Origin of the sequence: Rheinheimera aquimaris (genome assembly GCF_020531985.1) — a bacterium.
Classification (GTDB): domain Bacteria; phylum Pseudomonadota; class Gammaproteobacteria; order Enterobacterales; family Alteromonadaceae; genus Alishewanella; species Alishewanella aquimaris.
On record NZ_JAJAVQ010000003.1, the window covers coordinates 576,715 to 634,385 of the forward strand.

The window sequence follows — 57,671 nt, forward strand, 5'->3', positions numbered from 1 at the left end:
ATTGCTTATTACCGCCACCAGGTTGCCCTTAGCTGTGTATTTGTAGACATTGTCGAGATCGGCAGCAATTTCCCGCACGGGCTCAGCAACACCCGGGCTATACGCCAGCGCCAGGTCGGTTACGGTTTCTGCCGGCTTACTGATCTCGATACTGATTTTGCCGGGGGTGGGTTCTGCGTGATAACGCAGCGCCTGTTGTTTGAAATCTGCCATAGGTTCTATCCTGCTGTCTGTAGGGCTAAGCGTATTGTTATTATGGTGTCGCTACGCAAAAGGAGGCTTATTCTAATGAGCACTAACCGATAAGAGAAACGGAATCAGTCTGATCGTACCAGCGCAAGTCTGCTTGAAATGCCATAACACTTTAGTCGTAACCCTGTTCGTTATAACAACTAAACACTGTGCAGCCAAGAGACGTCCGGCCACCCAAATTACAAATGAGCACTGTGACTGCATACCAATGCGTAAACATGCGCATAAAGATGCCTTTCACTGTGTACTGCCTTCAGCTTGGTTATGGAGCTATTGGGAAATAAGTGGCAATAAGCATATGAAATATAATTAAAATTGTATATTACGAAGGCAACCTGATGACGGGGAGGTCGAAGACGAAAACTCATAAAAATATTTTTTCGCTAAATAACGGCTATTTGTACAAAAAACACTCAAGCTACAGAAACAAAAAAAGCACCCGTGGGTGCTTTTTTGCTGAACCTGGCAAAACCGATTAACGGCTGCCCAGAACAGAGAAACGTTTTTTGAAGCGATCTACACGGCCGCCTACGTCCAACACTTTCTGCTTACCGGTGTAGAACGGGTGGCAAGCTGAGCAAACGTCCAGGTGGATGTCTTTGCACAGTGCAGATTTAGTTTTGAAAGAATTACCGCAAGTACAGGTTGCCGTAATTTCTTTATATTCTGGGTGAATACCTGGTTTCATGGGTTACCTCGTTAGGCCGTATCGCTATCTGGTCAAACAATTTGCCAGACACCATACGTAATTACAGTTAATTTAGGGCGCGTAGCTTAATTGATAGCCGCTTAAGTTGCAACAGCTTCTGTCTTTACGCTGATATTTTTTGTTTTGCTTGGCATTTTTGTACCCTGTCCTTACACTTGAAAACTGCTTTTAACTGGAATTCTGCTGTGACTGTAGTGCGTGTGGCCCTGCCGGTGCCACTGAGACAACATTTCGACTATCTTATCGAGGCCAATGCGCAGGTACAGGTTGGCTGCCGCGTATTGGTGCCTTTTGGTAACCGCAAACTGGTGGGTATTGTCTGGCAATTAGACCCAAACAACAGTTTTGACAGCAATAAGCTAAAACCGGTGGTTGCAGTGCTTGATACCGACCCGGTATTGCCGGCATTACTGTGCCAGTTACTTAGCTTCGCCGCCGATTATTATCATTACCCACTGGGCGAAGTACTGATAAGTGCCTTGCCTGCCTTGTTGCGCGAAGGCCGCAACCTGGCGGATTATCAGCCAAAGGCTTATCAACTGACCGATAATGGTAAACAACTTGACGCCAGCACATTAAAGCGCTCAGCGAAACAACTGGCATTATGGCAGACATTGCTGCGCCATCAGCTGACCGAATCGGCCTTACTACAACAATACAGTCGCGCCACGTTAAAGCAACTTATCGACAAACAACTGGCTGAAGAGATAATAGTCCCTCCACAACCGTTTTCAGCCCCGCAAATAGCAGCTAAAGGCTTAAAGCTAACCGCTGCGCAGGCCATGGCCGTAACTGCGGTAACCCAGGCCTTTGGTCGCTTTGAACGTTTGCTGCTCGAAGGGGTCACCGGCTCTGGCAAAACAGAAGTGTACCTGCAGAGTATTGCCAGCCTGCTAAGTCAGCAACAACAGGTGCTGGTAATAGTGCCTGAAATTGGCTTAACGCCGCAAACGCTGGCACGCTTTCAAGCCCGTTTTGATGTACCGGTGTTGTGCTGGCATTCAGCGCTAACAGATAGCGAGCGCTTACATTGCTGGCTGCAGGCCAGTACCGGTGCCGCCGCCATTATTATCGGCACCCGATCTGCGTTGTTTTTGCCGTTTTGGCGCCTGGGGCTGATTATCATTGATGAGGAACATGATCAGTCTCTTAAACAGCAGGATGGCTTTCGTTATCATGCCCGTGACTTAGCCATTAAAAGAGCGGCACTGCATCACTGCCCTATTCTGCTTGGCTCTGCCACTCCAAGCCTTGAAAGTCTGCATAACGCGCTAAGTAAACGCTTTATCCACTTACCTCTGCCGGATCGCGCTGCCGGGCAAGCCTTGCCTCAGTTTGAGCTGGTCGACTTGAAACAGCAGGTGTTGCAGTTTGGTTTGGCCAGCCAGACTCTGGCAAAAATTAAACAGCAGCTTGCTCAGGGAAGTCAGGTAATGCTGTTTTTAAACCGGCGGGGTTTTGCGCCAGCACTCAGCTGCCAGGAATGCGGCTGGTTGACAGAGTGCCACCGCTGCAGCGCTTTTACCACCTACCACAAACAAAGCCGCCAGCTGGTGTGCCACCACTGCGGTGCCAGTAAAGCCATACCGCGTCAGTGTGGTGGTTGTGGCAGCACCCAACTCAAGCCCCTGGGTCAGGGCACAGAGCAGCTGGAAGAAAATCTACAGCAGCTCTTTCCCGATGTCGCTATTACCCGCTTAGATCGGGATAGTACAAGGCGTAAAGGAGCATTGCATCAGGCGCTGGAGGATATCCACGGCAGCGGTGCAAGGTTGATAGTCGGTACCCAAATGCTGGCTAAGGGGCATCACTTCCCCAATGTCAGCCTGGTGGTGATTGTTGACGTAGACGGTGCCTTATACAGCAGCGATTTTCGCGCGCCGGAACAGCTGGCACAGCTGTTGACTCAGGTTGCAGGTCGTGCAGGCCGTGGCAGCTGCGGGGGTACAGTGTTGCTGCAAACGCATTATCCTGAACACGCATTACTACAGGATATTATCAATAACGGTTATGCTTCTTTTGCCCGCAGTGCGCTGTTGGAACGGCAGCAAACCTGTTTACCACCGTATCAGCACCTGGCGATGTTCAGTGCAGAGGCACATCAAACTGACCCGTGCCAGCAATGGTTACAACAGGTTGCCGACGGCATAGCCGCTGTTGCCACTGTGCAATTGCTTGGCCCTATTCCTGCGCCAATGGAACGGCGGGCGGGCAAATATCGCTGGCAGCTGCAATTATATAGCGCCAACCGCAGCAGCATGCATCAGGCTTTAGAGCATATATTGCGCCTTGTCAGCAGCTGGCCACTTAGCCGCAAGGTAAAATGGCAGCTCGACGTAGACCCGACAGATCTGACCTGACGCCGCGGCTTGTGTTTCTTTTTCTGCTTAACCTTGTAGAATAGCGCTCAATCAGGAAGTAACAGTACCCGCTATCTATGCCTCAGAAAGACTATGTCAGAGCCAGCCGGCCGAAAGCAAAACCGGCCAGAGCCAGTAATGCCCGTAACAGCCGTAAAGCCGCTGCGCCAGCGCCGGCTAAGCCGTGGCTGTTGCTGATCGTTACTTTTGCGCTGATCAGTGGTTTTATTTACTTTTTGTGGTTTTTAAATCAGCAACCTGCTGCCCCCACTCCCGTCGCTAAACCTGAAAAAACCGTGAAGAAGGATGAATTGCCCGCCAAACCGACAGCCGAGCCCTACCAGTACATTAAAGAGCTGGAAAACAAAGAGGTGAAGGTTGAAGTGACCGAGCAAAAATCAGGTGGGCCCTATCAGATGCAGTGTGGGTCATTCCGGGCAGAACAGCAGGCTGAAACGATGAAAGCCCAAATTGCCTTTGCCGGTTTTGCTTCGCAAATCCGTCGTACTGAAGGTAGCAATGGTGTCTGGTACCGGGTTGTTTTGGGCCCGTATGAGTCGAAACGACAAGCAACGGCCGATAACAACCGCCTGCGTCAGCAAAATATTAATACCTGCCGGATCTGGAACTGGTCTTGAAATCGCACTGACGCAGCCACACTTATGCCCTAAGTTAATCACGCCACAGGGCTAATTCATGACTACTATTGTTTCTGTTCGCCGCGATGGCCATGTCGCCATCGGCGGTGATGGCCAGGTTTCGCTGGGTAATACCGTAATGAAGGGCAATGCCCGTAAAGTACGCCGTCTGTACAACAACAAAGTGATTGCCGGCTTTGCGGGCGGCACAGCTGACGCATTTACGTTGTTCGAGCGTTTTGAAGCGAAATTAGAACTACATCAGGGCCATCTGATGCGCGCCGCCGTTGAGCTGGCTAAGGATTGGCGTACCGACCGCATGCTGCGCAAACTCGAAGCTCTGCTCGCAGTAGCTGACGCCAATACCTCACTGATTATTACCGGTAATGGCGATGTTGTGCAGCCAGAGCAGGATCTCATTGCTATAGGTAGTGGCGGACCTTATGCCCAAGCTGCTGCAACCGCCTTACTGAATAACACTGACCTCAGCGCCCGTGACATCGTTGAGAAGAGTCTGACTATCGCCGGTGATATCTGTGTCTATACCAATCACCATCAGACCATTGAAGAATTATAAGCAGGTATCCTATGTCTGATATGACCCCAAGAGAAATTGTACATGAACTGGACCGGCATATTATCGGTCAGAACAAAGCCAAACGCGCGGTAGCCATTGCACTGCGTAACCGCTGGCGCCGCATGCAACTGGACGCGGCATTGCGCCAGGAAGTGACACCGAAAAACATTCTGATGATAGGCCCTACCGGTGTCGGTAAAACAGAGATAGCCCGTCGTCTGGCAAAACTGGCGAATGCGCCTTTTATCAAAGTCGAAGCGACAAAATTCACTGAAGTAGGTTATGTCGGCAAAGAAGTGGAGAGTATTATCCGCGACCTGGCTGACAGCGCCGTGAAAATGTACCGCGAGCAGGCAATTGAGAAAAACCGCTTCCGCGCTGAAGAAGCCGCTGAAGAGCGTATTCTCGATGTATTACTGCCGCCAGCCAAAGATGGCTGGGGTGATGCAGATAACAAACCAGCATCAGACAGCAGTACCCGCCAGGTATTTCGCAAAAAACTGCGCGAGGGGCAGTTAGACGACAAAGACATCGAACTTGATTTAGCCCAGCCGAATATTGGTGTGGAAATTATGGCGCCGCCGGGGATGGAAGAAATGACATCGCAGCTGCAAAGCATGTTTCAAAGCCTTGGCAGCGAGAAAAAGAAAAAGCGCAAACTGAAAATCAAAGATGCGATGAAGCAGCTGATCGAAGAAGAAGCCGCTAAACTGGTGAACCCGGAAGAGCTAAAAGCCCAGGCACTTGAAGCAGTAGAGCAAAACGGCATCGTGTTTCTGGATGAGATAGACAAGATTTGTAAACGCGGTGAAACCAGTGGCCCAGATGTATCGCGCGAAGGTGTGCAGCGTGATTTACTGCCGCTGATTGAAGGTTGCACCGTAAACACTAAACATGGCATGGTGAAAACTGACCACATACTGTTTATTGCCTCCGGCGCCTTCCAGATGAGCAAACCGTCAGATTTGGTGCCAGAGTTGCAAGGCCGTCTGCCAATCCGCGTGGAACTGGAAGCACTAAGTGCAGCGGATTTTGAACGCATCCTGACCGAGCCAAAAGCGTCGTTGACTGAGCAAGCCAAAGCCATGCTGGCAACAGAGGGCGTTAATCTGAGTTTTAGCGAGGATGGCATTAAAAGCCTGGCAGCAGCAGCCTGGCAGGTTAACGAAACTACCGAGAATATCGGCGCGCGCAGGCTGTATACCGTGATGGAAAGACTGCTGGAAGAAATATCTTACGATGCAGCTGACCATGCCGGTGAGCAGATTGAAATCAATGCCGCCTATGTGGAAAAGCATTTAGGCGCGCTGGTTAAAGATGACGACTTAAGCCGGTTTATTCTGTAATGACCGAACTGCGCACTGTAAACACTGCTGGGACTGACGTAAAAGTCAGTACCCTGCACTATCACCGTAAGCGCGATGAACTGGATGTAATTTTCAGTGATGGCGAAAAGGCGGTATTCAGTGCGGAGTTTCTGCGTGTGTTCTCACCGTCGGCTGAAGTACGCGGCCATGGGAAGCCCAAACTGGTCAGCAATAAAAAGCAGGTTGCTATCAGCAAGATATTGCCGGTTGGGCATTATGCAGTGAAACTGGTGTTTGACGATGGCCACGACAGCGGCATTTACAGCTGGCATTACTTGCAGCAGCTACATAAGCAGCAACAAAGCTTATGGCAACAGTATCTGGCACAACTCGCTGCCGCTAACGCTAACCGCGATAGTCTTATCGCGGTTAAATTTCAGCCTTAAGCCGATTTCTTAAGCCTGGAACCGGTCTACTGACTGATGCAGATTTGCCGCTTGCTGAGCAACTTCTTCGCTGATGGCAGCATTGTGCCGTGCATGACCATAGGTTTCATCCGATAAATCACGAATTTTCACTACGTTTTTATTTACCTCGGCCGCAACATGGCTCTGCTCTTCAATTGCCGCAGCAATTTGTGTTGTCATGTCCATAATATTGGTTACGTCCTGGGTAATTTCACTGAGCAGCTGCATGGCAACATTGGCTTGCTGCGCACTGTCGCTGCCATCCTGCCTGCAGCCTTGAATTACCTGCACGATATTAGACGTACGGCCCTGCAAACCATGCACTATGGCTTCGATCTGGCGGGTTGATTCCTGAGTGCGCATAGCCAGATTACGGACTTCATCAGCCACCACAGCAAAGCCTCTGCCTTGCTCGCCTGCACGCGCCGCTTCTATCGCCGCATTTAGCGCCAACAGGTTAGTTTGTTCTGCAATGCCACGGATCACATCCAGCACCGAGCCTATCGTTTTACTGTCTTTCTCCAGCTCAGCCACCACATTCGTCGCCTCTTGTAAGCGGTCTGACAAAGCATTAATACGCTGCACCGTCTGCTGCACTTCGCCTCGGCCACTCTGGGCATTTTGATTTGTCGCTTCGGCTTTTGCTGCTGTCATTTCAGTATTGCCGGCAATTTCATTAATGGTCGCGCCCATTTCAGTAACGGCCGTTGCCACCATATCAGTTTCGTTTTGTTGCTGCTGCATGCCCCGGCTGGTATCAGCGGTAGAGCGCGCCAGCTCATTGGTTGCGGTGTCGAGCATTTCCAGCGCCTGATTAACCGTTTTGATCAAATCCTGAAAATCACCCAACATGGCATTAAAATCTACCGCCAGCGTGGTCATCTCGTCATTGCCAGCCACCGCAACACGCATGCGAAAATCATTGTTGGCACGGATCAGACCAATTGCCTGGCATACCTCCATCACAGGGCGCAAAATACTGCGACTGGTCAATGCCACCAGCAGCAGCACGGTAGCAAGTACGATGACAAAAATGGCCAGTGCCAGCTGCTGAGTAGAACTGACAGAGTCGCTTATGGCCTTGGTTGTTTGCTGCTCCAGCTCCTTCAGGCTGGTTTCAGTGCTGTGAATAGCGGCGCGCATCTCACCGGTGGCACCTTCTGTTTCGCTCAGTCCCATCTGGCGCATCGCATTTACCAGCTCAGTGAAACTCTGGTTGTAACGCTCTGCCAGAGCTTTGCTGGCAGCATCTGTGCCCGTCTGTAGTAAAAGCTGTGGAAACAGCGCATTAAACCGCTCTGCATAAGCCATATCTTTGCGTAATAAAAAATCTTTCTCTGCCCGGCGTAACTGCAACACCAGTATGGTCAGGTTGTCCTGCCCTAGTTGATCCAGCCGCTCTTCCAGCTGCTGCACCGTTTGGCGCAGTTCTCCCATCAGACCTGACTGCGCATCCAGCCCCAGGCGCTGCTGTGACTCAACCAGCTGATTGAACTTTTGTTGATAGCTTGAGGTATAGCCCGAAAAAGTGTGCAGTGGTGTCTGGTCTATACCATGACGCTGCAATAACGCATCCAGCTCTTCGGTATGCTGCAGCATCAGCTGATAATGGTCATTCAAGCGCTGCTGATATTTCAGCTCAGTGCGTGCCATAAAATCTTTCTCATGGCGGCGAAACATCAGCACGTCAGCACTTACCTGCTCAACCAATTGCTGCGTTCTCGCCAGGCTGGTTAGCTGAGCGCCCTGATAAAACAGAATAAATAGCATTATCGCCATAGCGATAACCAAAGCGCCACCATTGATAAATAACCGCTGTTTTATCGACAGTTTCCTTAACTGGCTCATAATGCAATCCCATTTGTTAACAACTCTTTTGAGGATAGCGCACTACAAAATAAAAATTCGGAATTTTGCGACAGAAATCTCAGATGTATAACATGTAGGAACACAATGTACACAGAGTCCCCAGCAGCGCGCCGGCAATGACATCCAGTGGAAAGTGAACGCCCAGCATAATGCGGGACAGGCCAATACACAGTGCCCAGCTTAATGCCAGCGGCCAAAATAGAGGATAATAGATAGCGACTGCCGTCGCGACGACAAAAGCACCCGCGGTGTGCCCCGATGGTAAACTGAAGCGATCAGAAGGAATAATATGCGCATGGATAAAAGCACTGAGTACATCCGCAGGTCGGGGACGCTTAATAGCGTTTTTCAACAGCAGATAAAGCGGTAGTTCAAGCGCAAAGCTATATAACAACAACTGGCCAAAAGAAGGAGCCGCATTTATTTCCAGTACCAGCAGCATTGCCGCCAATAGCAGATACAAGGGCCCATCAGCCGTTTTTGACAGCCAGTAACTGGTAGTAAACATAAACCGCGAAGAGCTGCGGTTAAACAACCGGCAGAAAGACGCTTGATCCCACTGTTCAAGACGTTTTAGTAACATGGCCCAGCCCCGTCATCAGCGTTGACTGAACTCAGACTAACCTTGCTTTATGACGCTATAATGACACCGGCTGACGGGCAAAATTGATTGCGTCCTGCTCTGACAGAGGTTTTGCAAAATAATAACCCTGCACAGTGTCGCAGGACAAGTTGCGCAGCAACTGCAGTTGCATTGCCGTTTCAACCCCTTCCGCGAGAATACGTTTACCCAGGCCATGCGCCAGTTTAATCATTGTTTTTACGATAATCATGTCTGAGTCATTGCCTGCCATATCCATGACAAAGCTACGGTCGATTTTAATTTTCTCAATCGGCATACGGCGTAAATAAGCCAGTGACGAGTAGCCGGTACCAAAGTCATCAATAGATACCCGAATACCCATCTGCTGCAGCTCCAGTACATGATTAGAGCCTTTTTCCATATCATGCATTGCGGTATTTTCAGTGATTTCCAGCTCAAGTAGATCCGGAGAGATTTTGTATTGCAGCAACAGCTGCTGAATTTTCTGTTTCAGGCCATCCTGCTGAAAATGTAATGGCGACATATTCACCGCCAGCGGTATCTGTAGCTGCTGCTTGCGCCATTCGCTGATGGTTTTCACCGCCTTGTGCAAAATCCAGAAATCAAGTTGCCGGCTTAATCCTAGTTGTTCAACAAAGGGTAAGAACTGCCCTGGCATCAGAAAGCCTTTTGTCGGATGCTGCCAGCGTATTAACACTTCAAAAGCTTCAAGCTTATTGTCACGTAAATTGATCTGAGGCTGGAAATACAATACCAGCTCATCGTTACGCATGGCTGACAGCAACTCGGTTTCCCAGCCAATCAACCGGGCGGATTCATCTTCCATACCGGCCTGATAAGCCAAGCTACGCTGCTGCAGCCTTTTAGCCTGGTGATAGGCAATATTGGCTTTTTGCAGCAAACTTTCTGCAGTCATTGCATCTTCCGGCGCACTGGCAATGCCTATAGTACAACTAAGCTGCAACGGGCCGCCCGCCAGATCAAAGCTTTTCTCAACCAATTGCTGTAAATGTCTTAATGCAAACTGGAGCTGAGTAGCGGTTTTAATGTCGGTTAGTGCCAACGCGAAAATATCGCCGCCGGTGCGGGCAACCAGAGCCGGTTTTAAAATGCTAGCTTCAAGCCGCTGATTCAGCTGGCGCAGCAAAATGTCGCCTTGTTTTAAACCTACCGACTCATTAATTGTTTTGAATTTATCCAGCCCAAGCATCAATAAATAAGTTGAAGCAGAGGCGGATTGTTGCAGTTTCTCTTGCAGCATTGTAAGCAACGCATCGCGGTTCAGCGCGCCGGTAAGTTGATCATAGCGATCCAGATACAATGCTTTTTCACTTAACTGCCGGTTGGTATTTCGCTCGTGTTCATGCAACCAAATCAGCAGTGCCAACCCAAGGCAACTTAATAAAAATAGCTCTACGCATTTATAAATCAGTAACAGTTGGATATCGGCAGGCTGGCGCGTACTGAGCACTTGCCAGATGGTATAGGCGATATAAAGTACGCCCCACAGTGACATACTAAAAACCGCGAGGCGCTGCCCCAGAGCATTATCTGTGCGCTGCAACAAACTGACTGCCGCAGTGAGCAGCAATATACCCATCAGTAATAAGCGGAAATAGAGTTGAAAATAGCGCTGCCAGGCGTCAATAGCTTCACTCCAGCCAAACGGCGCTATGCTGACAACCGCGGCGGCGCTAAGCAATACTATCAGCCTGGCGTTGGATACCCGACTGAGTAAATGTGTGCCACTGCCCCGCGTTTGCACCATCCCCCGCAGCAGATAAACGGCAAAGCCGTAGCTGCAAAACACGACGGTAAACTGCATGATTGCAGCCGGTACAAGACTGGATGGCGTTGCCCACTGCAGCAAAATCATCAACTGATAGATGCCAAATGCTAATAAGGCAAAAAACCAGGACCGGATATAGCTTTGTTTGTAAACCAGACTAAGACGCCACAGCAGATAACTGAGCAGTAATGCAATGCCCATCTCTGTCAGGTAAATAGCAAGTCTGGAAAATATTTCTGGCGCCACGGCAGATACCGGTTGAGTCGTCTCAATACACAGTAACAAATAACCTGTCTGCTCGACAACACGCATCGTTCAAATCTGCGAAAACCCAGTAATAATAATAGTTTGAGCTTGCCTAAGTCAGCGCTATACTGTGAACAGTCGTTTCTTCCCTGCCGGAGCCAATTATGGAATACAACACATCAGAGTTATGTGATCTTTATGCCGATTTAGTTGATGTGGTGGAGCCATTATTTGCCAGCTATGGTGGCCGTCGGTCGTTTGGAGGCCAAATCCATACCGTAAAGTGCTTTGAAGACAATGGTTTGGTCAGGCAAATGCTCAGTGAGCCGGGCGTTGGTAAAGTACTGCTCATCGATGCGGGAGGCTCTGCCCGACGTGCCATCATTGACGCTGAGCTGGCATCAATGGCAGCCACAAATGGCTGGGAAGGCATTGTTTGCTACGGCAGCGTGCGCGATTTAGATTTACTGGAAGATTTCGACATCGGCATTCAGGCGGTTAATGCAATTCCGGTTGGTGCTGATGATAAAGGCTTTGGCGAAACGGAAGTACCGGTCAATTTTGCTGGTGTGACCTTTTTACCGGGCGACCATCTCTACGCTGACAGCACTGGCATTATTATGTCTCCTGACGCACTGGATATTGAATAAGACGACACAGCCTGATGCTTAACCTTTTCACCAGTTCGCAGTTATCTCTTTTTTGCACCGCACGTAGCGGGGAAACCCGTTTAGGTCAGAGTATCACCCTGCCAGCCCCTGCAGCAGATTTATCGCAGCAACTGAGTCAGGCTGCAGCAGAAGGCTGCCAGTATGTATTACTGGGTGTACCGGAAGATATAGGGCCCAGGGCGAACTTGGGCCTGGCAGGCGCAGATAAAGGCTGGCAGGCGTTTTTAACTAAGTTTTTAAACCTGCAATCAAATGAATTTATTCCGGCAAAGCAAATCCTGCTGCTTGGCAGTATTGAATGCAAAGACTTGCAGCAGCGCGCTGACGTAACAGGCAATGGCCAGAGCGCATCACCTGAGCTGTTGCGTCAACTGGTTTCTGAGTTGGATGAGCGCGTTGCTGCTGTGGTGCAGGCAATATTTGCCGCCGGTTTATATCCACTGATTATTGGTGGTGGCCATAACAACAGTTACCCGTTGTTAAAAGCACTCAGTTTAAGCAGTGGACAAAAGGCGAACAGCGCCAATCTGGACCCTCATTCAGATTTCAGGCCATTGGAAGGACGGCACAGTGGTAATGGCTTCAGTTATGCCCATAACGCTGGTTATTTAGAGCATTATTTTGTTTTGGGGCTGCACGAGCTGAAGAACTCAGCCGCAACGCTAACGCAGTTGCGTGAAGCTGGCGCAGAATACTGCAGCTATCAGCGAATTTTTGTCCGGCAGGAACTGCATTACCAGCAAGCGCTGGATTTATGTATTGAACACGTCGTACGCGGCCAGGGCGATATTGGCATTGAACTGGATACCGACAGTATCAGCCTGATGCCCGTCAGCGCCTTTACCAACTGCGGCTTAACTGTGCACAATGCCGAGCAATTCGTATTTCAGCTTGCCAAACTGCCGCGTAGCCGTTATTTGCATCTGGCGGAGGCGGCGCCAGTTCAGCATCCTGCAGGGTTATCCGCCGGGCTTAATGAAGCCGGGCAAGTGTTGGCTGCGCTGGTAGTAGCGTTTATTCAGGGCAAGCAGCATCAGGCTACCGCAATTTAGTATGTTGTTGCTGCTGCCAGTGTTTTAGCCATACGGCAAAGCCACTTAATTCAAAAGGTCTGGAATACAAAAAACCTTGTCCGCGGTTACAGCCCATACGCAGCAGTTTCTGTTCAACTTCTTTTTCTTCAACACCTTCAGCTATTACACCCAAGCCCAGATTGCGCGCCATATCGATAATGGCACCGGTAATAGCAGTATGAATGTCAGACTTGTGCAGATCGTTTATAAAAGAGCAGTCAACTTTAACAGACTGCACCGGCAGTTGCCGCAGATGGGATAACGAAGACAGGCCCGTACCAAAGTCATCCAGCATCAGCTCTACACCCATTTTGTGCAAACGCTGCATCATGCTGATGGATTGTGACGGCCGGGCCGCAAAGGCACCTTCTTTTATTTCCAGAATAAGTTGTTGCGGCTTAACATTATACTTCGCAAACAATATATCCAGGCTGTCGATAAGCTCATCCTGCAACAGATCCTGACTGGAAATATTTACAGCAATTTTACCCTCCAGTCCGGCTTTATCTAACTGCGCAATGGTAGCTATAGCCTCCGTCAATACCCACTGAGTCAGCGGATATATCACTCCGGTCTCTTCTGCCAGTGCCAGAAAACTATCAGGTGTCATCAGCCCCCGGCTCGGATGCCGCCAACGCACAAACACTTCACCAGCCAGTACTTCACGGCTTTGCATATCCACCTGCGGCTGCACATAAAGCGCAAGTTGCTGCTGCTCTATTGCCTGGCGCAGCTCAGCCATCAATGTCAGTTTATCGGTAGAGTAATGCAGCATATCCGCGCTGAATACCTGGCTCTGGCCCTGTAACCAGCTGTGATGCTGTAATGCCAGATAGGCCCGCTCCAACAATTCACTTAGCTGTGTGCCGTGCTGTGGGTAATGCGCAATACCGGAATGCAGCTGATAATCGATAGCGCAGCCATGCACTATCATGGGCTCAGGTACTGTTTTCTCCAGATTGTCAGCCAGATACTCTGCTAAATTTGGTTTGTCGTTGCACGCAATCCAAACAGCAAAATCAACGCCTCCCAGGTGACACAACCGTACAGGCGCCTGCTTACGAAACTCGAATGTCAGCGCCTCGTCCGCCGTTTTTAACTGTTCATTGATGCGCTGAGCTATCTGCGCCAGCACCAGATTGCTATTGCTATGGCCAAGCAGATGGTTAACCTTGTCAAACTGACTTATTTTCATCAATAATAGCGAGAATGACTGCTCGGGGGCTTTTTTCAGCAGTTTATCCAGCTGTTGCTGCAGAAAAAATTTGTTCGGGAACCCGCTGATATCATCATGCAAAGCATAGAACCCCAGTACGGCTTTTTCTGCAGCTTTATACGCCTGCAGCAGCTTACTCAGGCGGGATTTCAGCCTAAAGATGCTGATAGCGGCCAGAGCTAATGCAATGCTTAGCAGCCCAATAGCAGTATATAATGCCTGTTCAGTTTGCGCCGCTACCGGAAAACTTATTACAAACAGACTACAACAACGAAAAGACACCGCGTTACTCCAGTGCAATTTATGCTACTAGCTTAATCTAAATTACCCTGAAGTAAAGCAATTCACATCCGATAGTTAACTTCTTTACCATTAATAATCAGTTGCTTAAGTTGATTAACACCAAACTGGTAGCATAGCTCTGCAGGTTGGTTGATGCCATAGCAGGCAAAATCCGCTTTCTGGCCGACAGCCAGCGTCCCCCTATCTTTTAACCCCAGCGCCAAAGCTGCATACCGGGTCACGCCCAGCAACGCCTCTTGCGGCGTTAAACGAAACAAAGTGCACGCCATATTCAGCATTAGCGGTAATGAGCATAGTGGTGATGTGCCAGGGTTAAGATCTGTCGCAACAGCCATCGGAACCCGATACCGCCGTAATAATTCAATAGGAGGCAATTGAGTTTCCCGTAAAAAGTAATAAGCTCCCGGTAGCAATACGGCAACAGTACCGGCCTGCGCCATAGCAGCAACACCCGCTTCATCCAGAAATTCTATATGGTCGGCTGATAAGCCGCCAAACTCTGCAACCAGTGCACTGCCGCCGATATTCGATAACTGCTCAGCGTGCGCCTTCACCGGTAGCCCCAGCTCACTGGCAACAGAAAAGACTTTACGACTTTGCTCTGTGCTGAAGCCGATACCTTCACAAAACACGTCTACCGCATCTATCAGTTTTTGTTGCTGCAACACCGGCATCATCTGACACACTGCATCTATGTAACCATCAGCATCGTTTGCAAACTCAGCTGGCAACGCATGGGCACCTAAAAAGGTTTTTTGCACTGAGACCGGGTGACAACGCTCTAACTCGGATGCAACCTCAAGAATTTTTTGCTCTGTCGCTAAATCCAGCCCATAGCCCGATTTAATCTCAACCGTGGTTACGCCTTGCGACAACAGCACATTAAGCCGATCTTTCGCCAGCACAAAAAGCTGCTCGTGGCTGGCTAAGCGCGTTGCTGCCACAGTTGAGCGAATGCCGCCGCCGGCTGCTGCAATTTGTTGATAGTCAGCACCGTTTAGCCGCATTTCAAATTCATTAGCCCGGCTACCGGCGTATACCAGATGAGTATGACAGTCGATAAAGCCGGGCAATATCCACTGCCCTTTGGCGTCATATATAGGGGTTGTTAAACTGTCAAAAGCCGGCAAGTCGCTATGTCTTCCGACAAAAGCAATTAAGCCATCTTTTACCGCCAACACGGCATCTTCAATACTGCCATAAGGCTCTCCATTATCGGTCATAGTGGCAATACTGGCATTTATCCAGATAGCATCGAACTGTTGCATAGCGGTTCTCCTGACTGCGGTGTTAAAATTATTCTACACCACCAACTTGTATATACAACAAAGCTGCAGTATTTTTTATCCAACCAACAGGAGGTGTTATGGCAACGGCGAAATTTGCGGAAATAAAGGAATTCATACTGGGCCAGATTGAAATAGCAGCCTGGCCAGAACATAGCAGGGTACCTTCTGAAAACGAACTGGCTGAACAGTTCGGTGTAAGCAGGATGACTGCGCGCCGGGCACTGCAAGAGCTTACAGAGCAGGGCATTTTATACCGCACACAAGGCGTTGGCAGCTTTGTCGCCGCACTGAAATCTCAATCTTCTTTGCTGGAAATCCGTAATATTGCTGATGAAATACACAGCCGGGGGCATGCATATAGTGCACGCCTGTTGCAGCTTACGGAACTGCCCTGCCCTACAGTAGTGGCCAGCGCACTTGGGCTGCGCCGCAATGATCCGGTGTACTTCTCGTTAATTGTGCACCTGGAGGATAATCAGCCACTACAACTGGAAGCGCGTTATGTCAGCCCGCGGTTGGTACCGGACTATGTAAAGCAGGATTTCAACCAGCAAACCCCACACCAGTATCTAAGTTTCATTGCACCACTGACAGAAGCCGAGCACACTGTAGAAGCGATATGGCCAGATGATTTTACCTGTAAACATCTGATACTAAAAAAAGCTGAACCCTGCCTTAGACTAACCCGGCGCACTTTCAGCCGTGAAGGAGCTGTCAGCCTGGCTTACTTAACATCGCCCGGCAGTCGTTATCGTTTGGGCGGCCACCTTAACTTTTCGCTACAGCAGAATTGAAAACTCAAAGCAAATACCAGCATTTGCACCGACATAAAGTAGCACCAATTTAGTGCCGCTGCCCCAAATTCGCTCATGTTCCGATTTACTGGCTAGACCAGTCTAATTTTCTTTGTTAATTTCAGGTTGTTTCCAATGCGTCTGGTGTCTATGTTTAAGGCACTGTAACAGTGCGGAGTTTGCCTGAGTGTTTACATTAAAAGTTGCCCATAAGGTCATCATTGGCTTTGGTTTTATTGCCCTGCTACTTTTACTCTCCAGCGGCTCTGCATTAGTCAGCTTTTCCGCAGTTACCCGATCCAGTGAGCTGGTAAATCAACTGGCTGTGCCTGTACAACAACAAAGTAATATGGCGCAAATACAACTGCTGAAACTGGCCAAATTATCTGCATTAGGTTACACCGCTGACAATGCATCTGCCATCAGCCAGTATCAGCAACAGTTTAACACTGGCAGTGACGTTCTGCGAGGACAGCTAGCCAGCCTGACACAGCTTACCCGCAACGAGCCTTCCTTTACTCAAACACTCGGTACTATTGATAATCACTACCAGCAGTACGCCTCAGCAGTTAGTGGCATGTTTAGTAGCCTTCTGAACAGCATTGCTCTGCAGCGTCAGGTCAGCGCAGAATTGAAGGAGCTTGAGCAACTGATTGATAATATCGGTGCAAATCTGCTGGATATTTCTTACCTTGACCTACCAGGCGGTGAGCAACAAATGGAGCTGATCGCCGGCAGTGCCAACCGCATCGACGGGCAATTGCTCGGGCTACTTAACACATTAAAAGAGGTGGCCGGATATACAGAGTTGACAGCAGCCGAAGCAGCAGGCGAAAACATAAGTTTTGCCCTTAGTGATATGCAGGCCAATATTGACTATATGGCTAACCTTGTCGCCAGACAGAACACTGATGGCTTATGGCAGGCCATCACTGAACAGTTAGCAAACTTAACCGAAAAGCTAGCAGCAGACACCAGCCTGTCAGAACTTAAACTACAACAAGTCAAAGCACAGCAAGAAGCCAGGACACAGCTTAATTTATCCGAGACAAGGGTTGAACAAGTCGTCACAGCACTCGATACACTGCTGACCGATGCTGATACACAGTTTAGCCTGCTACAGCAAAAAGTATCAGACACCGTCAGCTCAGGAAGCACCCGCACGCTCAGTCTGATGTTAATTCTTGTTATTTTGGCAGTGGCTGCCGCTTATCTGACCATTAATGCTATGTTACGCCCACTGGCCGGCATTAATAAAGTGCTGGGCGACATCGCTGGTGGCAATCTCACTCGCAAACTCAACATAACAAACCGGGACGAATTTGGCGCTCTGGCAGCTAAAGTAAACAGTCTGATTAATTCGCTAAGTGCGCTGATTGTCAATATCCAGCAGAATGCCAGTGACCTGAGCCAGAACGCCAGCCAATCAGCTTATGAAGTTGGTGAAATTAATGATTCATTGCAGCATCAACAGCAACAGATTGCCGAAGTTAACCACATCACCCGGCAACTGGCCGACAGTACAAGAGAGATAGCACGCCAATCTACTGAAACGACTTCTGCGATGCGCCAGGCCTTAGAGCAAGGCAAGCAGATAGATTTAATTGCCGGGAAAAATAATGAGCTGATTAACCGCCTAGCACAGCAGTTAACCACCACCAGCACTGCGATGAGTCGCGTCAATGATGAAGCAAACAATATTGGTGGAATCCTGGCGACGATCAGAGGCATAGCTGAGCAAACAAACTTACTTGCGCTAAATGCCGCTATAGAAGCCGCGCGCGCTGGCGAACAAGGTCGCGGGTTTGCTGTTGTAGCAGATGAAGTTAGGTCTCTGGCTGGCAGAACCCAACAAGCTACTGACGAAATCCGTCAGATGATTGAAACTCTGCAATTGCAAAGCAAGCAAGCTGTATCCGAAATAACTGACGGTAAGACAGATGCCGATCTCTGTGTTGCACAAACTCTTGAGTTGGTATCGGCGTTGAGCCTGGTAACAGCAGCTATCGCGCAAACTCAAACTATCAGCAACAGTGTCCATGCCGCCACTGAAACTCAGTTGGCACTGGGCAACACCATTGACGATAACATGCAACAAATGATCGACGTAGCTCACGTCAGTAGCGAGAAAGCGCAGCGTACGTTACAACACAGTGATGGTGTATCAGAGCTGGCTGCAGCCTTACAGCAAGCTGCAAGTACGTTTAAGATATCCTGACTAGCGCTGAGGCAAAATAAGGTAGCGGCATCCTGCCACCAGGTGCATTCCCATGCTTAGAAAAAGGCTGGACAATGTCCAGCCAGGCAGGAAGTACTTTATGTCCTTTTGTTTTTATCGATTCCATTCGCACTTCATAGTGCCAAATATTCTTAAAAAAACCCGATGAAAATATGATATCAGCTTAAACCATGGCAAATTGTTGCACACGCTGCAATTTTTGTTGCTTTTTCAGGCTTTTCGCATCAAGTAACTCAATATTGGCTTCACGGGCGAAAATCCAGGCCTGGCTGCTAAAACCAGCAAAGCTAACCACCACACCACTGGTAAAATCAGCTGCCAGCATTTGCTGAAACAGCGCTCTTATCTGATTAATATCAACCGCTTGCTCTTTTTGCTGCAGCAATACCAACTTTTCAGTATCCTTTGCTTGCAGGCATTTATACTCAGGGCTTACACGGGAAGAATTACACAGTTTACCCTGTCGTAATAAAAACTGCTCAGCCTCCTGCAAAAATTGGTTCTGCTTGTCTTTTGATGACAATAAAGTACGCAGAGGCATAGGAAAACCAAACAGGCGATGCTGCTCGTCAAGCTCAAAGAATGCCATTACATTAAATATTAATGCGACAACAAACATCAGAACAAAGGTCCACAGCATAAAAGCTGACCAAAAGGCCGACAGCACCCAGTTATTATTACTAAGCAGTAACGAATGTTCGGCAAACAGTAGATAAATAGCGCCGGCAATAATACCAAGGGCAGTACTGACTGAAGAAATGACCAACCATTTATTTTTCATAACACCCTCAACTCCATCTGTTGAGCACAGAGTATCAGGCGGCAGAAATATTTTTTCTTAATAAGAAGCTGATAAATGCTTTATAAAAGCTATGATAGAACAAACAACGTTCAAAAACAGTATGTTAAAGCATCAATCGCTGACGAAAAGCGATACTTGAAATCAAACCGAAGACTAAACTTTTCAGCTAACACACGGCGAGATTGAGTGGCATCGCAGATAAATGTCATCTCTGTTTGCGCCAATTCAGCAGCCCTTAAATAGAATTCCTCACGTGTTATCGGTGCAGGGCAGCTCAGGTTGTACAGCCCGGACAACCAGGTATTGTCAGCTATCAGTGTCCTAACCGCTTCCAGAATATCCAAGGCATGTACCATATTCACTGCGCCATCCGGGTTGGACAGCGTTTTACCTGCCACGCTGTGCCCTGGATGTCTGCCCGGCCCCATCAATCCGGCTAGACGCAGCGTAATACAATGCGGGAATTGCTGTAACGCCTGTTCCCCCGCGTATAACAACTGCACTCTTGGGTGCTGGCTACATAATTCACTGCTCTCATCGACCTTGCCTGTACATCCCTGGTATATGCCGGTTGAACTGAAATGGATGACCGCCGTACTTTTTGCCTGCACCATCAACTGATACAAATTTTGCAGGGATGTCTGATAATTATTGCCTGTCTCACCGCGCCCTGGCGGGATTGCACATAACACCAGCGCATCATGGAATAACGCCAGCGCCTGCTGATTCTGTGTTAAATCTGGCTGCCGCAAATCGAGTACAAAACCAGACATTGCTGTGGGCAGATTAGTCAATACGTCTGCACTACGGCGTGTCACATAAAGCTGATGACCATCCTGCTGCAGTGGCAACGCCAGTTGCTGCCCCAACCAACCACAACCCACTATTATAATCTTCACGCTTTGTGATCTGCCTTGCCTGTTGCAGGTAATACCGCATAGCGGCCATGAAACTCTGCGCAAACTTCACCGGCGGACAGAATCTGCACCTTAATTTTCTGTACAGCTTTGCGTCCTTCCGCAAGAGGCATTAAATCGCCAACGCAATGCTGCAATACGCAACGAGCAACGGGTTCAGCAACAACCGGCTTGATATAACGGATATCCGCGTTTGCCAGTACCTGATCGCCCTGCAAACCAAGCGCTCTCAATTGCAGATATAACATCCCCCAACCTGTTAACGTCGCCAAGGTGTAAATACTGCCAGCGAACATTGTCTTATGCAGATTGATATTTGGCGCCATCGGCGCTGCGCAGCGGAATTCATTGCCATCGAAACTGTCGATATTCAGCTGCATAAATTGACTGACCGGGATGGTTTGCTGCCAGGTCTTACTTAGCTCATCACACCATAATCTGAACTGAACGTCGTCTTTGGCAAGACGTACTGTTTTACGCATAACATAGTGACGAATACCAAACTGCTCCGGTGCTTCTGACATACTGTGGTAGCCAGAGCGCTGATAAAAAGCTAAAGCGCTGTCTCGGGCATTGAGCTGAACATGGGTACAGCCCCATGCTGCAGCCTGAGCTTCAAGGCCTGCCAGGATCCGGCTGCCGGCACCTTTACCCTGGTACGCTGTCGCAACCGCCATATACCTGACCTGTGCTGTAGCAGCATCTATTTTATGCAGCCTGCCCACTGCAGCTATAGTGTTGTGCTCATCAACCAGCATCAGGTGATAAGCGGTATCCTCCAACGCGTCCCGCTCTGACCCAACCGGCTGCTGCCAGGGTTCACGCAGTATCTGCCAGCGCAGCTTATAGTAATCCTGCCACTCCTGCTCTGTATCGGGCGAGCGTAATTGCCAATGCCGCATAAAGTACTACTCCGGATACTAATTCTGTAATAAAAAGGTCACAGGCCCGTCATTAATGAGACTAACCTGCATATCAGCGCCGAATTGTCCGGTAGCGGTATTAATACCAAGCTCCTGACAACAAAGGACAAACTGCTGGTAATACTGCAGCGCTTTCTGTGGCTGCGCAGCTGGCGTAAAACTCGGCCGCAGACCAGATTGAGTATCCGCAGCCAGTGTAAACTGCGACACAACCAGAATATCTCCACCGGCTTGCTGCACATTCAGGTTCATTTTACCGTGAGTATCAGCAAACATCCGGTAGTGACAAACTTTATGTGCCAGTTTACTGATATCGGCTTCGGTGTCGTCGGCTTCAACCCCCAGCAATACCAGAATGCCGTTGTCTATTTGTGCAATACAACGCTCGTCAACACTGACCGATGCCTGCTTTACTCTTTGTATTAATGCTTTCAAATTATCAATCCGTCTTCACTTCTGGTTCTGGGCTGATTTGATCCGGATCATCGGCATCAGCGGGTTCAGTGTCTGCGGCTATTTGCTGCAGTAATGCAGTCAGCTCCGCTCCCAGCAGTACGACCAACCAGCACAAATATACCCAGACAAATAGAATAGGCACCAGGGCAAGTGCGCCATAAATAGTGTCGTATGAAGGAAAATGGGCGATATAAAAGCCGAAGCCGCGCTTGGATAACTCAAACAACACCGTCGCCAGTAAAGCGCCATAAAAAGCATGACGTGAGCGCACTTTAATGTTGGGTACCACAACATAAAGGATAAAAAATGCCAGCATCGAAATAAGGTAAGGCACTATCCCCAGCGCGAATGTTGATAAGCCTGGCGTATAATTCTCTGCAAAACGGGTCAGCCCTACCAAATATGAACTCAGTACGATAGAAGAGCCGAATAATATCGGCCCCAGTGTCAGTATCATCCAATAGATGGAAAATGAAATAATCGGCCTGGGCCGTTTTGTCACCCGCCAGATCTTATTCAGCGTCTTATCAATATTGTAAATCAGCAGCAACGCTACTATCACCAGCGCCGTAATACCTACTGCGGTCATACCGCCGGTATTGCCAATAAACTGACTGATATAGGTTTGGATCTCCTCTCCACGGGATGGAATGACGTTGGCGTAGACAAAAGTTTCGATACTTTGCCTGAACTGGCTGAACATCGGAAAGGCACGAAGCATTGAAAACATTACAGCGATAAAAGGTACCAGTGACAGCAAGGAAATATACGCCAGATAGCCACCGATCATAGTGATTTGGTCTTGCTGACAGCGCTGTGCATATAATCTGATAAATCGTTTTGCGGTGTCAAAATAGTGTTGCCAGTCTGGTTTCATAACGTCTCCAAAGCGGTGCTTACCCCAAGAGGATACAAGAAAAGCTGTGCTGCAACCAGCTGTTAGCTAAAGTCAACGCTAACAAAAAAGCCGGTGAAACACCGGCTTTTTTAGTTTTTCATAGCTTATCAGTCAGCACTACGGCTGGCGCGTTTACGGTCATTTTCGGTTAAATGACGCTTACGGATACGAATTGACTTTGGCGTTACCTCTACCAGCTCATCGTCATCAATAAACTCCAGTGCCTGCTCCAGCGTATAGCGGATTGGCGGTACCAGGTTAATCGCTTCGTCAGTACCTGAAGCCCTTACGTTAGTTAACTGCTTACCTTTCAAACAGTTAACGGTCAAATCGTTACTACGGCTGTGAATACCGATGACCTGACCTTCGTACACTTCTTCTGCATGGCTGATAAACATGCGGCCACGTTCCTGCAGTGAGAAAATCGCGTAACCGGCAGCTTTACCCATCGCATTAGAAATCATTACGCCGTTTTGGCGCTGACCGATAGTACCGCCTTTGTGCTCACCGTAATGATCGAAGCTGTGGTACATCAAACCGGTGCCTGAGGTGATCGTCATGAACTCGGTACGGAAACCAATTAAACCACGGCTCGGCATCAGGAAGTCCATACGGATACGGCCTTTACCATCTGGCTGCATATTGGTCATTTCGGCTTTACGCTCGCCCATTTTCTCCATGATCGAACCTTGATGCGGCTCTTCACAGTCAATGGTCACATTCTCCATTGGTTCCATTTTTACGCCATCAACCACTTTCATGATAACTTCCGGGCGTGATACCGCTAACTCAAAGCCTTCGCGGCGCATGTTTTCAATCAATACACCAAGGTGTAATTCACCACGGCCTGACACTTTAAATTTGTCACCGTCATCAGTTTCTTCAACCCGCAGTGCCACGTTATGCTTCAGCTCGTTGTTCAAACGCTCTAAAATCTGGCGTGACGTCACGAATTTACCTTCTTTACCAGCAAACGGAGAAGTGTTTACCTGGAAGGTCATTGTAACAGTAGGTTCATCTACCTGCAGCGCCGGTAAAGCTTCAACTTTAGTGGTCGCACAGATGGTATCAGAGATTTTTAGCTCACCAAGGCCGGTAAAGGCCACGATATCACCGGCAGACGCTTCGGTAGTTTCAACGCGCTCTAAGCCAAGGTAACCAAATACCTGACCTACCTTGCCATTGCGCTTCGTGCCATCAGCACCGACGATAGTTACCTGCTGGTTAGGCTTTAAGGTGCCACGCTTGATACGGCCGATACCGATGATGCCTAAATAGCTTGAGTAATCAAGCTGCGATACCTGTAACTGGGTTTCACCATCCAGCTCAACTGCCGGAGGTGCAACATGATCAACAATGGCCTGGAATAAATCGGTGATATCCGCTTTTGGCTCGTTGTGATCCAGCGTTGCCCAACCATTTAATGCCGACGCATACACAATCGGGAAGTCCAGCTGCTCATCAGTAGCACCTAAGTTATCAAACAGGTCAAACACCTGGTCAATAACCCAATCCGGACGTGCGCCTGGACGGTCAATTTTGTTAACAACCACAATTGGCTTTAAACCGTGAGCAAAGGCTTTTTGCGTAACGAAGCGGGTTTGTGGCATAGGGCCATCAACAGCATCAACCAGCAATAATACTGAATCAGCCATTGATAAAACACGCTCTACCTCACCGCCGAAATCGGCGTGGCCAGGCGTGTCCAGAATATTAATGTGGTAGCCGTTCCAGCGCACTGACGTATTTTTCGCCAGAATAGTAATACCGCGCTCAGATTCCTGCGCGTTTGAGTCCATTACGCGCTCTTGCATTTTAGCGCGGGCATCGAAGGTGCCAGACTGCTGCAGCAGTTTGTCAACCAAAGTGGTTTTACCATGGTCAACGTGCGCAATAATGGCAACGTTGCGCAGCTTATCTAAATTTGTTGCAGTGACGCTCATGTAAACTATCCTCTGTGGCACTAGATGACCATAATGACCACCAGGCAAAACTAACTGAAACGAAAGGGCGCACATTCTACTCTGTTTTTACAAGGAAAGAAAAACAGCAACTGAGAATTAAGCAAATTTTTTTAGCGAACAGTAGATCAGTAGCTAGACTTAACCCTGCGAGCAATGCACCATCAAGATGCGCGAAAGCACCACACTGGTGCAACATCAACATAAAGGGACAACTATAATTAGCTAAAATACATACATTTCATGATGTTAGAGCTTTGGCATATATCTGGCATTTAATGGAGCAACACCGCTAAATCAGTTCAAAACAGATTAATTGGAGGAATGCATGTCTGCATCATCTGTACTGAGTTTAATTAAAGAAAATGAAGTGAAGTTTGTAGATTTACGTTTTACTGATACCAAAGGTAAAGAGCAGCACGTGACAGTTCCTGCAAACCAGATTACCGAAGATTTCTTTGAAGACGGCAAAATGTTTGACGGTTCATCTATTATGGGCTGGAAAGGCATTAATGACTCAGACATGATCCTGATGCCAGACGCCTCAACTGCCGTACTGGATCCTTTCTTTGAAGAAACCACGCTGAACATTACTTGTGACGTTATCGAACCAAGCACCATGCAAGGCTACGAGCGTGACCCGCGTTCAATTGCAAAACGCGCTGAGGAATACCTGAAATCAACCGGTATTGCGGACACTGTTTTATTTGGCCCTGAACCAGAATTCTTCATGTTTGACGACATCCGGTTTGAAACAAACATGTCTGGTTCATTCTTCAAAATTAACTCAACAGAAGCAGCCTGGAACTCAGGCACCAGCTATGAAGATGGCAACAAAGGCCACCGTCCCGGCATCAAAGGCGGTTATTTCCCACTGCCACCAGTAGATTCAGGCCATGATATCCGTAGCGCCATGTGTATGGTACTGGAAGAAATGGGTCAGACAGTTGAAGCGCACCACCACGAAGTGGCTACTGCTGGTCAGAATGAAATTGCAACAAAGTTCAACAGCTTAACTAAGAAAGCTGATGAAGTTCAGCAGCTTAAGTATGTTATCCATAACGTTGCGCACCTGTATGGCAAAACCGTTACGTTCATGCCAAAACCACTGGTAGGTGACAATGGTTCAGGTATGCACTGCCACCAGTCGCTGGCAAAAGATGGTGTAAACCTGTTCGCTGGTGACAAGTATGCCGGTTTGTCAGAATTAGCGCTGTATTACATCGGCGGTATCATTAAGCATGCAAAAGCCATCAATGCTTTTACCAACCCATCAACTAACTCGTACAAGCGTTTAGTGCCACACTTTGAAGCTCCGGTAATGCTGGCTTACTCCGCCCGTAACCGCTCAGCATCTATCCGTATTCCATTGGTACCAAGTGCTAAAGCGCGCCGTATTGAGTGTCGCTTCCCGGATCCTGCAGCGAACCCTTACCTGGCGTTCACTGCCCAGTTAATGGCGGGTTTAGACGGCATCCAGAACAAGATCCACCCAGGCGATGCGATGGATAAAGATCTGTATGACTTACCGGCTGAAGAAGCGGCGAATATTCCGCAGGTTTCTACTTCACTGGAAGAGTCACTGAACGAGCTGGATAAAAACCGCGCTATCTTCACCAAAGGCGGCGTAATGTCTGACGCGATGATCGATGCTTACATCGATATTAAACGTGCTGAAGCCCGCAAAGTTGCCGTGGCTGTTCATCCGCTTGAATTTGAACTGTACTACAGCGTATAAAATAGCCTGAATGAAAAAGCTCACTTCGGTGAGCTTTTTTTTTGTAGAAAAACAATACAAAGCAAGCTAGAGTAACCGTTCAGAACAACAGAATAATAATAAAAGACTAATGGATTAATACATGAATAAAGTGTTGTTTACTTTACTAATATTGTTTTCGGCCAGCATATTACAAGCGCAGGAAAACAAAAAAGTCTTCGTCACCCGGGACGCAAACGGCGTGTTGGTGTTTTCTGATAGCCCACAACCCGGCGCAGAAGAAGTGAACCTGTCAAGCCGGGCAAATATCATGGAAGCAACAGATCCAACGCTACCGTCCCGTAAACAACCCGCGAAAGAGCCATTCACCGTTGAAATTGCACAGCCTGAAGATCAAGGCACTGTCCGCGACAACACAGGCTCAGTATATGTGTCCGGTAAAATCAGTCCGATGTTCGAACGTGGTCTGCGGGTGCGTCTGTTGGTAGATGGTAAACCCCAGGCAGAACCGCAGAACAATGCAGTATTTATCTTGCGGGATATAGAACGTGGCGAACATAAACTACAGATGGAGCTTTTTGACCAAAGCGGCAAGCTTATTGCAACGAGTCCTGTAACGACCTTCTATTTACATAGAGCTTCGGTAATTTCACCAAATTAGTGCATACGCTATGCAATTCAGTCTGAGCTGAATTACACTGTTTTAGCTGCGCACCAGTTTGGTGCAAAGGATAAAACAGTGGCCAATACCGTGATAAGCACAGAACAATTACATATCCATATCAGTGAACATTTGACGACTGCGGTCATGCTGCTTGATGCGCAGCTGACCGTACGCTATTTCAATACTGCCTGCTGTGCTGTGCTCGGACTGGGAGAAAAGCGCCTCAGCGAGCAGTATTTTCCGGATCTGTTTTTGCACTGCGATATTACAGCGCAACACTTTACCAGCGCATTAAGCAGTAAACAGGGGTTTGGTGTCAGTGATGTACAGGCCGTGCTGGCTGATGGCCGTCATCTGTTGCTGGATATTTCAGTGACACTGTGCGAAACACCGGTTGAGCACCTGTTATTAGAGCTACGACAGGTAGATCAGCAGCGTAAGATCAGTCTTGAAAGCCTGCAACAGCATCAGCACTTGGCCGCGCGCGAGCTGATAAGAGGTCTGGCTCACGAAATAAAAAACCCGCTGGGTGGTTTGCGTGGTGCCGCACAATTACTGGAAGAGTCTTTACCTGAAGAGCTGACCGAGTATACCCAACTGATTATCGCTCAGGCGGATCGGCTAAGGAACCTGGTTGACCGTCTGCTCGGCCCCTATCGCCCGGCTCAGAGAACCCGTAGCAACCTGCACCAGATGATAGAACAGGTGCGTCAACTGGCTATTATGGATAATCCGGGACAAGTACAATTTAACCGCGACTACGATCCGAGCATACCTGATTTTGCATTCGATCCGGAGCTTTTAGAGCAAGCTCTGCTAAACATTGTACGTAATGCCCAGCAAGCGCTTGACCAAACCGACAACCCGGTTATCAGCCTGCAAAGCCGAGTACTGCATCAGCATACCCTGCATGGCAAACGCTATAAACTGGTTGCACTGATTAGGGTTATCGACAATGGCCCAGGCATACCTGCAGAGATAAAAGACACGCTGTTTTACCCTATGGTCAGTGGCAAAGCCGGTGGCACCGGTCTGGGGCTTTCCATTGCACAAACCCTTATCCATCAACATGGTGGCTGGATAGACTGCGACAGCTGGCCAGGCCACACCGAATTTACTTTATACCTGCCTATTGCAGACACTGAGGATTGAACTGATGAGTCATACTGTCTGGATTATTGATGACGACAATTCCATCCGTTGGGTTCTGGAAAAAGCCCTGGCCCGGGCGGATATTTTATGCGAGAGCTATGCATCTGCAGATTTGATGTTGCAGCGGCTGGAGTACGATCAACCTGCGGTGGTGGTATCAGATATCCGGATGCCGGGCACCGACGGTATGGCACTGCTGAGCAGACTGCAGGAGCTGGCGCCTGAACTGCCGGTTATCATTATGACTGCCCATTCCGATCTGGACAGTGCCGTCAATGCGTTCAAGCGTGGTGCCTTTGAATATTTGCCCAAACCCTTTGATGTCAATGACGCGGTTGCCTTGATTAGCCGCGCACTGGAACACGCGCTGGCGAGGCAACCCAAACATAAATCTGCTGCGCCGTCACTGTCGCCGGAAATCATTGGCGAAGCACCAGCGATGCAGGAAGTATTTCGCGCTATTGGCCGGCTGGCCCGATCCAGTATCAGCGTACTGATAAATGGTCAGTCAGGCACAGGTAAAGAGTTGGTTGCCGGCGCGCTGCATAAACACAGCCCGCGTGCGGAACACCCGTTTATTGCCTTAAACATGGCTGCGATACCTAAAGATTTGATTGAGTCAGAATTGTTCGGCCATGAAAAAGGCGCTTTTACCGGTGCCAACAACCTGCGCAAAGGCCGGTTTGAGCAAGCCGATGGCGGTACCCTGTTTCTTGATGAAATAGGTGATATGCCGCTTGATGTGCAGACACGCTTATTGCGCGTATTGGCCGATGGCCAGTTTTATCGTGTCGGCGGCCATCAGGCTATAGGCGTAGATGTAAGGATCATAGCTGCGACACATCAGAACCTGGAGCAACTGGTCAGCGAGGGTAAATTCCGTGAAGATTTATTCCACCGGCTGAATGTGATCAGAGTGCATCTGCCGCAATTGAAAGAACGTAAACAAGATATACCGAAACTGGCGCAGCATTTTTTACAATTGGCAGCGAAAGAGCTGAATGTTGAAGCAAAAATACTTACGAAAGAAGCCGAACAGTTCCTGACCCAGCTTGATTGGCCGGGCAATGTGCGCCAGCTGGAGAATACGTGCCGCTGGCTGACTGTAATGGCCAGTGGTAAACATATAGTGGTAACAGACTTACCACCCGAGCTGACCACTCCCCCGAAAAGCAGCTCTTCGTCTGTCAGTCAGAAAGATGGTAGCTGGCAGGATATGCTGGCGGGCTGGATCAGCCATAAACTTAACGCCGGCGAAGAAAATATTCTGGCAGAGGCAGGCCCGGAATTTGAGCGTACTGTATTGCAGCAGGCTTTGCATTTTACCCATGGCCATAAGCAGGAAGCCGCTAAGCGGCTTGGCTGGGGGCGTAATACCCTGACCCGTAAACTCAAAGAGTTAAATATAGAGTAGCGATAACGCCGCTACTCTATATTTGCCACCATGGCAATTTAAGAAGACTGCCGCTGTAACTTTTTCTGCTGCCAGTGCTGATGTTTTTCAGCCAGTTGCTGACGCTGTTCTTCAGTTAACACCTGTAATACCTGGTGTTGCAGCTTTAACATCGTCAGCCTTTTTTCCACGGCTCGCTGTTGTTGCTGTTCCAACAACTGTCTGGCAGCGCTCTCGTCAAACTGTTCAGCAATTAATAACGCCTGCAGCTGCAGATGGGCAGCGTTGTCACGCCCTTCGCGTTTAAACGCCTCACGCTGCTGTTGCATTAATTGTTTAATCTGCTCACGCTGGTTGTCAGTCAAATCCAGCCCAGCCAGCATGCGCTTCATTGGCAAATGTCGTTCATGATGAGCACCGTCATGTCTGGCGGCTCTATGTTCATGTGCCATAACGCTGCCTGAAAGGCTGCTTGCAGTAATGACACTCAGTGCGAAAATCAGTTTAGCTAGTTTCATCGGATATTCTCCTGTGTTGAGACAGCTTAAGCTTAAAACACCAAATGCAAAGCAACGCAAAGCCCGGGTAAAGATTCGGTAAAGGTGTATTGCACAACACTGACATTAGGTAAACTCTGCTTAAAGAAGGAGTGTTTATGCCTGCAATTCTGATGATCGATGATGATACCGGCCTGTGTGAGCTCGTTGCTGAGTATCTGGCACTGGATGGTTATGAGTTTACAGCAGCTCATGATGGCAAGCAGGGATTAGCACTGGCGCAGTCGGGAGACTATCAGCTTATCCTGCTGGACATTATGTTACCGGGTATGGATGGCCTTTCAGTACTTAAAGAGCTGCGCAGTGGCTGTTATTGCCCGGTTTTAATGCTGACAGCACGCGGCGATGATGTAGATCGCATAGTAGGTTTAGAGCTGGGTGCCGATGATTATCTGGCTAAACCCTTTAACCCACGCGAGCTGGTAGCCAGAATTAAAGCCATACTGCGCCGTGTTGAGCTAACCAGAACTCCGCAAACCGGGCAGAATACAGTGCTTTCAGTAAATGGGCTAGAGCTTAACCCGCATAACCGGCAGCTGCACTGCAACAGCCACCCCGTCAGCCTTACGGCTACTGAGTTTCAATTACTTGAGCAATTAATGCGCCGTGCTGGCGAAGTGGTCACGAAAGACGAACTCAGCCGTGAAGTACTGGGGAAGCGGCTGCAGATGTATGACCGCAGTCTGGATATGCATGTCAGCAATATCCGCAAGAAAGTAGCCGCTTATTGTACCGATGAGAAAATTCAAACACTGCGTGGCAGTGGATACTTGTTTCTGACGGGAGATGTATGACCTGGCTGAGCAGATTAAACCCGTTTCATTATCTGGCCGGCCGTATCTTTCTATGGTTCTGGCTGGTGTTATTGATTGCAGTGTTTGGCACATTGGCTTTGTCGCGCGCGCTGGTTGAGCAAACGGAGATCCGCCGGTTACCTCATAGTATTATCCAGCAGTTGCAACAGCAAGTAGATCAATTTGCCAATAGTACAGACAGCCAGCAACTATTGGCCAGACTGCAGCAGGACAAGCCTGGCCGCTGGTTATTGGTTAATGCCGACACCAATACTGTATTAACTCCAGAGCTGTTGCCACGCGATTTTGATCAGCACTGGTTAACCGAGCTGTCTCAGCTGTCACGCGCGCGCTGGTTAAAACACCATAATATGTCGCTGGCCGGTCCTTTTGTCTTACGACTGGGCAATGAGACTCTGGCGCTGTACCAGAAAAGGCAGCGTCCCCCCCAGCCCTGGTGGCGGCTGAGCGAAATGCCACAGCATGTGCTGCTAGGCCTTACTTTACTTGTTTCCGCTGTTGCCAGTTTTATACTGGCAGTGTCTATATCCCGCCCGCTGCGTGAACTGTTGCAGCGTAACCTGCAATTTGCCGACGGAAAATTACAGAGCCGGGTCACGAATCTTAGCAAACGTCAGGATGAACTTGGTCAGCTCGGACGCAGCTTCAACACCATGGCTGAGCGGATAAGTGCATTGCTGACCAATCAGCAGCGCCTGCTACGCGATATTTCGCACGAACTGCGTTCGCCGCTGGCACGGGCGCAACTAGCACTTGGCCTGGCCGAGCGGCAACAAAACCTGGAGCAAGTACCGCGATTGAAGCAGGAACTGGACAGGCTGGATGCAATGCTGGACGAGCTTTTAACATTCAGTAAACTGGATGCAGGACAGTACCAACTGCATAAACAGCCCTTTGACCTGCCGGAGCTGTTAACAGAGATCATTGAAGTAAATCAGGTTGAGGCCGATGCCAGACAGCAAACAATAAATTTGCACACTTCGTCAGGCATCCAGATCTACGCTGATAGCCGCTTGCTGGCCAGAGCGGTCGAAAATGTCTTACGCAACGCGATAAAATACAGTCCCGCAGCGAGCATGATTAATATCAGCCTGTTGCAACAAGCGAACCAGTTAGTGCTCACTATCAGGGACCAGGGCCCGGGTATTGCGCCTGAGCAACTGGACGCGGTCTTCGAACCTTTTTACCGGGTATCAAGCAGCCGCAACAGCAATACCGGCGGAACTGGTCTTGGGCTTGCAATCGTAGCTCAGATAGTACGCCAACACGGAGGACAGGTTCGGGCAGAAAACAGCCCGCAAGGTGGGCTTTGTATCACTATGCACTTACCGGTAAAATAACTGCTTTATTGATAACTGTACAGAGTGTATTTTGCCCGCGACCACCGCCGACTTTCCTATAATAGAACCGCTTAACCAGGCTGCGGAGTTAGCCGCTAACTGGTTAACTCAGCTAAAGCCATTTTGGCAGAACATGCAGTCAGGTGTATTAACCAGCACTGACAATATTGCCTTGCACTACGTATACCAAAGGGTTGAAGGCGCCTCACATGCCGTTGTTATCAGTAGTGGCAGAATGGAAATGGCCATCAAATACGCCGAACTGAGCTTTGAACTGGTGCAGGCGGGTTATAGCGTATTCCTGCTGGATCATCGTGGTCAGGGCCTATCACAGCGTGAGCTGACTAACCCTCACAAAGGGTATATCCAGGACTTTAGCTTGTACGAACAGGACATAGCGCAGTTTGTGCAGCAAATTGTGCTGCCAACCGGCCATCAAAGCCACATCGCGCTGGGGCACTCTATGGGCTGCGCCATTCTGGCTGGTTATCTGCATAAGCCTAACCCTTTTAGAGCAGCTATTTTAGCGTCACCTATGTTCGGTATCTATACAGGATTGGTGCCAGCCAGTGTGGCAGAAGCAATAGCGCTGGGGTTTGGTGCAATCAATCAAAGGTTGAGCAAAACCCCGTGGTATTTCCCCGGCCAAGGAAATTACCGGGAGAAAGACTTCGTCAATAACCCTCTGACTAGCTGCATACAACGATACCAGTGGCTGAATCAGCTTTACCGCGAATATCCGGAAGCTCAGCTGGGTGGTGTGACGGCTCACTGGGTCAAGGCAGCCATTTATGCTATGCGCAGATTGCAGCAAAACGCTGCCAAATGGCACACGCCGGTTTTGCTGCTGCAGGCAGCAAGCGATAAAGTGGTCAGTAACCACGCGCAAAATAACTGGTTCCAGCAGCTTCCTGCTTCAGTGCCGCATCAACAGCTTGTGCTGCAAGGTGCCAGACATGAAATTTTCATGGAGCAAGATAGCATTAGACAGCAAGCTATCAGCGCGATGAATAATTTCCTCGCTCAGCTGCCGCCCACTCAATGATTTGTTACACTTGACGGCTGTCTAAACGGAGTAACCTATGCTGCATATCGTGCTGTTTGAACCTGAAATTCCACCCAATACCGGTAATATTATTCGCCTGTGTGCAAACACCGGTTATATGTTGCACCTTATCGAACCGTTGGGGTTTGCCTGGGACGATAAGCGGATAAAAAGGGCCGGCCTTGATTATCATGAGTTCGCTCAGGTACAGCGTCATGCCGGTTTCTCTGATTTTATCTCGGCTGTTAAGCCTGCGAGGATGTTTGCCTGCACGACTAAAGGCAAAACACGACACAGTGATGTAAATTACCAAACGGGTGATGCCCTGATATTTGGGCCGGAAAGTCGCGGTTTACCGGGCGATGTCCTGCAGCAATTGCCTGTAGAGCATTGGCTGAGAATTCCTATGACCGCTAACAGCCGTTCCATGAACTTATCCAATGCTGTTGCTGTATTTGTTTATGAGTCCTGGCGTCAACTGGATTACAGCGGAGCAAGGAGCTAAAAAGTGTACTCCCGGTTGCATAAAAGTTCTACATGCAACTATATTTAGTAGCGTCAAGCTTGATTACAAGGATGTTAATAATTATGCGCCCGTTAAGCTGGTTGCTGATGGCCGGGTTAATCCTTGCTGTACCGGTTTATGCCAGTACAGCAGAGCTGTTATGGACCTCTGGGTTCCCGTTAGTTTGTTTACTGCTGTTAGTGGTAGCATTGACAATATATAGCCGAAAACTGCAGCGCAGTAATGCGTTGCTGCTGAGCGAACAGCAAACTCTGCAACATTTTCTGCAGCAGTCTGACGATGTGATCGCGATCCTCAACAGTGAACGTCAGGCTGTTTATCTGAATCCCCAGCTATCCGATAAACTGACAGATATAAAACAGCTTCCTCTTTTCCTTGACAGACAATGTACCCAGTTATTACTGCCGAAACTGGAGCTGGAGCAGAACTGGCAGGGGGAAGCCTGGCTAAAAGCGTCTGATGGCGCCAGTATACCGCTGTCACTTGCCATAACCCGACAGCAACAAGATAAACAAAGCTATTTGCTTATAGGCAGAGATATCAGTAAATGGCAGTTACTGCAGCAGCAAACCGAACACGGCTCTATGCGTGATCAGCAAACTGGCTTACAAAGCCAGGCTTTGTTAACTGAGCATCTGCAGACCTGCATAGATTTCAGTAATGAGCACCAACCGCGTTTTGCTTTGTTGCTGTTAAAGTTCAGCAAGTTATTAACCTCGCAAAGTGATAAACCGGCAGAGTCATTGCACAACCTGCTACAGCCGCTGAGCGAACAGCTCAAACTGATGACGAATAATAGCTATATTCTGGGCCGTTGTGGTATTGATATTTTCGCCGTAATAGTACCGCCGCATTTATGCAACCAACGCCAGCCTGAAATTAACCTGAACCGCCTTGGCTATCAGTTGTTGTCACTGACAGACAGAATACCCACTGCCAGCAATAAAAAGACTTTTCAAACCACGGTTGGGATCAGCATTTATCCAGCTGATGGTAAAAGCCCTGCCGAGCTAATGCTGGCTGCACAAAACGCGCTGCAATATGCTGCGCGTATGGGCCACAACGGCTTACAATTTGCCGATATCAGTATTCAGCAAAGAGCCCCTGAATATCTTGCTCTTGAAACAGAATTACAAAAGGCACTGCTACAAGGTGAGTTTGACGTGTATTATCAGCCAAGAGTAAGCATCGCAAGTAATCGCGTTATCGGTTACGAAGCACTGCTGCGCTGGCATAGCCCCAAGCGGGGCACATTGATGCCACAGCATTTTATCAGCGTTGCAGATGACACCGGGCTTAGCGTCCAGTTAGACAAACTGGTATTTAAGAAGTGTTGCGACCAGTTACAGTATTGGCAGCAAACAGGAATGAACCGGGGCCGTATCTCTCTAAATGTCGCCATAGAGAGTTTTAGACAGAACGACTTTGTCGAGCAGTTAGCTAAGCAGCTGACCAATTCCGGCATTAATGCTGATCAGTTTGAACTGGAGTTACATGAAGATATCCTGCTGCAAGCTGACTCATCAACCGAGAAAAAGCTGCTGCAACTTACCACTTTAGGCTTTCATCTGACTCTGGATAATTTTGGTACGGGGGTGTCATCGTTGTCGGCACTACAGCACTTTCCATTACATGGTCTGAAAATAGCACCCGCTTTTGTCAAAGATATGGAACACAACGAACAACAGCGTAACATTACGGCCAGCCTAATCAGGCTGGCGTCGTACTTACAACTGGATGTTATTGCATCAGGCATTGAAAACGAAATGCAGGCTTACTTACTTCATGTAATGGGGTGTGACATTCTGCAGGGACACATGTTCAGTAAAGCATTACCTGCCGCAGAAATTCCAGCACTTCTTGCCAGAGAAAACAAGCTGTTACGCAAAGAGGTAGGCTAAATCAGCTTACCTCATCTCGTTTTTCACGACCCAGCAAGTCCAGAGCTGCCAATTTAACATCTTTCCCCTGATACAGAACCTGGTAAATCTGTTCAGTTATTGGCATCTCTACGCCGACACGTTGCGCCAGGTTGTACACTTCTTTGGCGTTACGATATCCTTCTACGACCTGACCAATGCTCTCCATTGCTGCGTCGACAGCTTTCCCCTGCCCCAACAGCAAACCAAAGCGCCTGTTGCGTGACTGGTTGTCGGTACACGTCAGTACAAGATCGCCAAGCCCCGCCATGCCCATGAAAGTGTCTTTTTTAGCGCCCATTGCACAGCCAAGCCGGCACATCTCCGTTAAACCTCGCGTGATCAATGCCGTCCGCGCATTCGCTCCAAAGCCAATACCATCAGCCATACCAGCACCTATTGCAATCACATTCTTGACCGCTCCGCCAAGTTGAACACCAATAAAGTCGGGGTTGGTATATACACGGAAGCTTTTGGCACAATGCAGCAAGTCTGACAGCCGGCTAATAAACTCAGCGTCAGATGAAGATAGTGAAATGGCTGTCGGCATGCCAACCGCCATTTCTTTGGCAAAAGTAGGCCCGGAAAACACTGCCAGCGAAACATCATCACCGAGAATGTCGCGGGCAACATCCTGCAGTAAACGACCTGTTTCCGGCTCCAGCCCTTTTGTTGCCCAGGCTAAGCGGGCATCCGGTTGTAGCAAGGGCTTTATCTGCCGTAAGGTGTCGGCAAAGGCATGACTCGGTACAACCAACAGAATATCTCTGCTACTTGCAACGGCTTCGGCTAAATCGGCAGTTACCTGTAAGGTATCAGGTAGGCGGATATCCGGCAGATATTTCTGATTCAGGCGCTGCTGCGCCATCTGCGCCATATCCTCTTCGTTACGGCCCCACAAACTGATGGTGTTGCCGTTACGGGCCAGACAAATAGCAAGGGCGGTTCCGTAGGAGCCCGCCCCTAACACAGCAATAGCAGAAGGCTGCATTGATTAAGCGTCTGCTTTCACGCCCTGAGCTTCAGCCTGACGCTTCTGCACATACTGGGCAAATAAGGCATCAAAGTTAACCGGTGCCAGATTTAATTGCGGGAAAGTACCACGGTTAACCAGGTTAGATACTGCTTCGCGAGCATAAGGAAACAGTGTATTCGGGCAGAATGAGGCCAACATGTGTGCCATCTGCGCATCTTCCAGAGGCCCGATAGAAAATATACCAGCCTGCTGCACTTCACATAAAAACGCTGTCTCGCCTTCAACAGTGGTTGTTACCGTCAATGACAAGATAACCTGATATACATTTTCATCCAGCTTTTCACTGCGGGTATCTAAATCAAGCTTAACTTCCGGTTTCCATTCTTTGCGGAAAATTGCCGGAGCATTTGGCGCTTCAAAAGAAATGTCTTTAACAAAAATACGTTGAATGGCGAAATGTAAGCCCTGCTCTTCTGTTGCAACGCCGTTTGCTTGTTGTTCGGCCATGATAATTCCTAATGTTTAAAGGTTTAATAAAGGGTCAAGTTGTCCGCTTGCATCAAGTGCCATCATATCATCGCAGCCACCAATGTGGCGGGAATCAATAAATATCTGCGGAACTGTGCTCCGACCGCCGGCGCGTTCAATCATCTCAGGACGCAACTCTGGCTTCTCGTCAATCCTGATTTCCTGATAGCTGACACCCTTGTTGTCCAATACAGACTTAGCGCGAACACAATAAGGACAATATGCTTTGGTGTAAATAGTCACTTGCGACATCATTACCTCCTGGTTTTAACGACAGGCAGACTGGCTCCGGTCCAGCTTGCCATACCGCCCTGCAGTACAGAAACCGAACTAAACCCCTGCTTTAATAAACTGGCTGCCGCTTTTTGCGCCGTCATACCAGCCTGACATACCACGATAATGGGTTCGGCTTTCAGCTTTTCAAGCCCTGATAGCTGCTGTTTTTCAATATCTGCCATTTGCACATGACGGGCACCGGTAATATGGCCCTTACTGAAATCAGCTTCTGTACGAATATCAACCACTGTTGCATTCTGCCGGTTAACCAGCATGGTCAGTTCAGTTGGCGTGATCTGCCGGATAGGCGAGAACTTTGATTTCACCCAGCTGGCGATTAACAGCACAAATAACACTACCCAAACGGCACTTAAAATAGGATGGTTTGTTGCAAACTCTATATACTGCTGCATATTCACTCTGCTTATCACTGATAAATTTCCGCGCTGAGTATACTGAGTTTCATAACAGAAAGCAGCCCTGTGCTTGGCAGCTGTGAATATCAGGGCTGGAGAATTGCACAAATTTCGGTAAGATAGCTGTTTGCATTTTCCTCCTTCTCGCTTAAAACACGGAGCTCACATGACCAGTCGCAAAAAACCTTTGGTATTGTTAATTCTTGATGGCTGGGGCTACCGGGAAGAAAAAGATAATAATGCTATTGCTCAGGCCAATACGCCGGTAATGGACAGACTATGGCGCGACTATCCGCATACTCTGATCTCAGGCTCAGGCCTTGATGTGGGCTTGCCAGATGGCCAGATGGGCAATTCTGAGGTGGGTCATGTTAACCTGGGTTCAGGGCGCATCGTATATCAGGATTTTACCCGTATCACCAAAGCGATCGATGACGGTGACTTCTTTACCAATCCTGTACTCGTCAATGCAGTAGATAAAGCCAAACAACAACAAAAAGCGGTACACATTATGGGCCTGTTGTCGCCAGGCGGTGTACATAGCCATGAAGACCATATATTGGCCATGATCAAACTGGCAGAGCAGCAAGGCGCCAGCCCTATATACCTGCACGCTTTCCTCGATGGACGCGATACCCCACCGCGCAGCGCTAAAAATTCACTGGAAAAAATTCAGGCGCACTTTAAGCAAACAGGTAGCGGCCAGATAGCATCTGTTGTCGGCAGATACTATGCAATGGACCGGGATAAACGCTGGGACAGGGTGCAGCAGGCGTATGACTTGCTGACTGAGGGCAAAGCAGAATTCCATGCGCAAGATGCCCTGCAGGCACTTGAGATGGCATATCAGCGCGATGAAAACGATGAGTTTGTCAAAGCAACCTCCATTCTGTCTAATGACAATACACCTGTACAGATGCAGGATGGCGATGGGTTGATTTTTATGAATTTCCGGGCCGACAGAGCACGCCAGTTCAGCCGCGCTTTTGTTGACAGCGAGTTTAATGGCTTTACACGTCAGCATCGTCCGGCCCTTAGCAGTTTTGTTATGCTGACAGAATATGCGGCTGATATAAAAGCACCTTGTGCTTACCCGCCAGAGAGCCTGAACAACGTGTTGGGTGAATGGCTGGCAAAACATCACAAAACACAATTGCGTATCTCTGAGACCGAAAAATATGCCCATGTGACCTTTTTCTTCAGCGGCGGACGTGAGGAGCTGTTTGATGGCGAGCAACGAATTTTAATTGACTCGCCTAAGGTTGCTACCTACGACCTGCAGCCGGAAATGAGCTCGACAGAGCTGACTGACAAGTTAGTTAATGCTATACACAGCGCTGATTTTGATGTGATTATCTGTAACTACCCGAATGGTGACATGGTAGGCCACACCGGCGTGATGAGTGCAGCCATTAAAGCTGTCGAAGCCGTTGACCACTGTATTGGACGTGTTGTTGATGCATTACAGCAAGTTGGCGGAGAATGTCTTATCACCGCTGATCATGGCAATGCAGAGATGATGCTGGACACCGACTCCGGCCAGGCTCATACCGCCCATACCAGCGGCCCGGTACCCCTTATTTATATTGGCCGAAAGGCTAGTGTTACCGAAGGCGGTGTACTCAGTGATATTGCACCAACCATGCTTCACCTGATGGACATGCCTATCCCAACCGAGATGACCGGTAAAATTCTGATGCAGCCTAAATAACAATGCAGCTGTTGTTTTGTAAAAAACTGCAGCAGTCAGCATTATGCTTGCTGCTGCTCTGTGTATCTTCTGCCTCTGGTCAGCAACAGCAGGAACAGGAACTGGCAGAGCTAAAACAACAAATCCAGCTGACAGAACAACAAGTTAAGCAACAGCAGCAGCAGCTTGAGCAAGCAGAACAAAAACTGCAACGCTCTGACCGCGAACTGGCAGAAGCTTCAGCGGCAACCCGCGCTACTGAGCAGGAAAGACAACAGCTTGCTGCCAGAGAGCAGCAGTTATTGCAAGAGCAAACAACGCTGGAAAAAAGGCTACAACAGCAACAAAGTCTGCTGGCGTCACAACTTAAAAGCGCCTATAGCCTGGGGCAACACGATTACAGCAAAATGCTGCTGAACCAGCAAGACGCAGCAAAACTGGAACGGGTGCTAAGTTATTATCAGTACTTCAATCGGGCCAGATTACGTCAGCTTGCGGCGCTGAATCAAACCATTACCCAGTTACAACAAGTGCTTGGTGAGCTGACAGAAAAACAACAGCAACTGGCTGCGACTATACAAAAATTACAGCAGCAGCAGCAGTTGTTGGTTCAGGCAAAAGCCGAACAACAGCAAGCAGTAGCGCGGTTACAAGATACATTAAAACAGCAAGGCCGTCAGCTCGACTACCTGCGTCAGAACGAAGCAAGTTTACAAACTACGCTTGATAACCTGCGAAAACTGGCCGAGCAAGCCCGCGAACTGGGCGGCCTTGCTAAACAAAAAGGTCATTTGATTTGGCCTTTGAATGGCAGCCTGATGCAACGTTTCGGACAAAGCCGTCAGGGTGGCATATCATCACGCGGCATCTTAATTCAGGGTAGTGAAGGCGACGCAGTAAAAGCTATTGCGGATGGCCAGGTTATTTATGCTGATTGGCTTAAGGGCTATGGCTGGGTTATTGTACTGGATCATGGTGCAGGTTTTATGAGCCTGTATGGGCACAATCAAAACCTGCTTAAACAACCCGGAGCCCGCATCAACGCGGGGGAAACGATAGCATTAGCGGGTATGAGTGGTGGCCAGGCCTCTGCCGGACTGTATTTTGAAATCAGAGAAAAAGGCGAAGCCGTTAACCCCATGCAGTGGTTAATGCAGAACAAACGCTAAAAAGAACATCGGACACAAACGGTTGTGTTTATACTTTTAGCAACTGATTTACTCAGTGCTTAGCGCTATAAAAGAGAATAATAAAAACGTGCGAATAATACTTATACTAAGTCTGCTGCTAACAAGCGTTAATTTGCTGGCCAGTGAAGACAAACCACGTATCGCTATCATTATTGATGATATTGGTTACCAGAAATCAGACCTGAAACTTATTGACTTACCTTTTGCACTAACTTTTGCCGTGCTGCCACATACCCCCTATGGCCAGCGCGCTGCGCGCCATGCTTTTCAGTTGCGGCGCGATGTGATGTTACATATGCCAATGCAGGCCAGTAATGGTAAAGCACCCGGCCCAGGCGCTTTAACCGGTGACATGTCAAAACAACAGGTACAACAAACGCTACAACTCGCGTTGGCCGATATTCCTTATGCCATAGGCATCAATAACCATATGGGTAGCTTTTACACTGAGCAGGAAGAGCCTATGGCGTGGACAATGGAATACCTGAGTAAAAGGCATTTGTTTTTTGTTGATAGCTTAACCACAGCACATAGCAAAGCAGGCAAATATGCCAGGCAATTTGGTGTGACCAATCTGAGCCGCCAGGTGTTTTTGGATAACGAACAAACAGAAGCGGCAATGAGCAAACAGCTAGACACCTTGCTACGCATTGCGCGAAAACGCAAAGCCGCCATTGCCATAGCGCACCCCTATCCTGAAACCTATAAGTTTCTGCATAAGTACCTGCCTAAGTTGCAGCAACAGGGTATTGCTTTGGTAGGTATTACCGAGCTGCTGCCACAAAACCATGATGTTGTAGCTGCAGGTTTTACCGTCCCGGCAGTATCGGCTCCACAAGAATGAGACACACCCTGCCGGGTAAAGCTGATGCGTTATGCAGAAGCCTGTTGTAAATACTTTAACAGCTCTGCCTGCGGCATAGGTTTAGCGTACATAAAGCCCTGCACTTCGTCGCAGCCCATGGCTTTCACCGCCAACTCCTGCGCCTCATTTTCAACCCCTTCAGCGATGGTAGATAAGTGCAGGCGTTTCCCGAGGTTGATGATGGTTTCTGCTATTACTTCACCGGCGGCTTTATCAATATCACGTATAAATGCCCGATCAACTTTTATCCTGTCCAACGGCAATTGCTGCAGATAACTCAGAGAGGAGAAGCCAATACCAAAATCATCAATAGCAACCTTAATACCAAAGCTCTTCAGCTTATGCAGGGCTTCGATAACTATCTTCGGCTCATCCATTACAACAGATTCTGTAATTTCCAGCTCCAATAGTTGCGGGCTAATCTGATGTTGCCGCACACAATCAATCACTGATTGCACAAAACCATGATTCCTGAACTGTGGCATAGACACGTTAACCGCCACCCTTAAACCACTGAAGCCTTGTTTCTCTAATTTCTTAATCTGCAAGCAGGCCTGCTCCAGCACCCAGCTGCCAATTTCAACAATCAGGCCCGAATATTCAGCCAAGGGTATAAAAACTGCGGGCGAAACAAACTGTCCATTGCCAAGTGGCCAACGCAATAAGGCTTCCATACCGACGACCCGCTTGTCAGCCAGTGATATCTGAGGTTGATACCACAGCTCAAGCCGGTCATGAGAGAAGTCCTGTCTAAGCATGCGCAACATCGCAAGCCGCTCCGACATTTCATCTTCCATATCGGCTTTATAGTACTGGTAATTCTGGCTTAATTGCTTTTTCGCTTTATTAAGCGCGATGTAAACATGTTTAAGAATCGTCAGCCCCTGCTCCGCTGTGTCAGTCAGGCGACACAGACCAAAGGTTGCATTCACCTGCAACGCATGCTCGGAAGCATGAAATGGCTCTTCAAACACGGCTTGTAAGCGCTCTGGCGTCAGCTCGCTCTCCGGCCCCACCAAGCCAAAAACGTCAGCGCCAATGCGCCCCAACTGCGCCGATATGCCAAAATGCTCAATCAGACGCATGGTGACGGCGATCAGTAATTCATTGCCGACATCCTGCCCTAAGCCATCATTTACGTCAGAAAAGTGATCAATATCTATAAGTACCGCAACGTTATGATCGGCTTCGTAGCGTCGGGTATCCTGTAAGATCTGGATGAATTCGTTACGGTTCGGCGTTTTGGTTAACGGGTCGATATAGGCAGCATGCTTAAGCTGCTGAAATAATGTGACATTTTCATATCCGATTGAGATATTACTAAGAAATACCTCTATAAGTTGGCGGTCCAGCGCTTCTATTGGCCGGTTTGTTTCTATATAAACCGCTGCGCTATGCGTGTCATTACCCAGATACAGAACGGTATCCAAATCAGTGAACTGATGTTCTCTGGTATGCAAACACTGCGTGATCTGACTGACAATACGCTGATTGTCCAGTCTTTCTAACTGACATTTGATAAAAGGTGCATAGTGCCCAGCTGCACCAAGCACATAAATATTTTCACTGGCACTGCCATCGTCTTCTATCTGTGCACACAAAACGCCTTCCGCATGCAACCCGATTAGTGAAGAAATTTGTGTTACGACGCCTTCAGAAAACTCATGTAAGGAGTGTTGTTCGAGCAAGTTAGCGCCGGCATTAATAATTTTCTGTAAACCACGTCGGCTTTGGTTAATAGTGCGGATTTGCTGATAAGAACGTAAAGAAGCAATAATCGACGTGACCAGCTTACTGCGGGTCAGCTCAGTTTTAGTTTTGTAATCGTTGATGTCGTACTCTTTGATGACACTTTCTTCTGGCGCATATCCTGGCTGTCCCGTCCTCAGGACAATCCTCAGTTCATCCATACCGAGCTCATCACGGATTTGCTGTACTACTTTCAACCCTGCGTCATCAGACTCCATCACAACATCAAGCAGAACTAAGGCTGTTTGTGGATTTTGCCGCAAAAACTCTACCGCTTCTTTGCCTGAATATGCATGATGGAAAACTAATTGTTTTCCCATCACGGTCAGGTCATTAAGCGCCAGCTTAGTTACAGTATGGATCTCTTCATCGTCATCAACGATAAGCAGGTGCCATTCTCCAAGCGTGTTTTCCTTAGCGGGTCCTACTGGCTCGTCTTCTGCTAAAAACAGAAAATCCTCATCTGTTTCCTTTGACACCATCGCTCAGCCTTATTAAATGTTTCCGTTTAAATATACATGCTTAATATGTATAAGAGTAAGTTATAACAGATTTTATTTTGCGCAAAGGTTATCGGCCGACTTGCCGCAAATTTTATCAGATGCCAAGATAACGGCATTCATTACAACTGGCAATGCACTCCATGACCAAGATTCACTCATTAAGTGGCCAGCAGCGATTACTGCAACTTGCCAGAAATCAGTTTGGCTCCGGTGTTATGCCTGCTGACAATGCTACCGCTAGCAATACTAATCAGCAGCAGGGTCACTTCGCAGACAAACATCAGCAGTTGGCCGCCCGCTCAGGTGCTGCATCAGGTCAAGCCGGATTAACGCTGGCACAGCGGGCAGAGCGGCGTTTACAGATGCAGCGTGAGCGTCAGCAACACAACCTTGAGCGGGTCATGACGCTGGCACTGGAGTACTGCCCGGAGCACGTTTCTGCGCAGGATATTGATCCAGACTGGTTTCAACAGTTTTGTGAACTGATTCTGGATATTTCCAATCACAGTATGCAACAACTGTGGGCAAAAATTTTGGCCGGGGAAATCGCCACACCCGGAAAATTTTCTCTTAAAACGTTACACACACTAAAACGTATGAGCTATAAAGAAGCCATGGCACTGCAGCAGGCGGCAAATTTGAGCTGCCGCCCGCGCCAGGATCCGACAGCAAGGATCTACTTCGGCTACATACACCGGCCCTCACTGTGGCGGGTCCTGACAGGTCGTAACCGGGCAGTATTGAATTTAAGCCAGTTTGGGCTAAGTTACACTCAAATACTCAGCCTGGTAGATATTGGCTTGTTACACAGCTCGGAAATAGAAAGCGGAGAATTGCCGGCTGGTCACCAAATAAACTGGCAATATCAACAACTAAGCGTAAACGGAAGTATAACCAGCAAAAATGTTGTGCTGCAGTATTACAAATACACTGCCAGTGGTGCTGAGTTACTGCCACTGCTCAGCACCCAGCCAAACCAACAATATCTGGACGCACTAAAACTGTTACTGGCTGACGTGATCAACTTTGCCTGAAGAGCACCAGCGCAAAATAATATCCAGTTTAGCAGCTTCAAGCGGCTTAAAAATGACGTCATTCATTCCGGCACTGAGGAAATCGCTGACTTCTTCATCAAGTGCATGCGCAGTAAACGCCAGAATAGGTGTAAGCTGATACTCCGTTAACTGACGTAATCTGCTGGCCACTTCAGTACCTGCAATGTCTGGTAGCTGAATATCCAGTAAAACCACATCAAAAGTCTGCTGCTGGCACAACTTCAGCGCTTCAATACCACAGGTCGCTGTATGCAATTTTACCGGCTGATCCTTTAGCAACACCTGGATAAAGGCCAGGTTAGTTGCGTTGTCATCGACCACCAGTAGCTGCGGCAGTTCAGTCTGCGTTGGTGTTTCGGACAAAATATCGTTCAGGCAAAAAGGCATTTCATATACGGTATATTGAAGTGCCTCCTGCCACACGGCCTGCTGACTTTTTGCTGCATAACACAGCACCCGGCATCGCGCTCTTAAGTGCTGTAGTTCGGTGCACCAGCGGGCTAAATCTGCCGGTTCGGGTAACATCACTATCGCAACATCGTAGGCGAACTGCTTACTTTTTCTTGCCAGCTCGCTTAGTTCTGAGCACTTCACCAGATAATCGGTCAGTGTGCTTAGCACCTGGCTGCGCTCAGTCAGGCTATTTGACTGACTGTCGAATAACAGCAAATGAGGCATCTTCCTGGGCGCCACAATCGGCGAACACTCAGCCACAGGTAACGTAAGCATTACAGTGCAGCCAAGCCCATCGAGCGACTGCACAGTTAAGCCAGCCTGCAGCCGGCGTTTTAATACCAACAGAATGCCAATATCGCTCTCATGCCATTGCAATGTTCTGGTGTCGTCGCTGTTTAGTAGCTGCCTTACGCGTGGTGGAATACCATCACCATTACCCGTGACACTGATTTGAAGATTGGTCTCAGAAGGTCGCACATTCAACACCAGTCGCAAGGAGAGCTCTGAGACAGCATCCGCCCGCCCGCCAACTTGCATTATCGCCTGCAGTAGTAATGACAGTTGCTGCGCAGGCAAACAAACCTCATGACAGATGTTATCGCCGCCCTCAAACACCTGTAATTCAATATCTTTGCCTTTACAGTACTGGCGTATCTGTGGAACCTGTTCTGCAAACCACTGGGTTAAATTAAGCGAAGCAGGCTCCTCTTCAGCGCCACCAAGCTCGAGCTGCAGCAAATCTATCTGAGCCGCCAAAGCAGACAAAAACTCGCCCTCTTCAAGCTCTGTCTGCTGTTGTTGCATCTGATGTAAATTAGTCAGGCGGCTTTGTACCAGTTGGGCAAACTGCGCGTGGCGTAACTCAGATTTATTGTACTGTTGCTGTAATTCTGACAACTGCTGCAACTGCTGCGCTGCCTTCTGCTGCATTTGCTTTAGCTCTGTTCCGAGCTGGGTGGCATTTTCTGTCAAATAGTGTGTAAGTTCATTCAATGCCGCTTTAAGCGGCTGCAGCTCTGGTACCAGCTCTTCGGTAACACTGACATTTAACTGACCATGACGTAGCTGATTCAGCTTATGTGTCAGCAAGCTAACATCTGTATGTTGCCGCTGTGCAACATGCTGTAGGTTATTATGCAATATCATCAGCACAACAATGCCAATCAGCCCCACTATTGCTATCGGCAAAAGCCACTCACTGATAGCATTGACGGGCGTAAACAGTAGCGCCATGTAATATTGCTGTTCCGCAGCAACTTGCATGTTGCTATCAGCAGTTAACGGCTGATATACCAGTATGCCGTTAGCCTGCACTTGTGCAGTATAACTGGTTACCGCTTTCTCTGGCGCGCCTTCAGCTAACAGCTCCGGAACACCAGCAACAACCAACAAGCGATGTTGTTGGGAATAAACCGCAATAGCAGCTAAAGGCACTACGCTGGTTAAGCGTATATTGTTCAGCTGAGCTTTTAACACATCGGTATCTTTATCTTTTAATAAAGGACGAACGCTAAATTGCAACATAGTTGCGGTCTGTTCAATCTGAATACGTTGCTGCGCTTTTGACTCCAGGTGGAACCAAATAGCACTGAACGCCATCATCACTAAAACTGCTATCAGCCATGGCAACGTTAACTGCCTGAAATAGTTTGTCAAAAGCGGGCCCAGACTGATTTAAAGGTAGGGTAACTATAAAGCTATTCTATCCGGCTAACAAGGATACAACAGAGGAATAACATTAACAGCGATGCCGGTAACGGCATCGCAAGACAACATTAAAAATGGACTTCGACGCCGGCAAAAAGGCCTTTGAAACTAAGGTCGGTATACAGGTTATCAATATCATCCAGCTGCAAGTCTACCTGCCGATACCCCAGCTTCAGCGTCATATCAATTGCCAGGTTGTCCAGCAGTGCATATGCAATACCCGCCTGCGCATCATATAACTGACTACCGTCATAAGAAACAAAGCTGCCCTGAGCAAAGACATCTAAGCCAGTAAGTGGCAGCCCGACCCGCACAGCGCCATATACCATAGGCACCCACTGAGAAAAGTCCTGCTGAACAGCAGTACCATCGGCGATACTGGCCTCTGACAACGCTATACTGCCGTCCAGATATTTGCCATTGATGCCAAGATCCACGCTAAATAATTCGTTATCCAGAACTTCGTAATACAGAATATAGTCAGTGCTGGTAATATCAGTCTGATTTTCAACCTGAGTGCCATTTGTGAAATCATCACCACCGAAACTAAAGTCGTTAGCCAGCAAAGTGCTACCCGATGACTCCAGCTTATTACGCTGTATGCGAATATTCGGGATTAGTGGTAACGGATGCTCCAACGCCACGTAATATGACGTCTGTGTTTTATCGTCAAAATTGAATGCTTGCAGCTGATCAGTATTAGCAAAACTTCCGTCGACGGAGGTGCGCCAGCCATCAGCACCTAAATAGAGACCAAGCAAAGTATCAGCTTGCACGGTACTGCTTAATAGCACGCCGCTTAGCGATAACAACAATGCTGTTTTTTTCATGCGTTTTACCCTTGAGTTAATAATTCTGACAGATCTATCAAAGCGGCATTTGCACGCGAAATATAATTTGCCATTACCAGACTATGATTTGCCATTAAACCAAATCCACTGCCATTGAGCACCATAGGGCTCCACACAGCCTGCTGAGTGGCTTCCAGTTCACGGATTATTTGCCGCAAACTAATCATCGCATTTTTTCGCTTTAACACATCGGCGAAGTCGGTCTCTACTGCTTTGAGAAAATGCAGCAGTGCCCAACTGGCGCCTCTTGCCTCGTAAAACTCATCATCAAGCTTCCACCAGCTGGTTTTTATAACTTTGCTGCCAGGCGAATCAGTGGATTGTCGGGCCGAAGCATCACCAGCCAGGTCAGTGTTTACCCTGTCCTGTCCAACACTGGCACTTAACCGCTGTGAATAACTGCCCAGCCTTTTCTCTACTGCCTTAAGCCAGTCTCTCAGGTTATCCGCTCTGGCATAAAACTGGCTGTCTGGTTTTGCCGGATCCATAAGTTCAGCACGGTACAGATATAACTGCGCTATTGCTTTACGGTATTCAGATTCAGCACTGGGGATCGCCCAGCTACGATGATCAATATTAAACATCGGCTGTGCAACTTTCAGATACGTGTTTTCGGTAGATTGTGACTGCGAGCGGCTAAAGTCTTTGCGAAGTGCCAGCGCTAAATCGCGTGACATTTCCAGCACTCCCAACTCCCACGCAGGCATGTTATCCAGCATTACAAAAGGAGGCATAATGTCATTGGCTAAATAACCGCCGCTTTTGTCCAGCAAGGTTTCACTTACGCGGATCAGTGCTGTCGTTGTACTGTACCCGACGATAGCGGCATCTCCGAGCTGCTGCCGGCTCTGCTTTATCTCGGCAACCAGCAGATCGGGCTCACGGCTCACCCACCAGCCTGTCAGATACATGACAAATAACACCAAGCCCAATAATGAGCTAACCCACTTTGTATTTAACATCTTTGCCCCTTAGCGTTTTGGCATCACCACGACAGGCAGTGATGCTGCCAATTGTTGTCCATCAGCAAAGTGTAATATCAGCTCTACAGATTGACCAACCTGTAGCGTGTCCGGCGCTTCAAACAACATCAGATGCAGACCACCCGGTGCAAGCTCAACACTTCCTCCGGCTGGGATCACTATATGTTCAATTTGCTCCATCCGCATCATGCCGTCTTTGTGGCTGTGCTGGTGCAACTCAATGCGCCCAAAAACATCACTACTTACCGCCGTCAATACCATTTGCTGCTCAGAACTATTGTTCAGCGTGAAATACCCCGCACTGACAGCGCGACCGGGCATTGGCAAACGGATTTGCCCATTGTCTATGGTTACTACAGCTGGAGCTGAAAATAGCGGCGCGCTTAGCAGCAGTAAGGCAGTAAAAAACCATTTCATTCTGTTTCTCCTTTAAAGTCACAGCGTTATCTTACACCAGTTTCATCTGGTTCACAGCCTGTAACTTTACAGGTGTCAGCTTAACGATCTGGCAGAACTGCAGCCGCAACCAAGTAGGCGACTATCACCGCCAACGGAAACATCAGTAGCAAAATCACTGCCAGTAAACGAACCAGCCAACGTGGCTGCTGATAGTAACCGGCAAGACCTGCACATACCCCAGAGATTTTGCGGTATGCCCGTGCACAGTACCAACGATCGGTGTCATAAGTGGCCATAAATCTAATCTCCTGCTCTGTTGTCATGTTTACAAACGTATTGCTTTACTATCAGTATCAGCATACTAAATACTGAAAATGCCAAAATTTCGCTACCTACCCAGCTCATAAAAACCTTTCCCCGTTTTATGTCTGAAACCTTACTTCTGCCACATCGCCAGCCGTGGGCCAAGACATTGCCATATCAACATCACAGGCACCATACTCAGCACCGGGCTAAGATAAGCCAGTAACAACCAGGCTGAAGAAACAAACATTATTTACTCCGCCTCGCGAACGAGCTGTGAGGTTGGACGAAATGCTATTAACGCTGCAACATCCTGCTGCGCAGTCTGTTTTGCAATCAGGTCAATCACCGTTTTTTGCAGTGCTTCTCTGGCATGCAGTTGATTGAGTTCAGGTAAAGCAGCCAACTGGGTTTGCGCTTCTGAGCGCAGTTGTGCGGCTAATTCATCTGCTTTAACAGTGGCAGTATGTAAACCGGCAATCAGGCCAGCAGTTACAACAAATGCAGTAAGTGTTTTCATGATCATATCCTTGAAGTTAGTTAGTCTGTACTACAACGTCGCTAAACCTATTACAAGTGCTATGCCATTTAGAAAGAAAAATGTATGTTACTGATAAATATAATTAAAAGTTAAAAAGGGCAAGCACAGTTAAATATGCTTGCCCTTGCAGAAACTAAAAAATAGTGAAGTTAACTAATCAGGTGGTCAATTTATCAACCGGCTGAATTTTTGCCATGGCCTGCAAAAGTAACTCGGGTTTAGCATTAGGTAAGTGAGCTTGCTCACTGAGCAGACGCCGCCATTGCCGGGCACCTGGCATGCCTTGAAATAGGCCTAGCATATGACGTACGATATGCCATAACCGCGCACCTTGCGTCATCTGCCGTTCAATATACGGCAGTATATCGATCACCACCTGCTGTGCTGTACGCGGGCTTTCTGTTTGAGCATAAATTAACTTATCAACTTCACTTAATAACATAGGGTTGCTGTATGCCTCACGCCCAACCATCACGCCATCTAGATAACTTAATTGCTCTTTTGCCTGCTGCAGGGTTTTAACACCACCGTTTAAGCTGATATCCAGGTGTGGAAATTCACGTTTGAGCTGATGTACCCGCTGATAGTTAAGCGGCGGCACTTCCCGGTTTTCTTTTGGGCTCAACCCTTTTAACCAGGCTTTGCGGGCATGCACAATCAACTGTGTACAACCGGCATCGGCTACGGCCTGCACGAAGTCCTGTAAAAACTGATAATCATCAGAGTCGTCAATACCAATACGGGTTTTCACCGTAACAGGAATACTGACCACATCTTGCATTGCTTTAATGCAATCGGCCACCAGCGCTGGCTGAGCCATCAGGCAGGCACCAAACATACCGTTCTGTACCCTGTCTGACGGGCAGCCGACATTGATATTAACCGCATCGTAACCGCGCAGCTCTGCCAACTTTGCACATTGCGCCATTTGCAAAGGATCAGAGCCCCCCAACTGCAGCACCACAGGATGCTCTTCCTGATTAAAGTCAAGATAATCGCCACTGCCGTGCAAAATCGCGCCGGTTGTAACCATCTCGGTATAGAGCACTGCATGCTGAGTCAGCAAACGATGGAAATAACGGCAGTGCTTGTCAGTCCAATCCAGCATGGGCGCAATCGAAAATTTGTGGTCCAGCACAGTATTATTCAAATCAATTATTACCTTTAACATCTAACGGCATCTGGGCATAGCCACTGCCGTTCATGATATACAACGTCGACTTACCAAGTCGGCATTATATCAGCTTATTCAGTATGATCAGGCGCATTGCATATTGTTTTAATGTTATATAAGAAAACTCTGCTTTAATTAACGCCATACACGACAGAATATGTGAGGCCTGAATGCGGGACTTTTACGTTGCAAGACAACCCATTTTCAATGCTGATAACACTTTGTTTGCCTATGAACTGCTGTTTCGTGATAGCCAGGAGAATATCTTTCCGGAGGTATGCCCTAATGAAGCGACAAGCCGGTTAATTGATGGCAGTTTCATCGGCGGTTTAGTGGATGACCTGACAGCCGGCAAAAAGTGCTTTATCAATTTTACTTTCGACAGTCTGGTCAAAAAACACCCAAGCTTACTACCAACAGAGACTCTGGTGATTGAAGTACTGGAAACACTTCGCCCCGGCAAGAAACTTCTGGCTGAGTGCATTGAGCTGCATAAGCAAGGTTATCAGATTGCACTGGACGACTATATCCCACACCCGGACTGGATAAATTTTTTTCCGTACATCGCCATTATTAAGGTAGATATTCAGCAAATCAGTGACGTACATATCGCCGAGCTGATAAAAGCCATACAGCCTTATCCAAAGATTAAACTGCTTGCTGAGCGGGTTGAAACCCATGAACAGTTTCAACACTATAAAGCACTGGGTTTTAGTTATTTTCAGGGCTACTTTTTTGCCAGACCTGAAGTTCTGAAAAGCCGAACGCTGTCGGCTCCTCAGTTGGTTGTGTTGCAATTAATGCAAGTGCTGATGGTCCCCGAGCCAGACTTTGATAAAGTCACCAAAATTCTTGAGCAAGAAGTTCAGTTGGCATTCCGGCTACTGCAGTATGCAAATTCTGCAAAGTTTAAACGGGGAAAACCAATCGACTCAATAAAGAGGGCAGTTGTTTTACTAGGAAAAAAAGAACTCTATAAGTGTATGTCGCTGCTATTTGTCACACAGATGAACGACAGTAAACCACTGGAACTGGCTAAGCTATCGCTGGTACGCGGCAGATTCTGTGAGTTGCTGTGTATGAATGCTTACCCGAAACTGAGCGATGCTGCATTTCTGACAGGCATACTGTCACTATTAGATGCCATTTTCGATATGCCCATGGCAAAGATCACCGCCAAGCTGCCGCTATCTGATGAAATACTACAAGCCCTGAACGACAATTGCGGGCTATTGGCTAATTTTCTTACGATGGTTAATAACTATGAAAAAGGCAACTGGCAGGACTGTATTCCACTAACAACGACTCAGGAAATTTCGATCGCCCAGTGCTATAACTCGGCGGTGCAGTGGGCAGAAGAGCAGCTGCCTTAAAACAGCTGCCCATAAACACAATTTACTTCATATCAGGCAGATTGCGACCGTAAAAAATCTCACGCATTTCGCGGAACACTTTTTTACTGATCGTTTTCTGCTCTTCAGCCGTCATCGAATCCGTGCCCATACCGAAAAGATAGTTATTCAGGTCAGCTTCTTTAAGCATCATCTTGGTATGGAACAGGTTTTCCTGATAAACGTTAACGTCGATCATCTGGAAAGCGCGCTTGGTATCGTCATCCATAAAGTTCTGTATCGACGTAATAGGATGATCGATATAGTGCTTGGTACCACTGATATCGCGGGTGAACCCTCTTACCCGATAATCAATAGTAACAATGTCAGACTCAAAACTGTGGATCAAAAAGTTCAGCGCTTTCAGCGGCGATATAATACCGCAGGTTGATACCTCAATATCGGCCCGGAAAGTACAGATGCCATCATGTGGGTGCACTTCGGGATAGGTATGTACACAGATATGACTTTTATCCAGATGCGCGACTACAGCGTCCGGACGGGGGCCAGGATTCTCAGAGTTATCCGGATCAACCAATACCGGCTCTTCACTAACCAGTATTGTTACGCTCGCACCCTGTGGATCATAATCTTGCCGTGCCACATTCAAAATATTAGCGCCGATAATATCGGTCACCTCAGTCAGAATGTCTGTCAGGCGATCAGCGTTATATTGTTCATCAATGTACTCAATGTACTCTTGCCGGTGCTGCTCAGTTTTAGCATAGCAAATGTCATAAAGACTGAAACTCAGGCTTTTCGTCAGGTTATTGAACCCGTGTAGTTTCAATTTTTCAAAAGGTTTAACCACTTAACATTGTCTCCGCAAAAAACCGCTTGCCGGTTGTAAACTAAATAACAACTATTGCTGTGCTGATGGCTTCAGCGCAGATTCCTTCACACTAAAGGAATGCGTCACCGCAACACTGCCAGATAACATAATAGATACAGAACAGTACTTCTCCGCTGACAGCTGCACTGCACGTTCAACCTGCTTCTCACTTAAACTAAAGCCAGTTACCTCAAAATGCAGGTGCAACTTGGTAAACACTTTGGGTATGGTCTCAGCACGTTCCGCACTCAATTGCACTTCGCAATCAACTACCTGCTGCCGGGCTTTTTGTAAAATACTAACCACATCCACTGAGGAACAAGCACCGGCCGCCATTAACACCATTTCCATTGGGCTGGGCGCAACACTGTTATCTTTATTACCGTCAAAAACGACGGCGTGCCCGCTACCGGAATGACCGATAAAGGTATTATTGTCGTGCCACTTGACTTTCGCTTCCATCATAGCCCCCGGCCAGAAAAATAAGGCCGATATTCTACGTAAAAGCGACGCAGGTATCTAGCAAATTTGCTGATGTGTTGTGATTAATCGAGTAAATCGGCGATGGCGTTATCAAACAGGTTTTTGATTAATAGCGAAATTTCGTTGATGAGTTCGGCTTGTTGGGCTGTAGCTTTTTTTTCCAGCACGCCCGACAATACCTCCTGAAAGTCATACATGATGCCATCAACTTCGCGAATAATCATACTGCGGTGATTCATTTCCAGCTCGGTGTGCTGCGTACAAAGATTAATGATCTGTTCGGCGATAGACTCTTCCAGTATCACGCCTATCGTCTTATCCGTTTCCCCACTGCCGCTTTGCTCAAACAACGATAAATGCTCTGTCAGAAACTGGATCAAATGCTCATATCCGGGTTTGTCTGTGACCATAAGTTGTTTTACACCTGGCTGCTGGTGGGAACACCAATAAGTTTTAGTTATTTAAGCAAAAAGCAGCTCAGAAAACAAATCGGGGCGAACGCCCCGATAAGATTTATTTTGTGTCTGCTTAGAAACTTAGCCCTGGCGACAATTGCTCCGGCATCACCACCTGCTCCAGCTCGACTGAAGCAACCGGATAAGCACAATAATCGGCAGCATAATATGCACTTGCTCTGTGGTTACCACTGGCACCTATACCACCAAAAGGCGCAGCTGAACTGGCTCCGGTAATAGGCCGGTTCCAGTTAACAATACCAGCGCGAATACGGCGGAAGAAATGCTGATACAACTCGGCACTATCACTGAGCAGACCGGCAGACAATCCAAACTTAGTACTGTTAGCATTGTCGATAGCCTGATCAAAGTCGCTAAAACGGAACACTTTCAACAGCGGGCCAAAGTGTTCATCATCCGGGAAATCCTTTACTGCTGTGCATTCAATAATACCCGGTGTTACCAACGCAGTTTCCTGATTGGGTTGTTGCATTTCCAGCAGCACTTCACCGCCAAGTGAAACCAGTTGCTGCTGCACTGCTAACATGGCTTTGGCTGCGGCGACAGAAATCATAGAGCCCATGAACGGCTGTTCCTGGGCATCATACACTCCCACTTTAATGTTGCGGCTCACTTCCAGTAGCCGCGCCAGAATAGCATCACCCTGCTCACCAACAGGCAAATAAAGTTTGCGGGCACAAGTGCAGCGCTGACCAGCAGAGATAAACGCGGATTGCACGATATCATGCACAGCTGCATCGATGTTACTGACATCTTGCACCAGCAGCGGGTTGTTGCCGCCCATTTCCAGCGCCAGAATTTTATCTGGCCGGCCAGCGAACTGTTGGTGCAGATAATGCCCGGTGCGCGAACTGCCGGTAAAGAAAATACCGTCAATGCCGTCATGACCTGCGATGGCCTTGCCGGTGTCAACTTCACCTTGTAACAAACTTAACACACCGGCAGGAATGCCAGCCTGTTGCCACAGTTTCACTGTATCTTCCGCCACTTTCGGTGTCAGCTCTGAAGGCTTAAACAACACAGCGTTACCAGCCAGTAGCGCTGGCACTATGTGGCCATTTGGCAGGTGACCAGGGAAATTATAAGGCCCAAAAACGGCCACTACGCCGTGTGGTTTGTGGCGGATAAAAGCCCGGCCCTGTGGCATCGGATTCTCTTTGTTGCCTGTTCTTTCCTGATAAGCCCGTACAGAGATATCTATTTTGCCAACCATAGCCGCCACTTCTGTGCGGGCTTCCCACAGCGCTTTACCGGTTTCCTGTGCGATTGACAATGCCATGGCTTCTTTATTATCACTTAATAAAGCGGCAAATTTTTTAACCACTTCCACACGCTGCTCAAAGCTCAAGCCAGCCCAGTGGTACTGCGCCTGCCGAGCACTCTCAACGGCTTGTTCAACCTGCTGCACGGTTGCAGCATTACCTTGCCAAATCTGTACATTTTTTGCCGGGTCAAGAGAGTTAAATTGTGCGCCATCTCCGTGCACCCATTGACCATTAATAAACTGTTCTGCGTGTTTCATTATATACCTCTGTTAAACCCTGGCTGGCCGCTCAAATACGGCTCACCCTCACCCAGTCACCCGCATTAACATCCAGCGCAGCAGCAACTGCAGCAGGTAAAGTGACATGCTCGCTATGTTCGTTAACATCCAGCTCCAGCCAGGTTGCCCGGAAACCTTCAAGTTGCGTGTTACTAATCATATAAGGCTGGCCTTGCTTCACTTCACCGATAAGCACTTGTAAACGCTTGCTGTTCCGCACTGAGCGAATATGCTCTACCCGCGCTTCAACCGTCGGGCCGGCATCAAAAATGTCAACATACCCCCGGCTGGAAAAGCCTTCAGCCTGCAACAGCGCCAACGCCGGCTTTGTTTTTTCGTGTACCTGGCCAATAACGGCCTGTGCCTGTTTGCTCAGCAAACTAACATAAATAGGGTACTTCGGCATCAGCTCCGCGATGAATACCTTCTGGCCTATGCCAGTCAGATAATCTGCTGTAGGGAAATCAACGCTGAAGAAGTGTTCCTGCAACCACTGCCAGAACGGCGAACTGCCATCGGTATTTGATACACCGCGCATTTCGGCAATGATCCGCTCAGAGAAACGGTAAGAAAACTCTGCCAAAAACAAAAAACGCATTTTTGACAGCAAGCGGCCATTGTTTTTTTCCCGCCGCTTTTCTCTGAGGAACAAGGTACATAATTCACTAACACCCGTGTAATCATTACACAGCGTCAGTATGTCTACTGTTTTATATACCCCGAGTGAACGTGAGCTGTGAACGACCTTGCCCAAATGATAATGATAAAACGCATCATCCAAGCCTACCGCAGCTTCCAGGGCACTGGTACCACAAATTTCGCCGGTTTCGGTGTCCTCCAGTACAAATAAGTACCCCTCATCACCGGGACCGCTGACGTTCTTACTGAATGACTGCTCCGAGCGGCTGATTTTGCGCATCAGCAGCTCGTCGTTGACCGGCAGTGAAGTAAAACCGTGGCCTGACTCCACTGCAATATCATACAGCGCAGGGTAATCATCCGCACGGATTGGGCGAATCACCATCATCGTCGCTTACTCCATTTTTGCTTTATAGTTTTCGGGGCTTTCGCCCCGTAGCTTCATTTTATGCAGTCTTAACGCTGCTTAATTTCTGTTAAATCACGCAGTGGCGACCTGTTTAACCGCCTGTTCAAAACGCTGCATGCCTTCAGCAATATCAGCGTCTGTAATAACCAGAGACGGAGCAAAGCGCACTACGTCCGGGCCAGCAACCAGTGCCATCAACCCCTGATCCGCTGATGCCAGGAAAAATTCGCGTGAACGGCCTTTAAACTTGTCGTTCAGCACAGCGCCAAGCAGCATGCCCTGGCCGCGAATTTCACTAAACACCTGGTATTTCTCGTTTATTGCCGCCAGATGCTGTCGGAACAACTTTTCACTTTGCAGCACCTTAGTCAGCACTTCCGGCTGATTAACGGTGTCAATTACCGCTTCAGCTACGGCACATGCCAGCGGGTTGCCCCCATAAGTGCTGCCATGGGTCCCTACCTTAAGGTGCTTAGCAATATCTGTAGTAGTCAACATGGCGCCAACAGGAAAACCACCGCCAAGCGATTTCGCTGTCGTCAGAATATCCGGCGTTACGCCATAATGCATATACGCATACAGCTTGCCGGTACGGCCAACGCCCGTCTGAACCTCATCCATTATCAGCAGCGCCTTGTATTGGTCACAAAGTGCACGCACACCTTCAATAAATTCTTTTGTCGCAGGGATAATGCCGCCTTCTCCCTGAATAGGTTCTAATACCACGGCACAGGTTTTGTCAGATATC

General features: G+C 48.3%; 55 protein-coding genes (2 of these 55 only partly in view). 23 read left to right on the top strand and 32 right to left on the bottom strand.

Going from position 1 to position 57,671, the window contains the following annotated elements; translation table 11 throughout:
- Together LHL18_RS11865 and rpmE are read right to left on the bottom strand one after the other, a co-directional pair.
- A protein-coding gene (locus LHL18_RS11865) for a malic enzyme-like NAD(P)-binding protein (RefSeq protein WP_226767243.1) crosses the window boundary here: on the bottom strand, window positions 1-213 show its beginning. The gene continues 1,032 nt to the left of window position 1, outside the view; only the first 213 of its 1,245 coding nucleotides appear in the window; the start codon lies at window positions 211-213; the stop codon falls past the left edge of the window.
- A gap of 514 nt (window positions 214-727) precedes the next feature.
- Window positions 728-940 carry a 50S ribosomal protein L31 gene (gene rpmE / locus LHL18_RS11870; protein ID WP_008217865.1) on the bottom strand — a complete coding sequence of 71 codons (213 nt, stop codon included), beginning with the start codon at window positions 938-940 and terminating at the stop codon, window positions 728-730.
- 206 nt (window positions 941-1,146) lie between these two features.
- Between rpmE and priA the strand changes: the two genes are divergently transcribed.
- From priA to LHL18_RS11895, 5 genes are all read left to right on the top strand, one after another.
- On the top strand, window positions 1,147-3,321 hold the full coding sequence (priA, locus tag LHL18_RS11875) for a primosomal protein N' (RefSeq protein WP_226767244.1): 2,175 nt from the start codon (window positions 1,147-1,149) through the stop codon (window positions 3,319-3,321).
- Window positions 3,322-3,398: 77 nt separating this feature from the next.
- The gene (locus LHL18_RS11880) at window positions 3,399-3,959 is read left to right on the top strand and encodes an SPOR domain-containing protein (protein ID WP_134051899.1); all 561 of its coding nucleotides are present in this window, start codon (window positions 3,399-3,401) and stop codon (window positions 3,957-3,959) included.
- A gap of 58 nt (window positions 3,960-4,017) precedes the next feature.
- Window positions 4,018-4,536 carry an ATP-dependent protease subunit HslV gene (gene hslV / locus LHL18_RS11885; protein ID WP_134051901.1) on the top strand — a complete coding sequence of 173 codons (519 nt, stop codon included), beginning with the start codon at window positions 4,018-4,020 and terminating at the stop codon, window positions 4,534-4,536.
- An 11-nt stretch (window positions 4,537-4,547) separates the two neighbouring features.
- The gene (hslU, locus tag LHL18_RS11890; RefSeq protein ID WP_134051903.1) at window positions 4,548-5,882 is read left to right on the top strand and encodes an HslU--HslV peptidase ATPase subunit; all 1,335 of its coding nucleotides are present in this window, start codon (window positions 4,548-4,550) and stop codon (window positions 5,880-5,882) included.
- Window positions 5,882-6,289: a gamma-butyrobetaine hydroxylase-like domain-containing protein gene (locus LHL18_RS11895; protein ID WP_226767245.1), complete on the top strand. Its 408-nt coding sequence runs from the start codon at window positions 5,882-5,884 to the stop codon at window positions 6,287-6,289. The genes hslU and LHL18_RS11895 overlap by 1 nt, the downstream gene beginning before the upstream one ends.
- Before the next feature lie 9 nt (window positions 6,290-6,298).
- On the opposite strand, the gene LHL18_RS11900 is transcribed toward LHL18_RS11895, so the two are convergent.
- From LHL18_RS11900 to LHL18_RS11910, 3 genes are all read right to left on the bottom strand, one after another.
- The gene (locus LHL18_RS11900) at window positions 6,299-8,158 is read right to left on the bottom strand and encodes a methyl-accepting chemotaxis protein (RefSeq protein WP_226767246.1); all 1,860 of its coding nucleotides are present in this window, start codon (window positions 8,156-8,158) and stop codon (window positions 6,299-6,301) included.
- Between the two features lie 79 nt (window positions 8,159-8,237).
- Entirely contained in the window at window positions 8,238-8,762 is a 525-nt protein-coding gene (locus LHL18_RS11905; RefSeq protein ID WP_226767247.1) for a phosphatase PAP2 family protein, read from the bottom strand.
- 55 nt (window positions 8,763-8,817) lie between these two features.
- On the bottom strand, window positions 8,818-10,884 hold the full coding sequence (locus tag LHL18_RS11910; protein WP_226767248.1) for a putative bifunctional diguanylate cyclase/phosphodiesterase: 2,067 nt from the start codon (window positions 10,882-10,884) through the stop codon (window positions 8,818-8,820).
- A gap of 98 nt (window positions 10,885-10,982) precedes the next feature.
- Here LHL18_RS11910 and rraA point away from each other — a divergent pair, with 98 nt between their 5' ends.
- Together rraA and LHL18_RS11920 are read left to right on the top strand one after the other, a co-directional pair.
- Window positions 10,983-11,468: a ribonuclease E activity regulator RraA gene (gene rraA / locus LHL18_RS11915; RefSeq protein ID WP_134051913.1), complete on the top strand. Its 486-nt coding sequence runs from the start codon at window positions 10,983-10,985 to the stop codon at window positions 11,466-11,468.
- 14 nt (window positions 11,469-11,482) lie between these two features.
- Window positions 11,483-12,541, top strand: a complete 1,059-nt coding sequence (locus LHL18_RS11920; protein WP_226767249.1) for a formimidoylglutamase — start codon at window positions 11,483-11,485, stop codon at window positions 12,539-12,541.
- On the opposite strand, the gene LHL18_RS11925 is transcribed toward LHL18_RS11920, so the two are convergent.
- Together LHL18_RS11925 and hutI are read right to left on the bottom strand one after the other, a co-directional pair.
- Window positions 12,528-14,060 (bottom strand): putative bifunctional diguanylate cyclase/phosphodiesterase, encoded by a 1,533-nt coding sequence (locus tag LHL18_RS11925; RefSeq protein WP_226767250.1) that lies wholly within the window; start codon window positions 14,058-14,060, stop codon window positions 12,528-12,530. The genes LHL18_RS11920 and LHL18_RS11925 overlap by 14 nt on opposite strands.
- A 62-nt stretch (window positions 14,061-14,122) precedes the next feature.
- Window positions 14,123-15,349, bottom strand: coding sequence for an imidazolonepropionase (hutI, locus tag LHL18_RS11930; protein WP_226767251.1), 1,227 nt, complete (start codon window positions 15,347-15,349; stop codon window positions 14,123-14,125).
- 98 nt (window positions 15,350-15,447) lie between these two features.
- On the opposite strand from hutI, the gene hutC reads away from it, so the two are divergent.
- Both hutC and LHL18_RS11940 read left to right on the top strand, forming a co-directional pair.
- Complete coding sequence (gene hutC / locus LHL18_RS11935; RefSeq protein WP_134051921.1) at window positions 15,448-16,164, top strand: histidine utilization repressor; 717 nt, start codon at window positions 15,448-15,450, stop codon at window positions 16,162-16,164.
- A gap of 187 nt (window positions 16,165-16,351) precedes the next feature.
- Window positions 16,352-18,382 (top strand): methyl-accepting chemotaxis protein, encoded by a 2,031-nt coding sequence (locus tag LHL18_RS11940; protein WP_226767252.1) that lies wholly within the window; start codon window positions 16,352-16,354, stop codon window positions 18,380-18,382.
- A gap of 184 nt (window positions 18,383-18,566) precedes the next feature.
- Here the strand turns inward: LHL18_RS11940 and LHL18_RS11945 are convergent, their stop codons facing one another.
- From LHL18_RS11945 to typA, 6 genes are all read right to left on the bottom strand, one after another.
- Complete coding sequence (locus LHL18_RS11945; protein WP_134051925.1) at window positions 18,567-19,184, bottom strand: restriction endonuclease; 618 nt, start codon at window positions 19,182-19,184, stop codon at window positions 18,567-18,569.
- 110 nt (window positions 19,185-19,294) lie between these two features.
- Complete coding sequence (locus tag LHL18_RS11950; RefSeq protein ID WP_134051927.1) at window positions 19,295-20,104, bottom strand: Rossmann-fold NAD(P)-binding domain-containing protein; 810 nt, start codon at window positions 20,102-20,104, stop codon at window positions 19,295-19,297.
- Window positions 20,101-21,024, bottom strand: a complete 924-nt coding sequence (locus LHL18_RS11955) for a bifunctional GNAT family N-acetyltransferase/hotdog fold thioesterase (protein WP_226767253.1) — start codon at window positions 21,022-21,024, stop codon at window positions 20,101-20,103. Before LHL18_RS11955 ends, LHL18_RS11950 begins: the two co-directional genes overlap by 4 nt.
- Window positions 21,025-21,042: 18 nt before the next feature.
- Window positions 21,043-21,480 (bottom strand): D-aminoacyl-tRNA deacylase, encoded by a 438-nt coding sequence (gene dtd, locus LHL18_RS11960; protein ID WP_134051931.1) that lies wholly within the window; start codon window positions 21,478-21,480, stop codon window positions 21,043-21,045.
- Between the two features lie 4 nt (window positions 21,481-21,484).
- Window positions 21,485-22,378: a virulence factor BrkB family protein gene (locus tag LHL18_RS11965; RefSeq protein WP_134051933.1), complete on the bottom strand. Its 894-nt coding sequence runs from the start codon at window positions 22,376-22,378 to the stop codon at window positions 21,485-21,487.
- Window positions 22,379-22,506: 128 nt separating this feature from the next.
- Window positions 22,507-24,342 carry a translational GTPase TypA gene (gene typA, locus LHL18_RS11970; RefSeq protein WP_134051935.1) on the bottom strand — a complete coding sequence of 612 codons (1,836 nt, stop codon included), beginning with the start codon at window positions 24,340-24,342 and terminating at the stop codon, window positions 22,507-22,509.
- A gap of 346 nt (window positions 24,343-24,688) precedes the next feature.
- On the opposite strand from typA, the gene glnA reads away from it, so the two are divergent.
- From glnA to glnG, 4 genes are all read left to right on the top strand, one after another.
- Complete coding sequence (gene glnA, locus LHL18_RS11975; protein ID WP_134051937.1) at window positions 24,689-26,098, top strand: glutamate--ammonia ligase; 1,410 nt, start codon at window positions 24,689-24,691, stop codon at window positions 26,096-26,098.
- Between the two features lie 121 nt (window positions 26,099-26,219).
- Window positions 26,220-26,738 carry a DUF4124 domain-containing protein gene (locus LHL18_RS11980; protein ID WP_226767254.1) on the top strand — a complete coding sequence of 173 codons (519 nt, stop codon included), beginning with the start codon at window positions 26,220-26,222 and terminating at the stop codon, window positions 26,736-26,738.
- 78 nt (window positions 26,739-26,816) lie between these two features.
- Window positions 26,817-27,893: a nitrogen regulation protein NR(II) gene (gene glnL, locus LHL18_RS11985; protein WP_226767255.1), complete on the top strand. Its 1,077-nt coding sequence runs from the start codon at window positions 26,817-26,819 to the stop codon at window positions 27,891-27,893.
- Window positions 27,894-27,897: 4 nt separating this feature from the next.
- Window positions 27,898-29,307, top strand: coding sequence for a nitrogen regulation protein NR(I) (glnG, locus tag LHL18_RS11990; RefSeq protein ID WP_226767256.1), 1,410 nt, complete (start codon window positions 27,898-27,900; stop codon window positions 29,305-29,307).
- Window positions 29,308-29,345: 38 nt separating this feature from the next.
- Here the strand turns inward: glnG and LHL18_RS11995 are convergent, their stop codons facing one another.
- On the bottom strand, window positions 29,346-29,804 hold the full coding sequence (locus LHL18_RS11995; RefSeq protein WP_226767257.1) for a Spy/CpxP family protein refolding chaperone: 459 nt from the start codon (window positions 29,802-29,804) through the stop codon (window positions 29,346-29,348).
- A gap of 137 nt (window positions 29,805-29,941) precedes the next feature.
- On the opposite strand from LHL18_RS11995, the gene LHL18_RS12000 reads away from it, so the two are divergent.
- From LHL18_RS12000 to LHL18_RS12020, 5 genes are all read left to right on the top strand, one after another.
- Window positions 29,942-30,637: a response regulator transcription factor gene (locus LHL18_RS12000; RefSeq protein ID WP_226767258.1), complete on the top strand. Its 696-nt coding sequence runs from the start codon at window positions 29,942-29,944 to the stop codon at window positions 30,635-30,637.
- Window positions 30,634-31,998, top strand: a complete 1,365-nt coding sequence (locus LHL18_RS12005; protein ID WP_226767259.1) for an ATP-binding protein — start codon at window positions 30,634-30,636, stop codon at window positions 31,996-31,998. Before LHL18_RS12000 ends, LHL18_RS12005 begins: the two co-directional genes overlap by 4 nt.
- 31 nt (window positions 31,999-32,029) lie before the next feature.
- A complete protein-coding gene (locus tag LHL18_RS12010) occupies window positions 32,030-33,043 on the top strand; it encodes an alpha/beta fold hydrolase (RefSeq protein WP_226767260.1) in 1,014 nt (337 codons plus the stop codon).
- Between the two features lie 37 nt (window positions 33,044-33,080).
- On the top strand, window positions 33,081-33,548 hold the full coding sequence (gene trmL / locus LHL18_RS12015) for a tRNA (uridine(34)/cytosine(34)/5-carboxymethylaminomethyluridine(34)-2'-O)-methyltransferase TrmL (RefSeq protein WP_134051949.1): 468 nt from the start codon (window positions 33,081-33,083) through the stop codon (window positions 33,546-33,548).
- A gap of 83 nt (window positions 33,549-33,631) precedes the next feature.
- Entirely contained in the window at window positions 33,632-35,470 is a 1,839-nt protein-coding gene (locus LHL18_RS12020; RefSeq protein WP_226767261.1) for a putative bifunctional diguanylate cyclase/phosphodiesterase, read from the top strand.
- A gap of 1 nt (window position 35,471) precedes the next feature.
- Here the strand turns inward: LHL18_RS12020 and gpsA are convergent, their stop codons facing one another.
- The 4 genes from gpsA to LHL18_RS12040 are packed head-to-tail and all read right to left on the bottom strand — an operon-like array spanning window position 35,472 to window position 37,681.
- Complete coding sequence (gpsA, locus tag LHL18_RS12025) at window positions 35,472-36,479, bottom strand: NAD(P)H-dependent glycerol-3-phosphate dehydrogenase (protein ID WP_226767262.1); 1,008 nt, start codon at window positions 36,477-36,479, stop codon at window positions 35,472-35,474.
- Window positions 36,480-36,482: 3 nt separating this feature from the next.
- A complete protein-coding gene (gene secB / locus LHL18_RS12030; protein ID WP_226767263.1) occupies window positions 36,483-36,971 on the bottom strand; it encodes a protein-export chaperone SecB in 489 nt (162 codons plus the stop codon).
- A 15-nt stretch (window positions 36,972-36,986) separates the two neighbouring features.
- Entirely contained in the window at window positions 36,987-37,247 is a 261-nt protein-coding gene (gene grxC / locus LHL18_RS12035) for a glutaredoxin 3 (protein WP_425542613.1), read from the bottom strand.
- Window positions 37,247-37,681, bottom strand: a complete 435-nt coding sequence (locus LHL18_RS12040) for a rhodanese-like domain-containing protein (RefSeq protein WP_226767264.1) — start codon at window positions 37,679-37,681, stop codon at window positions 37,247-37,249. The genes grxC and LHL18_RS12040 overlap by 1 nt, the downstream gene beginning before the upstream one ends.
- 169 nt (window positions 37,682-37,850) lie before the next feature.
- Here LHL18_RS12040 and gpmM point away from each other — a divergent pair, with 169 nt between their 5' ends.
- The 3 genes from gpmM (at window position 37,851) to LHL18_RS12055 (ending at window position 41,408) form a co-directional block, all read left to right on the top strand.
- Window positions 37,851-39,395 carry a 2,3-bisphosphoglycerate-independent phosphoglycerate mutase gene (gene gpmM / locus LHL18_RS12045; protein WP_226767265.1) on the top strand — a complete coding sequence of 515 codons (1,545 nt, stop codon included), beginning with the start codon at window positions 37,851-37,853 and terminating at the stop codon, window positions 39,393-39,395.
- A gap of 2 nt (window positions 39,396-39,397) precedes the next feature.
- Complete coding sequence (locus tag LHL18_RS12050; RefSeq protein ID WP_226767266.1) at window positions 39,398-40,543, top strand: murein hydrolase activator EnvC family protein; 1,146 nt, start codon at window positions 39,398-39,400, stop codon at window positions 40,541-40,543.
- Window positions 40,544-40,631: 88 nt separating this feature from the next.
- On the top strand, window positions 40,632-41,408 hold the full coding sequence (locus LHL18_RS12055) for a divergent polysaccharide deacetylase family protein (RefSeq protein WP_226767267.1): 777 nt from the start codon (window positions 40,632-40,634) through the stop codon (window positions 41,406-41,408).
- A 29-nt stretch (window positions 41,409-41,437) separates the two neighbouring features.
- On the opposite strand, the gene LHL18_RS12060 is transcribed toward LHL18_RS12055, so the two are convergent.
- A complete protein-coding gene (locus tag LHL18_RS12060; RefSeq protein WP_226767268.1) occupies window positions 41,438-43,660 on the bottom strand; it encodes a two-component system response regulator in 2,223 nt (740 codons plus the stop codon).
- Between the two features lie 161 nt (window positions 43,661-43,821).
- On the opposite strand from LHL18_RS12060, the gene LHL18_RS12065 reads away from it, so the two are divergent.
- Window positions 43,822-44,715, top strand: a complete 894-nt coding sequence (locus LHL18_RS12065; protein WP_226767269.1) for a TIGR03899 family protein — start codon at window positions 43,822-43,824, stop codon at window positions 44,713-44,715.
- On the opposite strand, the gene LHL18_RS12070 is transcribed toward LHL18_RS12065, so the two are convergent.
- From LHL18_RS12070 to dusA, 7 genes are all read right to left on the bottom strand, one after another.
- Window positions 44,686-46,848: a response regulator gene (locus LHL18_RS12070; protein ID WP_226767270.1), complete on the bottom strand. Its 2,163-nt coding sequence runs from the start codon at window positions 46,846-46,848 to the stop codon at window positions 44,686-44,688. The genes LHL18_RS12065 and LHL18_RS12070 overlap by 30 nt on opposite strands.
- Window positions 46,849-46,967: 119 nt before the next feature.
- The gene (locus LHL18_RS12075; RefSeq protein WP_226767271.1) at window positions 46,968-47,729 is read right to left on the bottom strand and encodes a TIGR04219 family outer membrane beta-barrel protein; all 762 of its coding nucleotides are present in this window, start codon (window positions 47,727-47,729) and stop codon (window positions 46,968-46,970) included.
- Between the two features lie 5 nt (window positions 47,730-47,734).
- Window positions 47,735-48,712 carry a DUF2333 family protein gene (locus LHL18_RS12080; RefSeq protein ID WP_134051973.1) on the bottom strand — a complete coding sequence of 326 codons (978 nt, stop codon included), beginning with the start codon at window positions 48,710-48,712 and terminating at the stop codon, window positions 47,735-47,737.
- A 9-nt stretch (window positions 48,713-48,721) separates the two neighbouring features.
- Window positions 48,722-49,150, bottom strand: a complete 429-nt coding sequence (locus LHL18_RS12085; RefSeq protein WP_226767272.1) for a copper chaperone PCu(A)C — start codon at window positions 49,148-49,150, stop codon at window positions 48,722-48,724.
- Window positions 49,151-49,230: 80 nt separating this feature from the next.
- Window positions 49,231-49,428, bottom strand: coding sequence for a PspC domain-containing protein (locus LHL18_RS12090; protein ID WP_134051977.1), 198 nt, complete (start codon window positions 49,426-49,428; stop codon window positions 49,231-49,233).
- A gap of 260 nt (window positions 49,429-49,688) precedes the next feature.
- Window positions 49,689-49,955, bottom strand: a complete 267-nt coding sequence (locus LHL18_RS12095) for a hypothetical protein (protein ID WP_226767273.1) — start codon at window positions 49,953-49,955, stop codon at window positions 49,689-49,691.
- 178 nt (window positions 49,956-50,133) lie between these two features.
- Window positions 50,134-51,147, bottom strand: a complete 1,014-nt coding sequence (dusA, locus tag LHL18_RS12100) for a tRNA dihydrouridine(20/20a) synthase DusA (RefSeq protein WP_226767274.1) — start codon at window positions 51,145-51,147, stop codon at window positions 50,134-50,136.
- Between the two features lie 173 nt (window positions 51,148-51,320).
- On the opposite strand from dusA, the gene LHL18_RS12105 reads away from it, so the two are divergent.
- The gene (locus LHL18_RS12105) at window positions 51,321-52,523 is read left to right on the top strand and encodes an EAL and HDOD domain-containing protein (protein WP_226767275.1); all 1,203 of its coding nucleotides are present in this window, start codon (window positions 51,321-51,323) and stop codon (window positions 52,521-52,523) included.
- A gap of 22 nt (window positions 52,524-52,545) precedes the next feature.
- On the opposite strand, the gene speD is transcribed toward LHL18_RS12105, so the two are convergent.
- From speD to LHL18_RS12135, 6 genes are all read right to left on the bottom strand, one after another.
- A complete protein-coding gene (gene speD / locus LHL18_RS12110) occupies window positions 52,546-53,352 on the bottom strand; it encodes an adenosylmethionine decarboxylase (RefSeq protein WP_134051985.1) in 807 nt (268 codons plus the stop codon).
- A 51-nt stretch (window positions 53,353-53,403) separates the two neighbouring features.
- A complete protein-coding gene (locus tag LHL18_RS12115; protein ID WP_134053545.1) occupies window positions 53,404-53,835 on the bottom strand; it encodes an OsmC family protein in 432 nt (143 codons plus the stop codon).
- Between the two features lie 83 nt (window positions 53,836-53,918).
- The gene (locus LHL18_RS12120) at window positions 53,919-54,266 is read right to left on the bottom strand and encodes a DUF3802 family protein (protein ID WP_134051987.1); all 348 of its coding nucleotides are present in this window, start codon (window positions 54,264-54,266) and stop codon (window positions 53,919-53,921) included.
- Between the two features lie 118 nt (window positions 54,267-54,384).
- Window positions 54,385-55,854 (bottom strand): succinylglutamate-semialdehyde dehydrogenase, encoded by a 1,470-nt coding sequence (gene astD / locus LHL18_RS12125; RefSeq protein WP_226767276.1) that lies wholly within the window; start codon window positions 55,852-55,854, stop codon window positions 54,385-54,387.
- 31 nt (window positions 55,855-55,885) lie between these two features.
- A complete protein-coding gene (gene astA, locus LHL18_RS12130; protein WP_134051991.1) occupies window positions 55,886-56,902 on the bottom strand; it encodes an arginine N-succinyltransferase in 1,017 nt (338 codons plus the stop codon).
- A gap of 93 nt (window positions 56,903-56,995) precedes the next feature.
- Window positions 56,996-57,671 carry the 3' portion of an aspartate aminotransferase family protein gene (locus LHL18_RS12135; RefSeq protein WP_226767277.1) on the bottom strand. 542 nt of this gene lie beyond the right edge of the window, so 676 of the gene's 1,218 nt are visible here — the last part of the coding sequence; the start codon falls outside the window, past its right edge; the stop codon is at window positions 56,996-56,998.

Coding starts and splice junctions, on each gene's coding strand:
- rpmE (WP_008217865.1), bottom strand. CDS start 940: ATGAAACCAGGTATTCACCCAGAATATAAAGAAATTACGGCAACCTGT.
- LHL18_RS11880 (WP_134051899.1), top strand. CDS start 3,399: ATGCCTCAGAAAGACTATGTCAGAGCCAGCCGGCCGAAAGCAAAACCG.
- hslV (WP_134051901.1), top strand. CDS start 4,018: ATGACTACTATTGTTTCTGTTCGCCGCGATGGCCATGTCGCCATCGGC.
- hslU (WP_134051903.1), top strand. CDS start 4,548: ATGTCTGATATGACCCCAAGAGAAATTGTACATGAACTGGACCGGCAT.
- LHL18_RS11895 (WP_226767245.1), top strand. CDS start 5,882: ATGACCGAACTGCGCACTGTAAACACTGCTGGGACTGACGTAAAAGTC.
- LHL18_RS11900 (WP_226767246.1), bottom strand. CDS start 8,158: ATGAGCCAGTTAAGGAAACTGTCGATAAAACAGCGGTTATTTATCAAT.
- LHL18_RS11905 (WP_226767247.1), bottom strand. CDS start 8,762: ATGTTACTAAAACGTCTTGAACAGTGGGATCAAGCGTCTTTCTGCCGG.
- LHL18_RS11910 (WP_226767248.1), bottom strand. CDS start 10,884: ATGCGTGTTGTCGAGCAGACAGGTTATTTGTTACTGTGTATTGAGACG.
- rraA (WP_134051913.1), top strand. CDS start 10,983: ATGGAATACAACACATCAGAGTTATGTGATCTTTATGCCGATTTAGTT.
- LHL18_RS11920 (WP_226767249.1), top strand. CDS start 11,483: ATGCTTAACCTTTTCACCAGTTCGCAGTTATCTCTTTTTTGCACCGCA.
- hutI (WP_226767251.1), bottom strand. CDS start 15,349: ATGCAACAGTTCGATGCTATCTGGATAAATGCCAGTATTGCCACTATG.
- hutC (WP_134051921.1), top strand. CDS start 15,448: ATGGCAACGGCGAAATTTGCGGAAATAAAGGAATTCATACTGGGCCAG.
- LHL18_RS11945 (WP_134051925.1), bottom strand. CDS start 19,184: ATGAAAAATAAATGGTTGGTCATTTCTTCAGTCAGTACTGCCCTTGGT.
- LHL18_RS11955 (WP_226767253.1), bottom strand. CDS start 21,024: ATGCGGCATTGGCAATTACGCTCGCCCGATACAGAGCAGGAGTGGCAG.
- LHL18_RS11965 (WP_134051933.1), bottom strand. CDS start 22,378: ATGAAACCAGACTGGCAACACTATTTTGACACCGCAAAACGATTTATC.
- typA (WP_134051935.1), bottom strand. CDS start 24,342: ATGAGCGTCACTGCAACAAATTTAGATAAGCTGCGCAACGTTGCCATT.
- glnA (WP_134051937.1), top strand. CDS start 24,689: ATGTCTGCATCATCTGTACTGAGTTTAATTAAAGAAAATGAAGTGAAG.
- LHL18_RS11980 (WP_226767254.1), top strand. CDS start 26,220: ATGAATAAAGTGTTGTTTACTTTACTAATATTGTTTTCGGCCAGCATA.
- glnG (WP_226767256.1), top strand. CDS start 27,898: ATGAGTCATACTGTCTGGATTATTGATGACGACAATTCCATCCGTTGG.
- LHL18_RS11995 (WP_226767257.1), bottom strand. CDS start 29,804: ATGAAACTAGCTAAACTGATTTTCGCACTGAGTGTCATTACTGCAAGC.
- LHL18_RS12000 (WP_226767258.1), top strand. CDS start 29,942: ATGCCTGCAATTCTGATGATCGATGATGATACCGGCCTGTGTGAGCTC.
- LHL18_RS12005 (WP_226767259.1), top strand. CDS start 30,634: ATGACCTGGCTGAGCAGATTAAACCCGTTTCATTATCTGGCCGGCCGT.
- trmL (WP_134051949.1), top strand. CDS start 33,081: ATGCTGCATATCGTGCTGTTTGAACCTGAAATTCCACCCAATACCGGT.
- LHL18_RS12020 (WP_226767261.1), top strand. CDS start 33,632: ATGCGCCCGTTAAGCTGGTTGCTGATGGCCGGGTTAATCCTTGCTGTA.
- gpsA (WP_226767262.1), bottom strand. CDS start 36,479: ATGCAGCCTTCTGCTATTGCTGTGTTAGGGGCGGGCTCCTACGGAACC.
- secB (WP_226767263.1), bottom strand. CDS start 36,971: ATGGCCGAACAACAAGCAAACGGCGTTGCAACAGAAGAGCAGGGCTTA.
- grxC (WP_425542613.1), bottom strand. CDS start 37,247: ATGATGTCGCAAGTGACTATTTACACCAAAGCATATTGTCCTTATTGT.
- LHL18_RS12040 (WP_226767264.1), bottom strand. CDS start 37,681: ATGCAGCAGTATATAGAGTTTGCAACAAACCATCCTATTTTAAGTGCC.
- gpmM (WP_226767265.1), top strand. CDS start 37,851: ATGACCAGTCGCAAAAAACCTTTGGTATTGTTAATTCTTGATGGCTGG.
- LHL18_RS12050 (WP_226767266.1), top strand. CDS start 39,398: ATGCAGCTGTTGTTTTGTAAAAAACTGCAGCAGTCAGCATTATGCTTG.
- LHL18_RS12060 (WP_226767268.1), bottom strand. CDS start 43,660: ATGGTGTCAAAGGAAACAGATGAGGATTTTCTGTTTTTAGCAGAAGAC.
- LHL18_RS12065 (WP_226767269.1), top strand. CDS start 43,822: ATGACCAAGATTCACTCATTAAGTGGCCAGCAGCGATTACTGCAACTT.
- LHL18_RS12075 (WP_226767271.1), bottom strand. CDS start 47,729: ATGAAAAAAACAGCATTGTTGTTATCGCTAAGCGGCGTGCTATTAAGC.
- LHL18_RS12080 (WP_134051973.1), bottom strand. CDS start 48,712: ATGTTAAATACAAAGTGGGTTAGCTCATTATTGGGCTTGGTGTTATTT.
- LHL18_RS12085 (WP_226767272.1), bottom strand. CDS start 49,150: ATGAAATGGTTTTTTACTGCCTTACTGCTGCTAAGCGCGCCGCTATTT.
- LHL18_RS12090 (WP_134051977.1), bottom strand. CDS start 49,428: ATGGCCACTTATGACACCGATCGTTGGTACTGTGCACGGGCATACCGC.
- LHL18_RS12095 (WP_226767273.1), bottom strand. CDS start 49,955: ATGAAAACACTTACTGCATTTGTTGTAACTGCTGGCCTGATTGCCGGT.
- dusA (WP_226767274.1), bottom strand. CDS start 51,147: ATGTTAAAGGTAATAATTGATTTGAATAATACTGTGCTGGACCACAAA.
- LHL18_RS12105 (WP_226767275.1), top strand. CDS start 51,321: ATGCGGGACTTTTACGTTGCAAGACAACCCATTTTCAATGCTGATAAC.
- LHL18_RS12115 (WP_134053545.1), bottom strand. CDS start 53,835: ATGGAAGCGAAAGTCAAGTGGCACGACAATAATACCTTTATCGGTCAT.
- LHL18_RS12120 (WP_134051987.1), bottom strand. CDS start 54,266: ATGGTCACAGACAAACCCGGATATGAGCATTTGATCCAGTTTCTGACA.
- astD (WP_226767276.1), bottom strand. CDS start 55,854: ATGAAACACGCAGAACAGTTTATTAATGGTCAATGGGTGCACGGAGAT.
- astA (WP_134051991.1), bottom strand. CDS start 56,902: ATGATGGTGATTCGCCCAATCCGTGCGGATGATTACCCTGCGCTGTAT.